Origin of the sequence: Kribbella sp. NPDC050459, assembly GCF_040655315.1 — a bacterium.
Classification (GTDB): Bacteria; Actinomycetota; Actinomycetes; order Propionibacteriales; family Kribbellaceae; genus Kribbella.
In genome coordinates, this window is record NZ_JBFAJQ010000003.1 from 391827 (window position 1) to 449497 (window position 57671).

General features: G+C 70.2%; 50 protein-coding genes (2 of these 50 cut by a window edge). 28 read left to right on the plus strand and 22 right to left on the minus strand.

The features are described 5' to 3' along the window. On the plus strand, nt 1–7 hold the 3' portion of the coding sequence (locus AB0I12_RS13075) for a VOC family protein (RefSeq protein WP_359928724.1). Its footprint begins 383 nt before the window's first position; the window shows 7 of its 390 coding nt (coding positions 384–390); the start codon falls outside the window, past its left edge; it ends in the stop codon at nt 5–7. Nucleotides 8–56: 49 nt separating this feature from the next. Here AB0I12_RS13075 and AB0I12_RS13080 read toward each other — a convergent pair whose 3' ends face one another. Continuing rightward, the gene (locus AB0I12_RS13080; RefSeq protein ID WP_359928726.1) at nt 57–806 is read right to left on the minus strand and encodes an SDR family NAD(P)-dependent oxidoreductase; all 750 of its coding nucleotides are present in this window, start codon (nt 804–806) and stop codon (nt 57–59) included. A 90-nt stretch (nt 807–896) separates the two neighbouring features. On the opposite strand from AB0I12_RS13080, the gene AB0I12_RS13085 reads away from it, so the two are divergent. From AB0I12_RS13085 to AB0I12_RS13095, 3 genes are read left to right on the plus strand one after another with little or no spacing between them, the layout of a single operon-like run. Further along, a complete protein-coding gene (locus tag AB0I12_RS13085; RefSeq protein WP_359928728.1) occupies nt 897–1520 on the plus strand; it encodes a TetR/AcrR family transcriptional regulator in 624 nt (207 codons plus the stop codon). Between the two features lie 10 nt (nt 1521–1530). Further along, complete coding sequence (gene pta / locus AB0I12_RS13090) at nt 1531–3609, plus strand: phosphate acetyltransferase (protein ID WP_359928730.1); 2079 nt, start codon at nt 1531–1533, stop codon at nt 3607–3609. After that, on the plus strand, nt 3606–4796 hold the full coding sequence (locus AB0I12_RS13095; RefSeq protein ID WP_359928731.1) for an acetate kinase: 1191 nt from the start codon (nt 3606–3608) through the stop codon (nt 4794–4796). The genes pta and AB0I12_RS13095 overlap by 4 nt, the downstream gene beginning before the upstream one ends. A 55-nt stretch (nt 4797–4851) precedes the next feature. Here the strand turns inward: AB0I12_RS13095 and sulP are convergent, their stop codons facing one another. After that, nucleotides 4852–6522: a sulfate permease gene (gene sulP / locus AB0I12_RS13100; RefSeq protein ID WP_359928733.1), complete on the minus strand. Its 1671-nt coding sequence runs from the start codon at nt 6520–6522 to the stop codon at nt 4852–4854. A 218-nt stretch (nt 6523–6740) separates the two neighbouring features. Between sulP and AB0I12_RS13105 the strand changes: the two genes are divergently transcribed. From AB0I12_RS13105 to narI, 5 genes are read left to right on the plus strand one after another with little or no spacing between them, the layout of a single operon-like run. Beyond that, on the plus strand, nt 6741–7991 hold the full coding sequence (locus tag AB0I12_RS13105; protein WP_359928735.1) for an MFS transporter: 1251 nt from the start codon (nt 6741–6743) through the stop codon (nt 7989–7991). After that, nucleotides 7988–11620 carry a nitrate reductase subunit alpha gene (locus AB0I12_RS13110; RefSeq protein WP_359928737.1) on the plus strand — a complete coding sequence of 1211 codons (3633 nt, stop codon included), beginning with the start codon at nt 7988–7990 and terminating at the stop codon, nt 11618–11620. Before AB0I12_RS13105 ends, AB0I12_RS13110 begins: the two co-directional genes overlap by 4 nt. Next, nucleotides 11620–13284: a nitrate reductase subunit beta gene (gene narH / locus AB0I12_RS13115; protein ID WP_359928739.1), complete on the plus strand. Its 1665-nt coding sequence runs from the start codon at nt 11620–11622 to the stop codon at nt 13282–13284. Before AB0I12_RS13110 ends, narH begins: the two co-directional genes overlap by 1 nt. Beyond that, complete coding sequence (gene narJ / locus AB0I12_RS13120; protein WP_359928740.1) at nt 13281–13952, plus strand: nitrate reductase molybdenum cofactor assembly chaperone; 672 nt, start codon at nt 13281–13283, stop codon at nt 13950–13952. The genes narH and narJ overlap by 4 nt, the downstream gene beginning before the upstream one ends. Beyond that, nucleotides 13952–14665: a respiratory nitrate reductase subunit gamma gene (gene narI, locus AB0I12_RS13125; protein ID WP_359928742.1), complete on the plus strand. Its 714-nt coding sequence runs from the start codon at nt 13952–13954 to the stop codon at nt 14663–14665. Before narJ ends, narI begins: the two co-directional genes overlap by 1 nt. Before the next feature lie 54 nt (nt 14666–14719). Here narI and AB0I12_RS13130 read toward each other — a convergent pair whose 3' ends face one another. Together AB0I12_RS13130 and AB0I12_RS13135 are read right to left on the minus strand one after the other, a co-directional pair. Next, nucleotides 14720–15364: a response regulator transcription factor gene (locus AB0I12_RS13130; protein ID WP_359928744.1), complete on the minus strand. Its 645-nt coding sequence runs from the start codon at nt 15362–15364 to the stop codon at nt 14720–14722. After that, nucleotides 15361–16302, minus strand: a complete 942-nt coding sequence (locus tag AB0I12_RS13135) for a sensor histidine kinase (RefSeq protein WP_359928746.1) — start codon at nt 16300–16302, stop codon at nt 15361–15363. The genes AB0I12_RS13130 and AB0I12_RS13135 overlap by 4 nt, the downstream gene beginning before the upstream one ends. A 144-nt stretch (nt 16303–16446) precedes the next feature. On the opposite strand from AB0I12_RS13135, the gene AB0I12_RS13140 reads away from it, so the two are divergent. Beyond that, nucleotides 16447–16968 carry an SPFH domain-containing protein gene (locus AB0I12_RS13140; protein ID WP_359928747.1) on the plus strand — a complete coding sequence of 174 codons (522 nt, stop codon included), beginning with the start codon at nt 16447–16449 and terminating at the stop codon, nt 16966–16968. On the opposite strand, the gene AB0I12_RS13145 is transcribed toward AB0I12_RS13140, so the two are convergent. The 5 genes from AB0I12_RS13145 to AB0I12_RS13165 form a co-directional block, all read right to left on the minus strand. Then, a complete protein-coding gene (locus AB0I12_RS13145; RefSeq protein ID WP_359928749.1) occupies nt 16953–18236 on the minus strand; it encodes an ArsB/NhaD family transporter in 1284 nt (427 codons plus the stop codon). The two genes, AB0I12_RS13140 and AB0I12_RS13145, sit on opposite strands and share 16 nt — an antisense overlap. A 3-nt stretch (nt 18237–18239) precedes the next feature. After that, complete coding sequence (locus tag AB0I12_RS13150; protein ID WP_359928751.1) at nt 18240–18755, minus strand: CBS domain-containing protein; 516 nt, start codon at nt 18753–18755, stop codon at nt 18240–18242. Nucleotides 18756–18877: 122 nt separating this feature from the next. After that, nucleotides 18878–20074: an L-2-hydroxyglutarate oxidase gene (gene lhgO, locus AB0I12_RS13155; protein WP_359928753.1), complete on the minus strand. Its 1197-nt coding sequence runs from the start codon at nt 20072–20074 to the stop codon at nt 18878–18880. 24 nt (nt 20075–20098) lie between these two features. Beyond that, complete coding sequence (locus tag AB0I12_RS13160) at nt 20099–20911, minus strand: alpha/beta hydrolase (protein ID WP_359928755.1); 813 nt, start codon at nt 20909–20911, stop codon at nt 20099–20101. Between the two features lie 184 nt (nt 20912–21095). Next, a complete protein-coding gene (locus AB0I12_RS13165; protein WP_359928759.1) occupies nt 21096–21422 on the minus strand; it encodes a metalloregulator ArsR/SmtB family transcription factor in 327 nt (108 codons plus the stop codon). A gap of 67 nt (nt 21423–21489) precedes the next feature. On the opposite strand from AB0I12_RS13165, the gene AB0I12_RS13170 reads away from it, so the two are divergent. After that, nucleotides 21490–22443, plus strand: a complete 954-nt coding sequence (locus AB0I12_RS13170; protein WP_359928761.1) for a cation diffusion facilitator family transporter — start codon at nt 21490–21492, stop codon at nt 22441–22443. 14 nt (nt 22444–22457) lie between these two features. On the opposite strand, the gene AB0I12_RS13175 is transcribed toward AB0I12_RS13170, so the two are convergent. Continuing rightward, nucleotides 22458–24047 (minus strand): gluconate transporter, encoded by a 1590-nt coding sequence (locus tag AB0I12_RS13175; protein ID WP_359928763.1) that lies wholly within the window; start codon nt 24045–24047, stop codon nt 22458–22460. A gap of 231 nt (nt 24048–24278) precedes the next feature. Between AB0I12_RS13175 and AB0I12_RS13180 the strand changes: the two genes are divergently transcribed. Together AB0I12_RS13180 and AB0I12_RS13185 are read left to right on the plus strand one after the other, a co-directional pair. Beyond that, nucleotides 24279–26528, plus strand: coding sequence for a family 43 glycosylhydrolase (locus tag AB0I12_RS13180; protein ID WP_359928765.1), 2250 nt, complete (start codon nt 24279–24281; stop codon nt 26526–26528). Between the two features lie 14 nt (nt 26529–26542). Continuing rightward, nucleotides 26543–29338 (plus strand): alpha-glucuronidase family glycosyl hydrolase, encoded by a 2796-nt coding sequence (locus AB0I12_RS13185; RefSeq protein WP_359928767.1) that lies wholly within the window; start codon nt 26543–26545, stop codon nt 29336–29338. Nucleotides 29339–29349: 11 nt separating this feature from the next. Here AB0I12_RS13185 and AB0I12_RS13190 read toward each other — a convergent pair whose 3' ends face one another. After that, nucleotides 29350–30345, minus strand: coding sequence for a LacI family DNA-binding transcriptional regulator (locus tag AB0I12_RS13190; protein ID WP_359928769.1), 996 nt, complete (start codon nt 30343–30345; stop codon nt 29350–29352). Between the two features lie 18 nt (nt 30346–30363). Then, nucleotides 30364–30633, minus strand: coding sequence for a hypothetical protein (locus AB0I12_RS13195; RefSeq protein WP_359928771.1), 270 nt, complete (start codon nt 30631–30633; stop codon nt 30364–30366). 47 nt (nt 30634–30680) lie between these two features. Here AB0I12_RS13195 and AB0I12_RS13200 point away from each other — a divergent pair, with 47 nt between their 5' ends. After that, on the plus strand, nt 30681–31421 hold the full coding sequence (locus tag AB0I12_RS13200; protein ID WP_359928773.1) for a MerR family transcriptional regulator: 741 nt from the start codon (nt 30681–30683) through the stop codon (nt 31419–31421). 3 nt (nt 31422–31424) lie between these two features. On the opposite strand, the gene AB0I12_RS13205 is transcribed toward AB0I12_RS13200, so the two are convergent. The 3 genes from AB0I12_RS13205 to AB0I12_RS13215 form a co-directional block, all read right to left on the minus strand. Continuing rightward, nucleotides 31425–32798: an amino acid transporter gene (locus AB0I12_RS13205; protein ID WP_359928774.1), complete on the minus strand. Its 1374-nt coding sequence runs from the start codon at nt 32796–32798 to the stop codon at nt 31425–31427. After that, nucleotides 32780–33382 (minus strand): hypothetical protein, encoded by a 603-nt coding sequence (locus tag AB0I12_RS13210; protein WP_359928776.1) that lies wholly within the window; start codon nt 33380–33382, stop codon nt 32780–32782. Before AB0I12_RS13210 ends, AB0I12_RS13205 begins: the two co-directional genes overlap by 19 nt. A 106-nt stretch (nt 33383–33488) precedes the next feature. Further along, nucleotides 33489–34904, minus strand: a complete 1416-nt coding sequence (locus tag AB0I12_RS13215; RefSeq protein WP_359928778.1) for a PepSY domain-containing protein — start codon at nt 34902–34904, stop codon at nt 33489–33491. A gap of 117 nt (nt 34905–35021) precedes the next feature. Between AB0I12_RS13215 and AB0I12_RS13220 the strand changes: the two genes are divergently transcribed. Together AB0I12_RS13220 and AB0I12_RS13225 are read left to right on the plus strand one after the other, a co-directional pair. Further along, nucleotides 35022–35615, plus strand: a complete 594-nt coding sequence (locus AB0I12_RS13220) for a hypothetical protein (protein ID WP_359928780.1) — start codon at nt 35022–35024, stop codon at nt 35613–35615. A 100-nt stretch (nt 35616–35715) separates the two neighbouring features. After that, nucleotides 35716–36261 carry a sigma-70 family RNA polymerase sigma factor gene (locus tag AB0I12_RS13225; RefSeq protein WP_359928782.1) on the plus strand — a complete coding sequence of 182 codons (546 nt, stop codon included), beginning with the start codon at nt 35716–35718 and terminating at the stop codon, nt 36259–36261. Nucleotides 36262–36267: 6 nt separating this feature from the next. Here the strand turns inward: AB0I12_RS13225 and AB0I12_RS13230 are convergent, their stop codons facing one another. Both AB0I12_RS13230 and AB0I12_RS13235 read right to left on the minus strand, forming a co-directional pair. Further along, complete coding sequence (locus AB0I12_RS13230) at nt 36268–37740, minus strand: alpha/beta hydrolase (RefSeq protein WP_359928783.1); 1473 nt, start codon at nt 37738–37740, stop codon at nt 36268–36270. Nucleotides 37741–37794: 54 nt separating this feature from the next. Continuing rightward, entirely contained in the window at nt 37795–38223 is a 429-nt protein-coding gene (locus AB0I12_RS13235) for an RNHCP domain-containing protein (RefSeq protein ID WP_359928784.1), read from the minus strand. Nucleotides 38224–38410: 187 nt separating this feature from the next. On the opposite strand from AB0I12_RS13235, the gene AB0I12_RS13240 reads away from it, so the two are divergent. Genes AB0I12_RS13240 through AB0I12_RS13250 form a run of 3 tightly spaced genes read left to right on the plus strand, consistent with a single transcriptional unit; the run spans nt 38411 to nt 40797 of the window. Next, entirely contained in the window at nt 38411–39181 is a 771-nt protein-coding gene (locus AB0I12_RS13240; RefSeq protein WP_359928786.1) for an ATP-binding cassette domain-containing protein, read from the plus strand. A 2-nt stretch (nt 39182–39183) separates the two neighbouring features. Further along, a complete protein-coding gene (locus tag AB0I12_RS13245; RefSeq protein ID WP_359928788.1) occupies nt 39184–39945 on the plus strand; it encodes an ABC transporter permease in 762 nt (253 codons plus the stop codon). A gap of 15 nt (nt 39946–39960) precedes the next feature. Then, entirely contained in the window at nt 39961–40797 is an 837-nt protein-coding gene (locus AB0I12_RS13250; RefSeq protein ID WP_359928790.1) for a MerR family transcriptional regulator, read from the plus strand. Here AB0I12_RS13250 and AB0I12_RS13255 read toward each other — a convergent pair. After that, nucleotides 40750–43308 (minus strand): cation-transporting P-type ATPase, encoded by a 2559-nt coding sequence (locus tag AB0I12_RS13255; protein WP_359928791.1) that lies wholly within the window; start codon nt 43306–43308, stop codon nt 40750–40752. The genes AB0I12_RS13250 and AB0I12_RS13255 overlap by 48 nt on opposite strands. Before the next feature lie 193 nt (nt 43309–43501). Between AB0I12_RS13255 and AB0I12_RS13260 the strand changes: the two genes are divergently transcribed. Further along, entirely contained in the window at nt 43502–45925 is a 2424-nt protein-coding gene (locus tag AB0I12_RS13260; protein WP_359928793.1) for an HAD-IC family P-type ATPase, read from the plus strand. 8 nt (nt 45926–45933) lie between these two features. Here AB0I12_RS13260 and AB0I12_RS13265 read toward each other — a convergent pair whose 3' ends face one another. After that, on the minus strand, nt 45934–46191 hold the full coding sequence (locus AB0I12_RS13265; RefSeq protein WP_355691135.1) for a metal-sensitive transcriptional regulator: 258 nt from the start codon (nt 46189–46191) through the stop codon (nt 45934–45936). Between the two features lie 110 nt (nt 46192–46301). Here AB0I12_RS13265 and AB0I12_RS13270 point away from each other — a divergent pair, with 110 nt between their 5' ends. The 3 genes from AB0I12_RS13270 (at nt 46302) to AB0I12_RS13280 (ending at nt 48663) form a co-directional block, all read left to right on the plus strand. Beyond that, nucleotides 46302–47708 (plus strand): MBL fold metallo-hydrolase, encoded by a 1407-nt coding sequence (locus AB0I12_RS13270; protein WP_359928795.1) that lies wholly within the window; start codon nt 46302–46304, stop codon nt 47706–47708. A gap of 27 nt (nt 47709–47735) precedes the next feature. Next, a complete protein-coding gene (locus AB0I12_RS13275) occupies nt 47736–47903 on the plus strand; it encodes a hypothetical protein (protein ID WP_359928797.1) in 168 nt (55 codons plus the stop codon). Between the two features lie 160 nt (nt 47904–48063). Beyond that, nucleotides 48064–48663: a CBS domain-containing protein gene (locus tag AB0I12_RS13280; protein ID WP_359928798.1), complete on the plus strand. Its 600-nt coding sequence runs from the start codon at nt 48064–48066 to the stop codon at nt 48661–48663. 14 nt (nt 48664–48677) lie between these two features. On the opposite strand, the gene AB0I12_RS13285 is transcribed toward AB0I12_RS13280, so the two are convergent. From AB0I12_RS13285 to AB0I12_RS13295, 3 genes are read right to left on the minus strand one after another with little or no spacing between them, the layout of a single operon-like run. Next, on the minus strand, nt 48678–49814 hold the full coding sequence (locus AB0I12_RS13285; RefSeq protein WP_359928800.1) for an acyltransferase family protein: 1137 nt from the start codon (nt 49812–49814) through the stop codon (nt 48678–48680). Nucleotides 49815–49819: 5 nt separating this feature from the next. Further along, nucleotides 49820–50698, minus strand: a complete 879-nt coding sequence (locus AB0I12_RS13290; RefSeq protein WP_359928802.1) for a universal stress protein — start codon at nt 50696–50698, stop codon at nt 49820–49822. Further along, nucleotides 50695–51066, minus strand: coding sequence for a VOC family protein (locus AB0I12_RS13295; protein WP_359928803.1), 372 nt, complete (start codon nt 51064–51066; stop codon nt 50695–50697). Before AB0I12_RS13295 ends, AB0I12_RS13290 begins: the two co-directional genes overlap by 4 nt. Before the next feature lie 424 nt (nt 51067–51490). On the opposite strand from AB0I12_RS13295, the gene AB0I12_RS13300 reads away from it, so the two are divergent. The 5 genes from AB0I12_RS13300 to AB0I12_RS13320 all read left to right on the plus strand — a co-directional run. After that, nucleotides 51491–52243, plus strand: a complete 753-nt coding sequence (locus AB0I12_RS13300; RefSeq protein WP_355691120.1) for a glucose 1-dehydrogenase — start codon at nt 51491–51493, stop codon at nt 52241–52243. A 29-nt stretch (nt 52244–52272) separates the two neighbouring features. Next, on the plus strand, nt 52273–54666 hold the full coding sequence (locus AB0I12_RS13305) for a glycosyl hydrolase family 65 protein (RefSeq protein ID WP_359928804.1): 2394 nt from the start codon (nt 52273–52275) through the stop codon (nt 54664–54666). A gap of 83 nt (nt 54667–54749) precedes the next feature. Next, on the plus strand, nt 54750–55379 hold the full coding sequence (locus tag AB0I12_RS13310; protein ID WP_359928805.1) for a chemotaxis protein CheB: 630 nt from the start codon (nt 54750–54752) through the stop codon (nt 55377–55379). Then, a complete protein-coding gene (locus AB0I12_RS13315; RefSeq protein WP_359928807.1) occupies nt 55379–57250 on the plus strand; it encodes a CheR family methyltransferase in 1872 nt (623 codons plus the stop codon). Before AB0I12_RS13310 ends, AB0I12_RS13315 begins: the two co-directional genes overlap by 1 nt. Nucleotides 57251–57259: 9 nt before the next feature. After that, a protein-coding gene (locus AB0I12_RS13320) for an ANTAR domain-containing protein (RefSeq protein WP_359928808.1) crosses the window boundary here: on the plus strand, nt 57260–57671 show its 5' end (the start). 521 nt of this gene lie beyond the right edge of the window; 412 of the gene's 933 nt are visible here — the first part of the coding sequence; it begins with the start codon at nt 57260–57262; its stop codon lies off the right edge, out of view.

Sequence of the window (57671 nt, forward strand, 5' to 3'; positions counted from 1 at the left end):
CGAGTGATGCAGGTCCCCCGCCGGTGTGTACCGGCGGGGGCACCCGTCGTCGAGGGTCAGACGGCCAGGCGGCCGCCGTCCACGGGGAGGGTCGCACCATGGACGAGGGAGGCGGCGTCGGAGGCGAGGAAGACGATGCCCGCGGCTACTTCGTCGGGCGTGCCGACACGCTGGAGCGGTGTCGTGCCGGCCAGGTTGTCGAGGTTCTCGCCCATCACGGCGGTGCCTTCGGTCCGGGTCGGGCCGGGGCTGACCGCGTTCACGCGCACACCGGCGAGCCCGAACTCGGCCGCCCAAGCCCGGGTCAGCAGCTCCACCGCCGCTTTGCTCGAGCCGTACGCCGCCATCCCGGCCATGCCGATGGATGCGACCATCGTGGTCACGTTGACGATCGCGCCGGCTCCGCGCGCCGCCATCAGCGGGGCCAGCTCGGCGACCAGGTAGAACGGCGCCCGCACGTTCACGGCGTACACCGCGTCGAAGTCACTGTCCGGCACCTCGGCCGTCGGCCCGAACGGGAAGATCCCCGCGTTGTTGACCAGCACGTCGACGTGCCCGCCGCCGAGCTCGATCGCCTGCTTGGCCAGCGACCGCACACTCGCCAGGTCGGACAGGTCCGCCGGCACGAAGTCCGCCGTCCCGCCGTCGGCCCGGAGCTCCTCGACCGCCCTGCTCCCCCGGGCGGCGTCCCGCCCGCTGATCACCACGTGCGCGCCACGCAGCGCGAGCTGCCCCGCCACGGCGCGGCCGATACCGCTGTTGCCGCCGGTCACGAGCGCGGTCCGGCCGGCGAAGTCCTGCGTCATATCGGTTCCATCCTCTGGTTCGGAGTTGACGCTCCGATAGTTCGCCGACGAAATTGGAGTATCAACTCCAAAATCCGTACGGTGGGCGGTATGACCGAGACCGCCCGGCGACTGACCAGGAAGGGCCAGGCGACCCACGACCGGATCGTCGCGGCCGCGGCGCGGCTGATGCTTGAGCAGGGCGTCGCCCGCACCACGATCGAGGACATCCAGGCCGCGGCCGGCGTCAGCCCCTCGCAGCTCTACCACTACTTCCCCGGCAAGGACGCCCTGGTGACGGCGGTGGTCGACCACCAGGCGACGCAGGCGCTCGACATCCAGCAGACCTGCCTGCAGCGGCTGGACACCATCGACTCGCTCGGCCGGTGGCGGGACGTGATGGTCAACATCCTGACCGAGATGCAGTGTGTCGGCGGCTGCCCGCTCGGGTCGCTGGCCAGCGATCTGTCCGAGAGCGATCCGGTCGCCCGGACCCAACTGGCCGCCGCCTTCGCGCGCTGGCAGGAGCTGATCCGGGAGGGGCTGGCCGACATGCAGGCGCGCGGCGAGCTCGCTTCGGAGGCGGACCCCGGCGAACTCGCGGTCGCGATGCTCGCGGCAGTCCAGGGCGGGCTGCTGCTGAGCCAGGTGAGCCGCGACCCGGCGCCGCTGCGGATCGCGGTCGACACGATGATCGACCACCTGCACGCCTTGACGCGACCCGCGGTTTCGTAGGGTTCGCGGTATGGGTAGCAGTGTCTACGTTGCTTCGGTGGAGGGGACGACCGGCAAATCGACGGTCGCGCTCGGCGTGCTCCATCAACTGTCCCGCCGGGTCGGGCGGGTGGCCGTGTTCCGGCCTATCGTGCGGGCGGACGCCGCCACCCACGGTGGCCGCGACTACGTCCTCGACCTGCTGATCGCGCAGGACGCGGTCGAGCAGTCGTACGAGGACGGCGCCGGCGTCACGTACGAGGAGGTGCACGCGGACCCCGAGGCCGCGCTGGACACGATCGTGCAGCGGTACCACGCGGTCGCCGAGCAGGCGGACGCGGTGCTCGTCGTCGGCAGTGACTACACCGACGTCGGCACGCCGACCGAGTTCTCGTTCAACGCCAAGATCGCGGCCAACCTGGGCGCGCCGGTGCTGCTCGTGGTCAACGGCTTCGGCCGGACGCCGTCCGAGGTCCGGGCGATCGCCGACATGGCCGCGGCCGAGCTGACCGCGAACCACGGCTCGCTGTTCGCCGTGATCGCCAATCGCGTGGACGGCCAGAGCACTCCGGTGGTCGCGGCACTCGACGGTATCGGCGCGCCGGCGTTCGCGATTCCCGAGCAGCCGGTGCTGAACCAGCCGCTCGTCGCCGACCTGCTCGCGCCGATCGACGGCTCGCTGCTCAGCGGCGACCCGCAACTGCTCACGCGCGAGGTCACCGGGCTGATGATCGCCGGGATGACGATGCCGAACGTCCTGGACCGGCTCTTCGACGGCGCCGCGGTGGTCACCGCCGGCGACCGCCCGGAGGTCGTGCTCGGCGTCCTGATGGCGCATGCCTCGCGGACCTTCCCGCAGATCTCGGCCATCGTGCTGAACGGCGGCTTCGAGCTGCCCGGCCAGGTGCAACGGCTGATCGAGGGGCTCGGCGTCACGCTGCCGATCATCGAGACCGGCCTCGGCACGCAGGCCACGTCCGCCAGGCTCACCGCCGTCCGCGGCCGCCTGACGAAGGACTCGCCGCGCAAGATCGACACCGCCCTGACACTCTTCGACCAGTACGTCGACGGCCCGGCGCTGCTCGACCAGCTCGCACTCGCCCGCAGCAGCGCGGTGACCCCGCTGATGTTCGAGCACCGGCTGGTCGACCGCGCCGTCTCCGACCGCCGGCACATCGTGCTGCCGGAGGGCGACGAGGAGCGGATCCTGCGCGCCGCCGACGTCCTGCTCCGGCGCGGCGTCGCCGACCTCACCCTGCTCGGTGATCCGACCCTGATCAGCGCGAAGGCCGCGAGCCTCGGCGTCGACGTGACCGCGGCCCAGGTCGTCCATCCGGAGCACAGCGACCTGACCGAGCGGTTCGCCGCCGAGTACCACCGGCTGCGGCAGCACCGCGGCGTCGACCTCGACCGGGCCCGCGAACTGGTCCGCGACGTGTCGTACTTCGGCACGATGATGGTCCAGCTCGGGCTCGCGGACGGGATGGTGTCGGGCGCCGTGCACACCACCGCGCACACGATCCGGCCCGCGCTCGAGGTCGTGAAGACCGTCCCGGACGTCTCGGTGGTCTCGTCGGTGTTCTTCATGTGCCTGCAGGACCAGGTCCTGGTGTACGGCGACTGCGCGGTGAACCCGGTCCCGACGGCCGAACAGCTCGCGGACATCGCGATCTCGTCGGCCGCGACCGCGACCGCCTTCGGGGTGGAGCCGCGGGTCGCGATGCTCTCGTACTCGACCGGCTCGTCCGGCACCGGCACCGACGTGGAGAAGGTGTCCAAGGCAACGAACATCGTCCGGGAGCGGGCCCCGCGGCTGCCGGTCGAGGGCCCGATCCAGTACGACGCCGCGATCGACGCTGCCGTGGCGCGGACGAAACTGCCGGACTCCCCCGTCGCCGGGCGTGCCACCGTGTTCGTGTTCCCGGACCTCAACACCGGCAACAACACGTACAAGGCCGTGCAGCGGTCGGCCAACGCGGTCGCGGTCGGTCCGGTGCTGCAGGGTCTCCGCAAGCCGGTCAACGACCTCTCCCGCGGCGCCACCGTCCGGGACATCATCAACACGGTCGCGATCACCGCGATCCAGGCTCAGCAGGAGGCGGCCCGATGAGTGAGCACGTGCTGGTGATCAACGCCGGGTCCTCGTCGCTGAAATACAGCCTCGTCGACGCGAAGTCGGGCGAGGCCGCGGCGACCGGGCTGGTCGAGCGGATCGGTGAGGACCAGAGCCACCACGTGCACCACGGGCCGCACGGCGACGCCGACGACGACCATCCGGTCGCCGATCACGAGGCCGCGCTCGAGGCCGCCGTCCGGGCGTTCGAGACGCACGGCCCCGCGCTCGGTGACGTCGACATCGTGGCCGTCGGGCATCGGGTGGTGCACGGCGGCGACCAGTTCGCGGCCCCGGCGCTGGTGGACGACGACCTGATCGCGGCCGTGACCGACCTGGTTCCGCTGGCTCCGCTGCACAACCCGGCGAATCTCGAAGGCATCGAGGTGGCGCGCCGGCTGCTCCCGGACCTCCCGCATGTCGCGGTGTTCGACACCGCGTTCCACCAGACGCTGCCGCCGTACGCCTACACCTACGCGGTGCCCAGCGCCTGGCGGGAGGAGTACGGCATCCGCCGGTACGGCTTCCACGGCACGTCGCACTCGTTCGTGGCCGGTCAGGCCGCGCGGCTGCTCGGCCGCGACGTGCAGGACGTGAACCTGATCGTGCTGCACCTCGGCAACGGGTGCTCCGCGACCGCCGTCCGCGGCGGCACGTCGGTGGACACGTCGATGGGTCTGACGCCGCTGGAGGGTCTCGTCATGGGGACCCGGTCGGGCGACCTCGACCCCGCGATCCACGGACACCTCGCGCGGGTCGCCGGCCGCTCCGCGGAGGAGACGGACCGCGCGCTCAACTCGGAGTCGGGGCTGAAGGGCCTCAGCGGCGCGAACGACTTCCGCGAGGTGTCGCGCCGGCGCGCGGCCGGCGACGAGCGGGCCCGGCTCGCGTTCGACGTGTACTGCTACCGGCTGAAGAAGTACGTCGGCGCGTACTACGCCGTCCTGGGACGTGTCGACGCGATCGTCTTCACCGCCGGTGTCGGGCAGCATGCGGCCGAGGTCCGAGCCGCCGCACTGCACGGTCTGGAGGGCCTGGGCATCCACGTCGACCCCGTGCGGAACGCCGACCCCGACGACGGCTTCGCCTCCACCGAGGACAGCCCGGTCGCCGTGCTGGTCGTCCCCACCAACGAGGAATGGGAGATCGCCCGCCAGGCGGTCGAGGTGCTAGGGCATGTCTGATAATCCAGCGCCGTCGCGAGTGCCCCGCAGTAGGCGCTGGATTATCAGGCATGCCCTAGCTTCCCGGTGACTCCTTCTTGAAGGCCTCGACGGCGGTCGGAAGGGTGTAGAAGACGCGGCCCGGGCCGAGGCGTTCGAGGAAGCCGGCGGCTTCGAGGTCGTCGCGAAGGTCCTGCTTGACCCGGGCCAGCGCGAGCACGATGCCGCGCGCCGCCAGCTCCTCGCGCAGTGCGTCGAGCGCGTCGATCGCGGTGATGTCGATCTCGACGTTCGCCTCGGTGTTCAGCAGCAACCAGCGCACCGGCGTGGGCGAGTCGTCGGCGGCGGCGAGCGCACGGCGGTGGAAGTCCTCGGCGTTCGCGAAGAACAGCGGCGAGTCGTAGCGGTAGACGACCAGGCCGGGCACCGGCCGCGCGTCCGGGTAGTCGTCGATGTCGTGCATCCCGGCGATCCCGGGCACGTAGCCGAGGATCCCGTCGTGCGGCCGGGCCACCCGCCGCAGCAGGTCGATGACGGACAGCCCGACGGCGACGAGGACGCCGTACAGGACGCCGAGCGCGACCACGCCGATGGTCGTTGCCACCGCCAACAGCAACTCGCTGCGCCGGAACGACGCGATCCGGCGGAACTCGGGTACGTCGATCAGGCGCAGCGCGGCGTAGACGACGAGGGCGCCGAGCGCGGGGATCGGGAACGTCTCGAGCAGCGGCCCGGCGAAGAGCAGCGTCGCAACGATCGTCAGCGCGGCCACCAGCGAGTAGACCTGGCTCTTGGCGCTGGAAGCCTCCGCCAGGGCGGTGCGGCTGCCGCTGCTGCTCACCGGGAAGCCCCGCAGCAGGCCCGCGGACACGTTGGCGAGGCCGAGGACGAGCAGCTCACGACCGGGATCGATGTTCCCACCGCCGCGGCTGGCGAAGGCGCGGGCCGTGAGCACCGTGTCGGTGTAGCCGACGAGCGCGACGCCGACGGCGGGTAGCGCCAGCATCGCGACGTCCTGCGGATCGATCGAGGGCACCTGCGGGACCGGCAGGCCGCTGGGCACCGAACCGACCAGAGCCACGCCCTTGTCGCCGAGGCCGGCCATCCAGGTCACCAGCGCTGCCAGCGCCACGACGATCAGCGGGCCGGGCAGCCGCGGCGTCCATCGCGCCAGGGCGAGCAGCAACGCCAGCGCCGTCACCGAGAGCAGCACCGGGGCGAGATCCCACTCAGGGATCAGGCGGATCGCCGACACCACCTCGGCCACCGGCGAGTCACCCTCGACCGGAGCCCCGGTCAGCCGTCCGAGCTGGCCGGTGATCATCAGAACCGCGATGCCGGCCAGGTAGCCGATCAGCACCGGTTTCGACAGCAGGTCCGCGAGGAACCCCAGTCGCGCGGCCCATCCGGCGACGCAGATCGCGCCGACCATCAGCGCGAGTACGGCGGCCAGCCCGGCGTACCGCGCCGGGTCCCCGGCCGCGAGCGGGCCGATCGCCGCGGCGGTCAGCAGCGCGGTCGTCGACTCCGGGCCGATCGACAGCAGCCGCGACGTGCCGAGCAGGAAGTACAGCACGAGCGGACCGAGCGAGGCCCACAAACCGGCCACCGCGGGCAGGCCGGCGAGCTGGGCGTACGCCATCACCTGCGGCACGAAGTACGCCGCCACCGTCAGCCCGGCGACCACGTCCGACCGCAGCCAGCCCCGCTGATATCCCCGCAGCGTCTCGAGTCCCGTAATCGTCAACCCAGGCCCCCTTTCGCAGAACTGCTGCCCCTCAGTGTCCGCCACACGGAGGACCTTCGGCCCTACTGCCACGCCCGGGACGGACGGCAGGCTGCTGAACCATCACGGGCTTTCATCGGTTGGTTCGAAAATTGCCAGTGGTGGGCATAGAGATCGACACAACGGCGACCGGCGGGAGCACTATGACAAGGGGACCCGCCCGACAAGGGGAGCTGATCATGGACAGCACCGGCGGCGACAGGACCGCAGTACGTTCCCCGTGGTTGATGCTCGCTGTCGCCACGATCGGGTTCGCGGTCAACTTCTGGGCCTGGGCGCTGCTCAGCCCGCTCGGCCCGCTCTTCCGGACGCAGGGCACGCTCGGCACGCTGACCGAGTCCGATGTGGCGCTGCTGGTCGCCGTGCCGGTGCTCGTCGGCTCGCTCGGGCGGATCCCGATCGGCGCGCTCACCGACCGGTACGGCGGCCGGGTGATGTTCCCGCTGGTGTCCGCGGCGACGATCGTGCCGATCCTGTTCATCGAGTTCTTCGCGCTGGACTCCTACGCCGCGCTGCTGGTCGGCGGGTTCTTCCTCGGCATCGGCGGCACCGCGTTCGCGGTCGGCGTGCCGTTCGTGAACGCGTGGTTCCCGCCGGAGCGCCGCGGCCTGGCGATCGGCATCTTCGGCGCCGGCATGGGCGGTACGGCGATCAGCGCGCTCACCACGGTCAAGCTCTACAGCAACGCCGGGCACCAGATCCCGTTCCTGCTCACCGCGATCAGCCTCGCGGCGTACGCCGTCATCGCCTGGTTCGTGCTCCGGGACGCCCCGAACCGCCGCCCGGCGCAGGGCGGGTTCGTGCAGCGACTGGTCGCGAACGCGAAGCTCCCGATCAGCTGGCAGGCCTGCATCCTGTACGCGGTCGCGTTCGGCGGATACGTCGCGTTCTCGGTGTACCTCCCGTCGTACCTGAAGACCGCCTACGACCTGAGCGCCGCGGACGCGGCCAACCGGATGGCCGGTTTCGTCGTCGTCGCCGTCGTGATGCGCCCGGTCGGCGGCTGGCTGTCGGACAAGTTCGGCCCGATCCCGGTGCTGGCGAGCTGCTACGGGGTCGTGGTCGTCGGTGCCGCGGTGGCCGCCACGACACCACTGCTCCAGCCTGTCGGGACGATCGCCTTCCTGGGGATGGCTGCCGCGCTCGGCGGCGGCAGCGGCGCCACCTTCGCGCTGGTCGCCAAGGTGACGGACCCGGCCCGCGTCGGCGGCGTCACCGGACTCGTCGGCGCCGCGGGCGGCCTGGGCGGCTTCGTGCCGCCGCTGATCATGGGCTACGTCTACGGCCGCACGCAGTCGTACGGGATCGGCCTGACGCTGCTGTCGATCACAGCGGCCTTGACGCTGCTGCTCACGCTGACCATTGTGAGGAGGACCGCTCAACCGAGTCCTCAGGAGTCGCGCACCACACCGATCGAGGGAGCCGCATGAGTCTGGACGGCGAGCTGACCGAAGCTCTGATCCGTACCCGTCGCTACTTCACCAAAGGCACTGTTTCCGACGACCTGCGCACCCTCACCAAACGCGGTGGCCGCGGCGCGGACGACTTCTACCGCGACCGCTGGAGCCACGACAAGGTGGTCCGGTCGACGCACGGCGTGAACTGCACAGGTTCGTGCTCGTGGAAGGTGTACGTCAAGGACGGCATCATCACCTGGGAGACCCAGCAGACCGACTATCCGTCGGTCGGTCCGGACAAGCCGGAGTACGAACCCCGCGGTTGCCCGCGCGGCGCCGCGTTCTCCTGGTACACCTACTCCCCCACGCGCATCCGCTACCCGTACGTCCGCGGCGTCCTGCTCGACCTGTACCGGCAGGCGAAGGCGCAGTACGGCGACCCCGTGGCGGCGTGGGCGCACATCGTCGACGACCCGGAGCTCGCGCACCGGTACAAGTCCGCGCGCGGCAAGGGCGGGCTCGTCCGCTCGACCTGGGACGAGGCGACCGAGCTCGTCGCGGCGGCGTACGTGCACACGCTGAAGAAATGGGGGCCGGACCGGATCGCCGGGTTCTCCCCGATTCCGGCGATGTCGATGGTGTCGCACGCGTCCGGCGCCCGGTTCACGTCGCTGATCGGCGGGACGATGCTGTCGTTCTACGACTGGTACGCCGACCTGCCGGTCGCGTCGCCGCAGGTGTTCGGCGACCAGACCGACGTACCGGAGTCCGGCGACTGGTGGGACGCCGGCTACCTGATCATGTGGGGTTCGAACCTGCCGGTCACGCGGACGCCGGACGCGCATTGGATGGCGGAGGCCCGGTACCGCGGGCAGAAGGTGGTCGCGGTCGCGCCGGACTACGCCGACAACGTGAAGTTCGCCGACGAGTGGTTGCCGGCAGCACCCGGTACGGACGGCGCGCTGGCGATGGCCATGGGGCACGTGATCCTGCAGGAGTTCTTCGTCGACCGCGAGACGCCGTACTTCACGAAGTACGCCAAGAGCTACACCGATCTGCCGTACCTGATCCGCCTCGACGAGACCGACGGCAGCTACCGCCCCGGTAAGTTCCTCACCGCGGCCGACCTCGGCAGCACGGAGGAGAACGCCGCGTTCAAGCCTGTGGTCCTGGACACCACCACAGGTCAGCCGGTGGTCCCGAACGGCTCGCTCGGCCACCGCTTCGGCGAAGCAGGACAAGGCCGGTGGAACCTGGACCTGGGCTCCACCGATCCCCTCCTGACGCTGCAGGGACGTGAGAGCGTTCCTGTGACGCTGCCGAGATTCGATGCCGACGGCCACCTGCTGCGGGGCGTTCCGACCCGGCGCATCGGCGATCACCTGGTCACGACCGTGTACGACCTGATGCTCGCGCAGTACGGCGTCGCGCGCCCCGGCCTCCCCGGCGACTGGCCGGCGTCGTACGACGACCTCGCGCCGTACACCCCCGCCTGGCAGGAGCCCATCACCGGCGTACCGGCCGCCGCGGCAGCCCGGATCGCCCGCGAGTTCGCGCAGAACGCCGAGGACTCCAAGGGGCGGTCGATGATCGTGATGGGGGCCGGGACCAACCACTGGTTCCACTCCGACACGATCTATCGGGCGTTCCTCGCGCTCACCACGCTCACCGGCTGCCAGGGCGTCAACGGCGGCGGCTGGGCGCACTACGTCGGTCAGGAGAAGTGCCGCCCGATCACGGGCTGGGCGCAGCTCGCGTTCGGGCTGGACTGGGTGCGGCCGCCGCGTCAGATGATCCAGACCGCCTACTGGTACCTGCACACGGACCAGTTCCGCTACGACTCGTTCGGCGCGGACGCCTTCTCGGACCTGCCCGGCAGTATGAGCGGCAAGACCACCGCGGACCTGATCGCGATGAGCGCGCGGCTCGGCTGGATGCCGTCGTACCCGACCTTCAACCGCAATCCGCACGACCTCGCCGACGAGGCCGCGGCCGCGGACCGGCCGGTCGCCGAGCACATCGTCGAGCAGCTGAAGTCCGGGGACCTCCGGTTCGCCTGCGAGGATCCGGACGCGCCGGAGAACTTCCCGCGCATCCTCTCGATCTGGCGCGCCAACCTGCTCGGCTCGTCGGCCAAGGGCAACGAGTACTTCCTCGAGCATCTGCTCGGCGCCGGGTCCTCGCTGCGCGCGAGCGAAGGCGTGCATCCGCAGGACGTCGAATGGCACGACGAAGCTCCGCGCGGCAAGCTCGACCTGCTGCTGACGCTGGACTTCCGGCAGACCAGCACGACGCTGTTCTCCGACGTCGTCCTGCCCGCCGCGACGTGGTACGAGAAGCACGACCTGAACACCACCGACATGCACCCGTTCGTGCACTCGTTCAACCCGGCGATCGCGCCGCCGTGGCAGACCCGGACCGACTGGGACGCGTGGCAGGCGATCGCCGAGAAGTTCAGCGCGCTCGCGGCCACCCAGCTCGGCACCCGCCGCGACGTGGTCGCCGTACCGCTGCTGCACGACACGCCGGACGCGCTCGCCACCCCGCACGGCACGGTCCGCGACTGGAAGGCCGGCGAGTGCGAACCGGTGCCGGGCGTCACGATGCCGAAGCTGATCGAGGTCGAGCGCGACTACGCGGCCGTCGCGGCGAAGATGTCCGCGCTCGGTCCGCTGATGGAGAAGCTGGGCGCGACCACGAAGGGCGTCACGTACGACGAGACCGCCTCGGTGGAGTACCTGCGCGCCAAGAACGGCGCCGTCCGCGGCGGGCCGGCCGACGGTCGTCCGTCGCTGAAGCGTGACGTGCACGCCTGCGAAGCGATCCTGGCCCTGTCCGGTACGACGAACGGACGGCTCGCCACCGAGGGCTTCAAGACCCTCGAGCGCCGCGTCGGCAAGCCGCTGCACGACCTCGCGGCCGAGCACGAGGGCAAGCAGATCACGTTCGCCGACACGCAGGCCGCACCGGTCCCGGTCATCACCTCGCCGGAATGGTCCGGCTCGGAGTCGGGCGGCCGCCGGTACTCGCCGTTCACGATCAACGTCGAGCGGCTCAAGCCGTGGCACACGCTGACCGGCCGCCAGCACTTCTACCTCGACCACGACTGGATGACCGAGCTCGGCGAGAACCTGCCCGTGTACCGCGGGCCGCTGGACATGGGCGCGATGTTCGCCGAGCCCGAGATCGGTTCGGTCGGGGAACTCGGCGTGACGGTTCGCTACCTGACACCGCACAACAAATGGTCGATCCATTCGGAGTACCAGGACAACCTGTTCATGCTGTCGCTCAGCCGCGGCGGGCAGACGATCTGGATGAGCGACCAGGACGCCGCGAAGGTGGGGATCGTGGACAACGACTGGATCGAGGCGGTGAACCGCAACGGCGTGGTGGTCGCGCGGGCGATCGTCTCGCACCGGATGCCCGAGGGCACGGTCTACATGCACCACGCGCAGGACCGGCTGATCGACGTACCGCTGGCCGAGACCTCTGGGAAACGCGGCGGGATCCACAACTCGCTGACCCGGCTGCTGATCAAGCCCTCGCACCTGATCGGCGGGTACGCGCAACTGTCCTTCGCGTTCAACTACCTCGGGCCGACCGGGAACCAGCGCGACGAGGTCACCGTGATCCGCAAGCGCTCGCAGGAGGTGACGTACTGATGCGGGTGATGGCGCAGATGGCGATGGTCATGAACCTGGACAAGTGCATCGGGTGCCACACCTGCTCGGTGACCTGCAAACAGGCGTGGACGAACCGCACCGGCACCGAGTACGTCTGGTTCAACAACGTCGAGACGCGACCCGGGCAGGGGTACCCGCGCACGTACGAGGACCAGGAGACGTGGAAGGGCGGCTGGGCTCTCACCAAGCGTGGACGGCTGACGCTGAAGTCCGGCGGCCGGCTGAAGAAGCTGCTGACGATCTTCTCGAACCCGAAGCTGCCCTCGATCCACGACTACTACGAGCCCTGGACGTACGACTACGCGAACCTGACCGACGCGCCGGCGCAGCAGCACACACCGGTCGCGCGGCCGAAGTCGTTGCTGTCCGGCGACGACATGAAGATCACCTGGTCGGCGAACTGGGACGACGACCTCGGCGGGTCCGCCGCGACGGCCGAGCGGGACCCGATCCTGAAGAAGGTCGGCGACAAGGTCCGGTTCGAGTTCGAGCAGACCTTCATGTTCTACCTGCCGCGGATCTGCGAGCACTGCCTGAACCCGTCCTGCGCCGCGTCCTGCCCGAGCGGCGCGATCTACAAGCGCACCGAGGACGGCATCGTGCTGGTCGACCAGGACCGGTGCCGCGGCTGGCGGATGTGCGTCTCCGGCTGCCCGTACAAGAAGGTCTACTTCAACCACCGCACCGGCAAGGCGGAGAAGTGCACGTTCTGCTTCCCGCGGGTCGAGGTCGGTCTCCCGACGGTCTGCTCGGAGACCTGCGTCGGCCGGCTGCGCTACATCGGTCTCGTGCTGTACGACGCCGACAAGGTGCTGGCCGCCGGGTCCGTGCCCGACGAGCAGGGCCTGTACGAGGCGCAGCGGGACGTGTTCCTCGACCCCTTCGATCCCGCCGTCCAGCGGGAGGCCGAGCGGGCCGGGATCCCGGCGGACTGGATCGAGGCGGCCCGGCGATCGCCGGTGTACGCGCTGATCAACCGCTTCCGCGTGGCGTTGCCGCTGCATCCGGAGTACCGGACGCTGCCGATGGTCTGGTACATCCCGCCGCTGTCACCGGTCGTCGACGTGGTCCGCGAGACCGGTGAGGACGCCGAGCGCAAGGACAACCTGTTCGCGGCCATCGACGCGCTGCGGATCCCGATCGAGTACCTGGCCGAACTGTTCACCGCGGGCGACGTCGCACCGGTCGACCAGGTGCTGCGCAAGCTCGCCGCGATGCGCTCGTACATGCGCGACATCAACCTGGGCCGTGATCCGGACGGCAGCATCCCGGCGGCGGTCGGGATGAGCGAGGAGGACGTGTACGACATGTACCGGTTGCTCGCCCTCGCGAAGTACGACGAGCGCTACGTGATCCCGGCGGCCCACGCCGAGCAGGCCCACGAGCTCGAGGAGCTGGCCTGCTCGCTCGACTACGAGGGCGGACCGGGGATGGGTGGATCGGGGCCGTTCGGCGAGGGCTCCGGCGTACCGACGCCGATCGCGGTCGAGAACTTCCAGATGCTCAAGGACCGCCAGACGTCGGAGGGGATCGCCTCGCCGGAGGACAAGCAGGCGCGGGTCAACCTGCTCAACTGGGACGGCAAAGGCAAGCCCGACGGCCTGTTCCCGAGGCGGCCGGACGACGAGGAGCACCCCGGATGAAGCATCCCGCCCCGGCCCTGCCGGCCGGACAACTGACGATCGCCTGGCAGTCCGCGTCGTTGCTGCTCGACTACCCCGACGAGATCCTGGTCGAGCGTCTGCCGCTCGTCCGGCGTGCCCTCGACCGGCTCCCGAGCAGCCTTGCCGAACCGCTCACGGCCACCCTCGAACAGCTTGCTGCCGGCCACCTTCCGGACCTGCAGGCGCGGTACGTCGAGACGTTCGACAGCCGGCGGCGGCACAACCTCTACCTCACGTACTTCGCCCACGGCGACACCCGCCGCCGCGGCGTCGCGCTGTTGCGGTTCAAGCAGACCTACCTGCGATCCGGTTTCGTCCTCGACGACTCCGAGCTGCCCGATCACCTCTGCGTCGTCCTGGAGTACGCCGCGACGGTCGACCAGAAGCTCGGCCACCGGCTGCTGCTCGACCACCGGGCGGGGCTCGAACTGCTCCGGCTCGCGCTCGCCGACGGCGACTCGCCCTGGTACGGCGCGGTGCTCGCGGTCACCGCGACGCTGCCGCCGCTGCAGGGCGACGAACGGGACGCGATCGCCCGGCTCGCCGCCGAGGGCCCGCCGCAGGAGGAGGTCGGGCTCACGCCGTACGCGGTCCCGGCCTTCGATCCGGCCGTCCTCCCGATGCCGACCTTTCCCGGAGCGCGCTGATGGACGAGATCCTGTGGGTGGTCTTCCCGTACGTCTGCCTGACTGTGTTCGTCGTCGGGCACATCTGGCGGTACCGGTACGACAAGTTCGGCTGGACCACGCGGTCGTCACAGCTGTACGAGGACCGGCTGCTGCGCTGGGGCAGCCCGCTGTTCCACTTCGGCATCCTCGCGGTGTTCCTCGGGCACGTGATGGGACTCGGCATCCCGAAGTCGTGGACCGACGCCGTCGGCGTCTCCGAGGGGCTGTACCACTTCTTCGCGGTGTCGATCGGCGCGATCGCCGGGTTCTGCACGCTCGTCGGCCTCACGATCCTCATCTATCGCCGTCGTACGGTCGGGCCGGTCTTCTCCGCCACGACACGGATGGACAAGCTGATGTACGCCGTCCTGGCGACGGTGATCCTGCTCGGTCTGGCCAACACAGTGGTCGCCAACCTGGTCGGCGACTACGACTATCGCGAAGGTGTGTCGATCTGGTTCCGCGGCATCTTCCGCTTCGATCTGCACCCGGATCTGATGGCTGAGGCTCCCTTGACCTTCCAGCTCCACGGTCTCGTCGCGATCGCGCTCTTCGCGCTCTGGCCGTTCACCCGCCTGGTCCACGTCTTCAGCGCGCCGCTCGGCTACCTCACCCGCCCGTACATCGTCTACCGCAGCCGCGACGCCCGCCCGACCACACACTCGCCCCGCCGCGGCTGGGACGCCCGCTGACCCGTCCCTTGATCGTCTGCGCCGCCTCGGCCAGCTCAGCGAGGCGGTATGAGATCACGGCTCGATCAGGCCGGCGCGGATCGCGTACCGGGTCAGCTCGGTGCGGTCGCGCATGCCGAGCTTCTGCAGGATGTTGGCGCGGTGCCGCTCGACGGTCTTGTGGCTGATCGTCAGGATGCGCGCGATCTCCTTCGACGGGTGGCCTTCCGCGATCAGCTTCACGACCTCGTCCTCGCGCGCGCTGAGAACCTGACCGGGAACCCGCTCCCCCCGCCGGACCCGGTCCAGGTAGTCACGCACCAGCGTGCTCATCACGCCGGGGTACAGGAACGACTCGCCGCGCCCGGCGGCGCGGCACGCGTCGACGAGATCCCGGTCCGCGACCGATTTCAGCACGTACCCGCAGGCGCCCGCCTTCAGGGCCGCGAAGAAGTACTGCTCGTTGTCGTACATCGACAGCATCAGGATCCGCGGCGGTTCGCGCCGGCGGGACAGCTCCCGCGCCGCCTGCAGCCCGGTCATCCGCGGCATCGCGACGTCGAGCACCGCCAGATCGATCTCGGTGTCGCGGAACGCCTGCAGCGCCTCCGCGCCGTCCCCGGCCTCGGCGACCACCTGCAGGTCCGGTTCGCTGTCCAGGATCAGCCGCACGCCGCGACGTACCAGGGCATGGTCGTCGGCCAGCAGGATCCGAATCATCGCTGCTCCACCGGAACTGCCAGGCGCACCGACGTACCGGTATCTCCCGGTCCGACGGTCAGCTCGGCTCCGATCAGCAGCGACCGCTCCCGCATACCCCGGATCCCGGTGCCTTCCTCGGCGCCGCGCAGCCCGACGCCGTCGTCGTCGACCGTGAGGATCACCTCCGGGCCTTGCCGTCGCAGTGCCAGGCACACACTGCGCGCCTGTGAGTGGCGGGCCGCGTTGGTGAGCGCTTCCTGGGCGACCCGGTAGACCACCAGCTCCCGCTCGGCGCCCAGCTCGGGCAGGCCGGGCGACGTGACCCGCCGTACGTGCATCCCGTGCGACGAGAACTCGGTCGCGAGCGCGGTCAGCGCGGCCTGCAGACCAAGGTCTTCGAGGACACCCGGCCGCAGCCGCCGAGCCACACCCCGGACCTCGTCGAGGGTCGCGCGGGCGGTCTCCTGCACCTCCAGCAGGTCGTTCCGCACCGGCTCGGGGACCGCGGACGACAACTGTTTGAGCCCGAGCAGTACGGCGGTCAGCCCCTGGCCGATCTCGTCGTGCAACTCGCGGGCGATCCGGTGCCGTTCTGCCTCCTGCGCGGCGAGCGCCTTCGCGTTGCTGCGCCCGCGCTCGGTCTCCAGGCGCTCGAGCATCGCGTTGAAGCCGCGCACGAGCGGTTCGACCGCGCCGTTGCGCGACTCGGGCAACCGCCGGCCCGGGCGTTGCAGGTCGACCGTGGCCATCAGCCGGATCAGGCGGTCGAGGGGCGCCAGACTCGTCCGCAGCAGGATCGAGTTCAGCACGACGATGCCGATCAGGCCGAGCACGAGGACGACGGCCTCCGACACGAGGACGGTCGCGGACACCGTCACCGGGGCCAGCGCCAACGCGGCGGTTCCGACCACGAACACCAGTCCGTTGATCAGGCAGACCCGCCAGTACAAAGGCATTCCTGCTCCCGTTTTCACTCCTCCACCCTCCATCAACGGCCCCGGCGAAGTCCATGCGCGCAGGCGAAAGTGGGTGCTGGCACTCATGGTCTCTCCCCTGGTGCGCCGGTCAGACTGGAAGGGCACCGGCCGCCGGGAGGCACCATGTATCTCGCAACCGCGCCGAGCGCCCATGCGTGGGCGATTCTGGCCGCACTCGTCGTTCTCGCCCTGATCACCGCGATCGAGCCACGGACGGTCCCCCGCGGCCAGTGGCTCGTCGTCCTGCGGTCCGGCCGCGTCCACCGGGTACGGAAGGCCGGCTTCACGGCCCGTCTGCCCCTGCTGGAGCAGTACATCTGGTTGCCGAGGGCATACACCCGCCGGCCGTTCGCCGTCAGCGCGCGCAGCCGCGACGGCCTCGACGTCCGGATCGACGGTGAGATCCGGATCCGGATCGTGGAACCGGCGGTGGCCGTCGACAACGCCCTCGCTCCGCTCGATCTCGCGCTGGACGAGACCGAACGGGCCCTCGCACGGACGGTCGCCGGGTGTGACGTCACGGCGCTGGCCGAGCTTCCGGCCTACCTCGAGCTCGCGATCGACGTGCCGGGCGTGGAGATCGGCGCGCCGGCGGTGGGCACGATCGAGGTTGCGCTCCGCTCGGTCGCTCACCAGACGAAGTAGCGCAGCCATACGTACACCCAGGCCAGCGCGATCGAGAGCACCGTCACCACGGCGCCGTACCGGGTGAACTGCCAGAACGTGATGTGGTGCCCGCTGCGGGACGCGATCCCCAGCGCGACCACGTTGGCGCTGGCCGCGACCGCCGTACCGTTGCCGCCGAAGTCGGCGCCCAGCGCGAAGGCCCACCACAGCGACCGGCCCGCTTCCGGTTCCTGCTCGACGACCCCTTCCACGACAGGGGTCATCGTCGCGACGTACGGGATGTTGTCGAAGAACGCTCCGAGGACGCCGGAGCCGAACAGCAGTGCGGTGGCCGCCAGGAGGTACCGGTCCCCGATCGCGGCGACCGCCCAGTCGCCGATCGCCTCGATCACGCCGGTGTGCACCAGGGCCGACACCATCACGAACAGGCCCATGAAGAACACCAGCGTGGCCCACTCCACCTCACGCAGTACCTCGGCGACGTCGGCCTTCGCCACCAGGATCATCACGCCGGCGCCGATCAGCGCGACCAGCGACGGCTCCAGGTGCACGACCGAGTGCAGTGAGAAGCCCGCGATCATCACGGCGAGCACCACCAGGCAGCGCACCAGCAGGCGCGGGTCCTTGATCGCCCGTCGCTCCTGCAGCGCGAGGATCGCGGCGACCTGCTCGGGGTTGTGCCGGAGGGCCTTGCGGAAGAGGAATCTCGACAGCACGACGAACAGTGCGAACACGATCACCACGATCGGCGTCATGTGCACCAGGAAGTCGTTGAACGACAGGCCCGCCCGGCTGCCGATGATGATGTTCGGCGGGTCACCGATCAGCGTCGCGGCGCCGCCGATGTTGGACGCCAGCACCTCGGCGATCAGGTACGGCTGCGGCGGGATCCGGAGCCGCTCGCAGACCACGATCGTCACCGGCGCGACCAGCATGATCGTGGTCACGTTGTCCAGGAACGGCGACGCGACCGCGGTGATCAGCATCAGCATCAGCAGCAGCCGGTACGGCTCGCCGCGGGACCGTTTCGCGGCCCAGATGCCGAGGTAGTCGAAGACCCCGGTCTGCTTGACGATCCCGATCACGATCATCATGCCGAGCAGCAGGAAGATCACGTTCCAGTCGATCCCCGCGTGCTCGGAGTAGAACACCTCGGCGCCCGGCGCGAGGCCGAGGACCAGCATGGCGCCGGCCCCGATCAGCACCACCTTGACCTTGTCGGCCTTCTCGGTCGCGATGTAGAAGAACGCCAAGCCGAAGATCACCAACGCGACGAGAGGCCTCACGCCTCACCCCGGCGGCTGGTCGTCGAGGCCGGCGACGGCCAGGCTGGTCAGCAGACGGTCGAGCGTGATCACACCGGTCAGTACGCCGTCGGCGCCGACCACCGCGACCAGCGGGCTGCGGCCGCGCGCCATCAGCGCGGCGATCTCCAGCAGCGTCGCGTCCGCGGTCACGGTCAGCGGACGGGCGATCGGGCGCGGCAGGCAGTCACCGACCGTCAGACCCCCGAGCTCCCGCCAGAACGCGTCCGCCGACGACTCGTCGACGGCCCGCGACAGCATCGGGTCGTCCTGGTACGCCGCGGGGATGCTGAGCTTCAGCACCTGCGAACCGGGCAGCACCGCGAGCGGCCGGCTGCGCTCGTCGACGACCACCAGGCCGGGCATCCGCCCGACCGCCATCAGCTGCACCGCCTTGACCACGGGATCGAGCACCGTGACCGTCGGCAGGCCGATCGCTATGTCAACGGCCCGCATCGCCGCACCCTGCTCGACTTCACCGACCGCGTCGACACTACTCACCCTGACCTCCCTGGCCGCCCCGGAAACGGCGGCCCTACTGGGAAATCAGTCTTCTTGCGCGGTCAGCCAACAACCATGGGGTCTACACCCCAACTTGTCAGACGACGCGCCCGGCGTTCGTGTCAGGCTCGGTCGGCGGAGAGTTCTTCGGCGATTCGGTCGCCGATGACCAGGCAGGCGGTGGCGGCGGGTGACGGTGCGTTGAGGACATGCAGCGCGCGGCCGTCGCGGAGGAACAGGAAGTCGTCGACGAGCTTGCCGTCCCGGGTGACGGCCTGCGCGCGAACCCCCGCACCGGACCGCCGTACGTCGGCGACCTGGAGCTCGGGCAGCATCCGCCGCGCCTCGCGGACCAGTGCGCGGCCGGTGAGCGAGCGGACGATCTCCTTCGCGCCGGTCCGGGCGTACCGGCGGGCGAGCTTCCAGGACCCGCGGTACGTCGCGGACTCCCAGACGTCCCGGACGACGATCCGCGACCACGAGTACCCCTCGCGGGACAGCGCAGGTACGGCGTTCGGGCCGACGTGGACACTACCGTCGATACCCCGCGTCAGATGGACGCCGAGGAACGGCAGGTCGGGATCGGGCACCGGGTAGACGAGCCCCTTCACCAGATGCTCCCGCCCGGGGACAAGCTCGCTGAACTCGCCGCGGAACGGCAGGATGCGCACGCCGGGTTCGAGGCCGGACGCGCGCGCCAGCCGATCGCTGTGCAGCCCGGCGCACACCGCGACCCGATCGGCCTCGATCACGTCGTCCGCCGTCCGAACCCGCACGACCGAGCCGGCGTTCTCGACAGTCGTCACGGTCACACCGGTCCGGATCTCGCCGCCTGCCGCCCGCACATCGTCGGCGAGCGCGGCCGCCACGAGCTTGAAGTCCACCCGGCCCGTGGAGTCGACCGCCAAGGCGCCCTTCACCCGCAGATGCGGTTCCCGCTCGGCGACCTCGTCCAGGCTCAGGCGGCGTACGGGCACCCCGTTCTCGCGGCCGATACCGAACAGCCGGTCGAGCTGCGGCAGCTCGGTGTCGGTCGTCGCGACGACCAGCTTCCCCGGCACGTCGAGCGGGATGCCCTTCTCCGCGCAGTACTCGCGCAGCGCCGCACCGCCGGTCACCGCGAACCGCGCCTTCAGCGACCCCGGCCGGTAATACAGCCCGGAGTGCACCACGCCCGAGTTGTGCCCGGTCTGGTGTGCCCCGACCGCCGGCTCCTTCTCCAGCACGATCACTGGCGTACCGGGGTCGAGCCGCTGCAGGCTTCGCGCCACAGCCAGCCCCACGATCCCGCCGCCGACCACCACCGCAGATCTCGTCACCTGTGAAAAGAGCCGCGAAGACGGTCAGAAATACAGCCACTCCCGGAGCGCGGTCGCCAGCGCGACCGGCGCGTCGTACTGCATCAGGTGGCCCGCGTCCGGCACCTCGGCGTACGACGCTCCGGGGATCAGCTTCGCCAGCCGCCGGCCGGTCGCGGGTGGGATCCAGGCGTCGTCGCGGCCCCACAGCACCTTCACGGGTATCGACAGATCGCCCAGGCCGCGCTCGTTCTCGGCCAGGAACTTCTCGTCGTACTGCGCGATCTGCCGGTAGAACGCAGGCTGTCCCGCCTCGGTGCGCCACGGCGCGACGAGCTCGGCCAGCTCGTGCTCGCGCAGACCGCGATGACTCGCGGCACTCACATAAGCCCGCAGGATCGCTTCGTGGATGTACGGCGGCAGCTCGTCGAGCGTCGTCGGGTGCCGCTTCACGAACTGGAAGAACGGCGAACCGCTCGGCGGGATCGCCACCACGTCGACGAGCATCAACGACGCGTACGCCGCCTTCTCGGCCAGCGTGGCGCGCAGCGAGACCGCCCCGCCGAAGTCGTGCGCGACTACGTGCGGCCTGTCCAGTCCCCAGTGCTCCAGCAACGCCGCGAACGCCTTGGCGTGCGCTCCGAAATCCACCGCGTGAGCCGGGTGCATGGACGATTCGCCGTACCCGGGCATGTCCCACAGGTGCACCGTGAAATCGGCACTCAGCGCGTCGGCGTACCGCGACCAGACCCGCGAGGAGAACGGCGTCCCGTGACAGAACACCACCGGCGGACCGCTGCCGGCGCGGCCCCACGCGATCGATCGGCCTTCCCAGTCGAACCGCTCGTCGACATCCATACGCCACCCTAACCATTGCAGTGGTTCACAACGGTTAGTGACCCAGTCGGCCGGCTTGGAGCCCGTCACCCGAGTCGAGCCACCTCGCCGAGTCGTGCGTATTGGTCCGCACCCGATTCACCGAGTCGTGAAGAACGGCGCCGATCCACAACCACTTTCCACGACTCGACGACCAAGCAGCCGGCTAATCCGAGTGGTCCAGGTGCTCGGCGTGGAACAGTGCCTGATCGAGGAGGCGCTGCACGTGGTGGTCGGCGGCCGAGTAGTAGACGAACGTGCCTTCGCGACGGCCTTTGACCAGGCCGGCCAGGCGGAGCTTTGCCAGATGCTGGCTGACCGCCGTGGGTGCGGCGCCCGCCAGTTCGGCGAGGCAGGCGACCGACGACTCGCCCTGGAGCAGTGCCCACAGAACCTTGATCCGGGTCGGGTCGGCGAGCAGCCGGAACGATTCCGCGGCGAGGTGCACCTGCTCCTCGTTCGGCATCTCGAAGTCCTCGATCGACGAGTGCATACCGTCGAGCGTAGCCGCTACCTGCCTACTTGCGTACCTGCATGCTTGCGCAGGTAGTATGCGCAAGGTGAAGACATCACACGGACACGGCCATGGGCACGGGCACGGTCATGGTCACGCGGCGCTCGAGACCAGCCGGCAAGGCATCCGCTGTCTCCAGCTGAGCTTCGCCGGACTCGTCCTCACCGCAGCGATCCAGACCGTGATCGTCGTCCGGACCGGATCGGTCGCCCTGCTCGGCGACACCCTGCACAACTACGCCGACGCGTTCACCGCGATCCCGCTCGCGATCGCGTTCCTGGCCGGCCGTCGCGTCGCGACCCGCTCGTACACCTACGGATTCGGGCGCGCGGAGGATCTGGCCGGCGTGGTCGTCGTACTGCTGATCGCGGCCTCGGCGGCGTACGCCGGGTACGAGGCGATCTCGCGGCTCGTCCATCCCGCCGACGTCCGCCAGGTCGGCGTGCTGGCGGTCGCCGGCGTCGTCGGGTTCGCCGGGAACGAGCTCGTCGCGCAGTACCGGATCCGCACCGGGCGCCGGATCGGCTCGGCCGCGCTGGTCGCGGACGGGTTGCACGCCCGCACCGACGGGTACACCAGCCTGGCCGTCGTGCTCAGCGCCGTCGGCGCCTGGCTCGGCTTCCCGCTCGCGGACCCGATCATCGGCCTGGTGATCACGGTGGCGATCCTGTTCGTGCTGCGGGACGCTGCCCGCGAGGTGTATCGCCGCCTCATGGACGCGGTCGATCCCGCGCTTGTCGACCGGACCGAGCAGGTCACCCGCGCCGTTCCCGGCGTCCTCGACGTGACCGGCGTCCACCTTCGCTGGCTCGGCCACACCCTGCGCGCCGAAGCGCGAATCACCGTGGAGTCCAGTATGTCGCTCGTCGACGCGCACCATCTCAGCCACCAGGTGGAGCGCGCCCTGATCGACGCCGTACCCCACCTGGCCGCAGCGACCATCCATGCCGAGCCGCTCCCCCGGGACGCGTCCCCGGCCCACGACCTCATCACCCGTTGACGGCCCGTGACGCGCTAGACGAAGGCGGACAAGAGCAGCGTCATCGCCAGACCCATCACCGAGATGATGGTCTCCATCACCGACCAGGTCTTGATGGTCTCGCCGACGGTCATGCCGAAGTACTCCTTGACCAGCCAGAACCCGGCGTCGTTGACGTGCGAGAAGAACAGTGAGCCGGCGCCGATCGCCAGCACCACCAAGGCCAGGTACGTCGTAGTCTCGCCGGTCGCGAGCGGCGCGACGATGCCCGCGGCGGTGACCGTCGCGACTGTCGCGGAGCCGGTGGCCAGCCGGATCAGGACCGCGACGATCCAGCCGAGCAGCAGGGCGGACAGGTTCGCCGCGATCGCGATCTTGGCGATCGCCGTACCGGTCCCGCCGTCCACCAGGACCTGTTTGAACCCGCCGCCGGCGCCGACGATCAGCATCACGCCGGAGATCGGGAGCAGGCTCTCGCCGATCTTCCGGCTGAGCTCCGGGACGCCGAAACCGACCGCGGTGCCGAAGGTGTACATCGCGAGGAGGACGGCGATCAGCAGCGCCACGACCGGATCGCCGATGAACTGCAGGGCCGGGAAGAGCGGGTTGTCCTTGCTCATCCATACGTCGGACGCGGCTTTGATCAGCATCAGCGCCACCGGGAACAGGACCGTCACGATCGTCGCGGTGAAGCTCGGCGTGCGGGTGCGCACCGACCCGGCCGGCACGTCCCCGTCCATCACCGCCTCACCGGCAGACCCGCCAGACCCGCCAGACCCGACCGGCCCGACCGGCCCGACCGACCCAGCCGATCCAGCCGACCCAGCCGACCCAGCCGATCCGGCCCCAGCTGACCCGGACGACGCTCCGGACGAACCGCCCGGGTGTACTTCGGCCCGCTGATGCCCGGCGCCGACCTCGAGCGCCGCGCCCGCGGCCCCGATCGGCACCCACTGCGCCGCCAGCCGACCGAACACCGGCCCGGCGACGATCACCGTCGGGATCGCGACCAGCAGACCGAGCGCCAGCGTGATGCCGACGTTGCCGCCGAGGACGCCGATCGCGGCCAGCGGACCCGGGTGCGGCGGCACGAAACCGTGCAGGACGGACAGGCCCGCCAGCGCCGGGATCCCGAGCAGCATGGCGCGGGCACCGGTGCGCCGGACCGCGAGGACCACGACCGGGATCAGCAGCACCAGGCCGATCTCGAAGAACATCGGGATGCCGATGATGAACGCGATCAGCGCCATCTTCCACGGCAGCCCGGCGGCCCTGCCGCGCAGCAGCGTGTCGACCACCTGGTCCGCGCCGCCGGAGTCGGCGAGCAGTTTGCCGACCATGGCGCCGAGCGCGATCAGTACACCGACGTACCCGAGGACGCTGCCGACGCCGTTCTCGTACGCCTTGGTGACCGCGCCCGCGCCGATCCCGGACGCGAGGCCGACGAACAGCGCCCCGATCGTGAGGGCCAGGAACGCGTGCACCTTGAACCCGACGATCAACGCCACGATGATGCCGATCCCCAGCACGGCGACGATCAGCACCCGGGTGTCGTGCGCGTTCCAGGGCGCGTTGACGTCCGCCTCAGCCACCAGCGGAAGACCTACTTCGTAAGCGATACGCATGGCTCCACCGCTTCCTTTCGTGACCCCGCCCTTACGCAGTGTCCCATCGCACCCCGGACCACACCTGCCGACGCGCGATCCGCGGCCGCGAAAGCTCTTGCGCGCTGAGGTCTTGCGGGGATGTTATCGATCACTTACCGTCTGGATGATCGATAACACGACGCCGCGAACTGCTCGCAGAGCGGCACTGATCTCTGTCAGACCTCCCCCGCCCAGTGAGGACCTGCTGTCATGCCCCGAACCGTGTCGTTCCGTCTGATCCTCGCCGGCCTGGCGGCGGTGCTGATCGCCGTCGTGGGACTGTCGCCGGTCGCCGCGTCGCCCCGGCAACAACCCACCTACACCAATCCGCTGATGAGTGACATCGCCCAGGCGTTCTCCGACGTCGGGCTGATCCGCGCCAAGGACGGCGCCTGGTACTCCTACGCCACCAATACCAGCCTGACCCGCGAGAACGCCGACAACGGCGGTCCGCAGCACCTGATCCCGATGGTGCGTTCCACCGATCTCGTGCACTGGGAGTTCCTCGGCGACGCGTTCAGCGCCGAGAACCATCCGGAGTGGGCGCCCTGGCCGCAGAAGGGGTACTGGGCGCCGGATGTCCGGTACGTCGACGGCCAGTACTACATGTACTACTCCGCACCGAGTTCCACGCCGCTCGGCGCCGCGATCGGGCTCGCGATCGCCGACTCGCCGGCCGGCCCGTGGAAGGACATCGGCCATCCGGTCGTGGACTTCGTCGCCGACAGCGAGGTGATGGAGATCGACCCGATGATGTTCATCGACGACGACGGCACGAAATACCTGTACTACGGCTCGTTCCGCCGCGGCGGGCTGCACGTCGTACGGCTCGCGCCCGACGGCCGCAGCACGGTCGGTACGTCGCAGCAGGTCGTCGCCGGTGAGCGCGGCGAAGGCACCTGGGTGACCAAGCGCGGCCCCTGGTACTACCTGTTCTACTCGGGCTACGGCTGTTGCATCGGCAACGTCGGCGGCGGAGGCTACCCGGTGCTCGTCGGCCGCTCGACCTCGCCGACCGGTCCGTTCGTGGACGAGAACGGCGTATCGCTCACCGCCACACGGCCCGGCGGCACGATCGTGAACTCGTTCAACGGCAACTCGCTCTCCGCGACCGGGCACAACGCGGTCACGGTGGACCGCTCCGGACAGCAGTGGAACCTCGTCAACTCCGACCTCCGTGCCGACCACACGTGGGGCGGCCGGCCGCAGTCCATGGACCGCCTCGACTGGATCGGCGGCTGGCCGACGGTCCGCGCCGGCCTGTGGACCTCCGACCAGCCGCAGCCCGCGCCCGCTGCGACGCCAACCATCGGCAGCTCGTTCAACGAGTCCTCGTCCTTGTCCGACTGGCGTGCGCTGAGCGGCGAGTGGACGGTCGGCCAGGACGCATCCAGCGGCGGGTACGCCGAATCCGCCGACGCCTCGTCGCTCCTGGTGAGCCGTACGGGCGGACCGGCCGACTACCGCGTCGAGGGCGATCTCCGGACGTCGACCGGCCGGGCGGGACTCGTTTTCGCCTACCACTCGCCGCGCAACTACTCCGTTGCCTGGCTCGATCCGTCTCGCGGCTCGCTCCGCGTCGAACAGCGCGTCGGCGGAAAGCTCGTCAGTTCCGCGGAGACCGCGCTCTATCAGGGCTTCCGGTACGACACCTGGCACTCCGTGAGCGTCGAAGTACGCGGCGACCGGGCAACCGTGCAAGTCGCCCCCGCACTCGGCGACAACGCGCTCGGCGAACTGAACATCCGGCTCGCGAACGGGCTGGCCGGCCCCGCCCAGATCGGCCTGGCAGGTTCCGCACGGGGCGACAACCTCGCGATGACGAAGCTCTACGAGCCGGTCACGCACAAGGTCCCCGATCCGCGGATCGGCAAACTCCTCCCGGACTTCAGCGACGAGTTCGACGCCGTGAACTCGCGCTGGCAATGGACCGGTACGAACCAAAGCCGCCTCGAGAACGGTCAGCTGGTGTGGGATACCCAGGCCAACGACCTCAGCAAGGAAGACAACCTCGCCACCGTCCTGCTCCGCGATGCGCCGCAAGGTGACTACACCGTCGAGACGCGGCTGTCGCTGCCGTTCGCGGGCAGCACCGGCAATGCCCGCGCAGGCCTGATCGCCTGCGCCTCGCGAACACAATCACTACAGCTCGCTCCGACGCGCACAGGCGCCGTACAGCAGGCCTTCCTGTGGCCTGGAGCAGACGCGACCCCTTGGGCGGAGGCGATCCAGCTCGGGCCGAGCGCCGACACCATGTGGCTGCGGCTGCGCCACACCACCCAGCCGGTCACCGGCGAGCACTTGTTCCAGGCAGCGACCAGCCTGGACGGCCGGCACTGGCAGTGGGGCAGCTATTGGTACCTGCCCGCCGACGCCGGACCGCTGAAGCTCGGTCTCATTTCGATGGGCGGCACCGGCACGACAGCCCGGTTCGACTACGTGCGGACGTACGAGTCATGACAAGGGAGCAGCCGATGACGATCACTCGCCGCACGCTGTTGGCCGGCGGTGCAGCCGGCGCGCTGGCCGCCAGTCTCCTGCCGGGCGCCGCGTTCGCCGTGCCGCCCAACGAAGACGGCTACGACCTCTGGTTGCGCTACCGGCTCGTCGACGACAGCGCACTGCTGTCCCGGTACCGCGCCGCGTTCACCCATGTCGTTGTGCTCGGCAACCACGCCGTACTGCGATCCGCGGGCGCCGAGCTGGCGCGTGGACTGTCGGGGATGCTCGGGCGATCGATACCGGTGCGCGAGCAGATCGGCAACGGCGCGGTTGTCGTCGGTGTCGGTGCGGACAGTGACCTTGGTCCGGAGGGGTTCACGATCAAGCGTCGCGCCGATCGGCTCGAGATCACCGGGTCCGGCGAGAGCGGAGCGCTGTACGGCGCATTCCGGTTCCTGCAGCAACTGCAACGCCGCCGCCCGCTCGACCGGCTGGACCTGACCGACCAGCCGGCCGCCCCGCTGCGCATGCTCAACCACTGGGACAACCTGAACGGCAGCATCGAACGCGGGTACGCCGGCAAGTCGATCTTCGCCTGGGACGAGCTCCCCGGACTCCGCGAGCGGTATGTCGACTACGCCCGGATCCTCGCGTCCGTCGGGATCAACCACACCGTGGTCAACAACGTCAACGCCAGCGCCGAGTTCCTGCGCTCCGAGCGGTTGGCGGGGCTGGCGGCGCTGGCCGGCGTCCTGCGGTCGTGGGGTGTGCGGCTGTGGCTGTCGGCCAACTACGCCGCGCCGATCACACTGACCAAGGACCAGCCGTCACCGATCACCGTGGCCGATCCGCTCGACCCCCGGGTGCAGCAGTGGTGGCAGGACAAGATCGACGAGATCTACCGGCTGATCCCGGATTTCGGTGGCTTCCTCGTGAAGGCGAACTCCGAGGGCCAGCCGGGCCCGCTGGACTACGGGCGCACCCATGCCGAGGGCGCCAACATGCTCGCCGACCGGCTCGCGCCGTACGACGGGCGGCTGGTGTGGAGGTCCTTCGTCCACGAAGGGTTCGACGACTGGGCGGAGTACCAGTACCGGGTCTTCCACCCGCTCGACGGGCAGTTCCACGGCAACGCGGTCGTGCAGACGAAGAACGGGCCGATCGACTTCCAGGTCCGGGAGCCGGTGAACCCGTTGTTCGGCGGGTTGCCGCACACCAACCAGATGATCGAGCTGCAGGTGACGCAGGAGTACACCGGACACTCGACGCACCTGTGCTACCTCGTCCCGGAGTGGAAGTCGATCCTGGGCTTCCGGACACACACCGGCAAAGCGTCGACCGTCGCGGACATCGTGACCGGAGTCGCGTACGACCAGGACAACGTCGGTCTGGCCGGGGTGATCAATCTGGGCGACGACCGGGACTGGACCGGCTATCAGCTCGGCGCGGCGAACACGCACGGATTCGCGCGGCTGGCGTGGAACCCGGGGCTGTCCGCGGACGAGATCGTGTCGGACTGGATCGAGCTCACGTTCGGCGGTGACGCGCAGTTCAGGTCGGTGCTGAAGGCAATCATGTTGCAGTCGTGGCAGACGTACGAGAGCTACACGTCGCCGCTGGGTATGGGCTATCTGACGTACCCGCTCGGCGCGCACTTCGCGCCGGCGCCGACGACCACGCAGAACCTGTCGCACCACACCACCGCCGAAGGCACCGGATTCGACCGGACCGCGACCGGATTCACCGGGATGTACGCCCCGCCGTGGCAGGAGATCTACAGTTCGCTGGAGAAGTGCCCGGACGAGCTGCTGCTGTTCATGCACTGGGTGCCGTACACGCACCGGCTGCACTCGGGGAAGACCGTCATCCAGCACATCTACGACAGCCACTTCGACGGCTACGACAAGGTGGTGGCGTTCCGGCGAGCATGGGAGCGGCTCGCGGGCCGGGTGGATCAGGCGCGGCACGCCGACATCGCCGCCACCTTCGACGCGCACGTGATCGAGGCGGAGCGCTGGCGGGACACGATCGTGTCGTACTTCTACGGTTTCTCACGGATCGTGTCGAGCGGGACGGGATGGCTGCAGCTCGGTTATCCGGGCGGGCAGTTGCTGTTCGGCGGGAAGCCGAACAACCTCCCGGTCGAGGTCACCAACGCGAACAGCACGTCGCGGTCCTTCGCGGCGACGGTGCATCCGGTGGACTCGGGATGGCAGGCCGGTACGGCGAGTGCGACCGTCGGACCGGGCGCGGCGGCCACCGTCGCACTGCCCGTCACGCCGCCGTTGATCGCGGATCACGTGGACCTGTCGATCGACATCACACCGGCGCAGACAGCGCTGAGCTCGCGGCACCAGACCTTCGTGGTCACGCCGGACGCCGCGCAGTGTCATCTCGCGCTGGACATCGGGACCGCCGACAGCCCGCTGGTGACGGGCTACGCGCGGGTCTCCCCCAGCACCAGCTGGAACACGACGCTCGGCTACGGATGGGTCGGCACGGCACCACAAGGCCGCGACCGCGGGAACACGTGGGACGCGCTACGCCGGGACTTCTGTGGCGACTACCCGGCCCGCACCCTACGGATCACGTTGCCGCCCGGACCGGTCCGTCTCTCGGCGCTCGTCGGCGACGGCGGCCCGGACTGTCCCCCGACGATCATCGCCGAGGGCAACAAAGTGCTCGCCACGTCCACCGACCTGCCCGGCGGCATCTTCACCTGGCTCCACGCAGATCTCGACGGCGGCCCCACAGGCCGCACCGCCGACCTGATCCTGGACAGCGAACCCGACCGCTTCTGGCACCTGGGCGCCCTCGTCCTCACCTGACCATCCCGCTGTCAGCTCTGGCGGGGTGCGGCGGTGGTTTCGCGGAAGACGATCTCGGTCGGGGCCGCGGGCAGCGGGGCCGGTTCGGGTTCGTTGCGGATGGCGGCGATCAGGCGGCGCATGCCGTGCCGTCCGGAGGTTTCGCGGTCGACGCGGACGGTGGACAGCGCAGGGGTTCCGTACCGGACGAGGGTCAGGTCGTCCCATCCGGTGACGCTCAAGTCGTCCGGCACGCGCCAGCCGCGCTCGAACGCCGCGCGCAGCACCCCGGCCGCGATGTGATCGCTCGCCGCGACCACCGCCGTGACCGGTGTGTCGACGGGCAACGACCGCACCGCCTCGGCGCCGGTCTCCGGATGCCACGGACCGTCGTACACGCCGTGCGACCGCAGCCCGAGCCGGTCACAGGCCTTCAGGTACCCGGACTTGCGCAGCTGGGCCGACTTCCAGTCCTGCGGTCCCGCGGCGTGGAAGAAGTCGCGGTGCCCGAGCGCGACGAGCCGCTCCAGGATCTCTTCCATCGTCGCCTCGTCCGCCGCGACCGCCTCCACGGCGTGCAGGCGGTGGTCGAACTCCGCAGTCTGTACGACGACGCCCGCGGTGTTCGTGGTGCCGGTCAACGGCGTCACCGACAGCACGCCGTCGACCTGACCGCGTCCGAGGATGTCGTCGGCCAGCCGGCTCAACGCGGCCGGGTCCTCGTCGACGCCGATCACGATCTCCACCTGGTACCCGAGCCGCTGCGCCTCCTCGCACGCCGCGGCGACGGTCCGCTCCGGCCCGGTCCACCCCGGCAGGATGATCGCGACCACCCCGGTGCTCCGCGTCCGCATCGCGCGGGCCATCAGGTTCGGCCGGTACCCCAGCTCGTCGATCGCGGCCTTGATCCGCACCTCCGTGTCCGCCCGCACGGCCGGATCCGACCGCAGGTACCGCGAGACGGTCTGATGCGAAACCCCCGCCAGGGCAGCCACGTCGTACATCGTCGGCCGCCGCTGCGCACTCATACCGCCACGATACTTGGGTCAGTCGGGTTCGACGGTCAGCAGCCGGTCAAGCACCTCACCCGCCTCGTCGTACCCGGCGTCGGCGATGCGTTGCAGCTCCCGCAGGTCGCGGGCGGCGGCCGCGCGGCGGGTCAGCAGCTCGCCGGCGTGCAGGCAGCCCTCGTCCAGCAGTTCGCTGAGTTCCTCGACGTCGTCGCGCTCGTCGGCCAGGTCCGCCAGCCGGTCCTGGGCGCGCTCGTTGCCCTCGTCGGCCAGGGCGCGGAGGGTTTCCCGATCGAAACTCGTCATACCGGCATCGTGCGACATTGCCCCAGGGGAAGGGTCAAGCTGGTGTCGTGATCACCATCGGCGAGCTGGCACGGTACGTCGGCGTCTCGACCAAGACGATCCGGGTCTACCACGACAAGGGGCTGCTCCCGGAACCGCCGCGCGACGCGTCCGGGTACCGCCGGTACTCCGCCCAGGACCTCGTGGAACTGGTCAAGATCCGCACCCTGGCCGAAGCCGGCCTGCCGCTCGCGACGATCGCCCGGCTGTCCGCCGGATCACCGGCCGAGCTCCAGGACGCGGCCTCCGCCGCGGTGACCGAACTGACGGCGCGCATCGAACGGCTGACCGCCACCCTGTCCCGCCTGCAGCGCCTTGCCGCCGGCAACAGCCCGTTCCTGCCACCCGAGGTCGAACAGCACCTCCTGCGCCTCCATGACCTCGGCTTCTCCGATCGCTGGATCGCGCTGGAACGGGACCTGTGGATCCTCACCTTCGCGACCTCCCCGGACACCGCCCGCCGCTACTTCGCCGACCAGTCCCAGGCCCAGAACGACCCGGAACTCCGCCGCCTCTACCTCGAGTACGACCGCGCACACGACCTGGACCCCGCCGACCCGGCGCTCGCAGACCTCGCCGACCGCATCGTCACCGCATCCCTCGCCCGCTACCCCACCACCGACCTGAACGAGCCCCCGGACGACCTGGCAACACTCCCCCAACTCGTACAGTCCTCGATCAACGCATCCTCACCGGCCTGGGAACGCCTGGACACCCTCATCCGCCACGGCCTGCGGAGTCACCGGTGACCGTCAGCCGACGTGCACCCACGGCCGGTTCGAACGCTTGGGCTCGGCGCGCCGAAGAACCTCACGGGTGACGGGCGGTACGTCGCCCTCGCCCGAGATCAGGTAGCGCAGCAGGAAGTAGAACGGGTTGCCTTCGGCCCAGGCGAAGTAGATGTGCGGCATCACCGCCCACTCGTCGCGGATCTTCAGCAGCAGCGCGGCGATCGCGTTCGGGACGCTCGGGCTGTCGACCCGCAGGATCCGGTAACCGTGCCGTTCCTCGCCGCGCACGTCCAGCTCGGTCTCGAACTGCGACGCGTCGGTGAGCGTGACCTCGAGGAACAGGATCGGCAGGCCCTCCGGCAGGTTCCGCACCTCGCGCTGCTCGGCCTCCTTCTCCTGGTACTCCGCCGCGTCGCGGGCGTCCGGCTCGTTCGCGATGATCCGCAGCTCACCGTGCCGCGCGGCCGCGGCGATCAGCCGGCACGCCTCCGCGTCGAACCGGACCTCCGTGGCGCGCAACTCCAGTGAGCGCGTGGCGCGGGAGATCAGCGAGGTGAGGATGATCGCGACGATGAAGAACGACGCGATCTGGACACCGTCCGGCCGCTCGATGATGTTCGCGACCGTCGTGTACAGCAGCACCAGGCTGATCACGCCGAAACCGACCGTCCTGACGCGTTCGCCCTGGCGCCGCGCGGACAACGTCACCGCGATCGAGGCCGACATGATCAGCACGAGTACGCCGGTCGCGTACGCACCGCCCTGGGCGTCGACGTCGGCCTTGAACAGCAGCGTGATCACGAACGCGATCAGGCCGAACACGATGACCAGCGGACGGGTCGCCCGGGCCCAGTCCGGAACCATGCCGTACCGCGGGAGATACCGCGGCACGATGTTCAGCAGGCCCGCCATCGCCGACGCCCCCGCGAACCACAGGATCAGGATCGTGCTCACGTCGTACACCGTGCCGAAGACGTTGCCGAGATGCTCGTGGGCTAGGTACGCGAGGGCCCGCCCGGACGCCGCGCCGCCGTCCTTGAATTCGTTCTCCGGGATCAGGACGATCGTCGTGAAGCTGCTCGTGATCAGGAAGCCGCTCATGATCAGCGCGGCCGTGGTCAGCAGCTTGCGGGTGTTCCGGATCCGGGTCGCCGGGCGTGCCGGGTCGTCGTCCGGTGACCCGTCGACCTGCGGCATCACCGCGACCCCGGTCTCGAAGCCGGACAGGCCGAGGGCGAGCTTCGGGAAGACGACCAGGGAGATGCCGATCATCACCCAGATGTTCGAGTGCTCGGTGGTCAGCATGCCGCGCCAGTTGGTGACCAGCTCCGGCGCGGTGACCACGTTCCAGAGCGCGTTGGTGACGACGATCAGGTTCAGACCGAGGTAGACCACGACAGGGCCACCGCGATCCCGATCGCCTCGCCGAACCCACGCAGGAACACACCGGCGAGCAGCGCCAGCAGGACGAGGGTGATGATCACTTCCTTGCCCTCGAACCAGTGCGGCACGTACGGGTTCTCGATCACGTGCGCGGTGGCGTCCGCCGCCGACAGCGTCATCGTGATGATGAAGTCGGTGGCCATGAAGCCGAGCAGGACCAGGATGGCGAACTTGCCTTTCCAGCGGCCGAGCAGCCGGTCGAGCATCGCGATCGATCCCTCGCCGTGCGGGCTCTCGGCGGCGACCCGCCGGTAGACCGGCAGGGCGCCGAGCAGCGTCAGCAGGACCAGGATCAGGGTCGCGACCGGCGACAGCAGCCCGACCGCCGCCGCGGCGATCGCAGGCTGGTAACCGAGCGTCGAGAAGTAGTCGACGCCGGTCAGACACATCACCTTCCACCAACGGTGCGTCGCGTGCGGCGCCGGCCGATGCGGCCCCGGATGCCCGGCGGGTCGATCATGCAGCAACCACCCCACCACCCGCCCACGGGCAGGCGGCAGCACACCAACGGCCTCGTCCTCACGCGTTTCCGTCACCGGCCGGAGCTAACCACGCCCCGACACCCACTCCGAGCTTTCTAACGCCTCTCTAACAGCATCGGATGGTGAGGGGAGATCGTGGTATCCGGGATCGCCGACGGCGTCAGGCTCGAGGTGTCACGGTGAACCACGTCCGCAGGACCGGAACGCGGCGGAGCGCGAAGTGGTCGAGGAGGAGTACGACCAGGAGGGTCAGCCCGAAGAGGGGTAGGAGGAGGCCCAGCGCGACGACCAGCACGGCCAGGCCTGGGGTCGCGCGCAGCGGGAGGCGGCCGCGGGGGGCGCCGAGGCTGTTTCCTTTCGGGCGGCGGCGCCACCACATCAGCGGGCCGGTGACGCACATGAACATGACGCCGAGACAGAAGGCCGTGGTCAGCCAGAAGTTCACGACGCCCACTCGGCGGCCCTCGTGCAAGGCGATGCCCTGGGCAACGACCTTCGCCAGCGCCGGATAGTCGCGATACCCGTACGTCGACACCACGCCCCCGCCGTACCGGTCGACATGCAGCGTGCGTTCCTTCCCGGGGTCGCTGAACGCGTAGCCGATCGCCGAGAACACGCCTTCGTCGCCGGTGGGCAGGGCGATCGTCATCGGGCGCTGCAGCCCGTTGCGCTCCCCGACGGCGATGGCCGTGTCGACCGTGGCCACCGACCGCGTGCGGTTGGACGGGTCCGAGCGCGGTACCTCGGACTTGCCGAGGGCCCACGGCACCGAGTGGCTGTGCGGCAACGATTCGTCCAGGGTCGACGTCGGGTTGGACAGCGCGCCGGGGTCCTCGGCCCAGAACGACGTCCCTTGATGGGTCGCGAACTGCTGGGTCTTCGCGCCCCAGAAGCCGGTCCACGGCAGGCCGGACACGACGAGGAACAACAGCCCGAGACCGAGGACCGCGCCGGTGCGACCGTGCCGCGACCGCAGTACGGCGCCTGCCGCACCAGCGGCTCGCCGGCGCGCTCGCGCGACCCTGCCGCGGACGAACAGGTAGTAGCCGGTCAACGCCATCACGATCGCCCAGCAGGCAGCGATCTCGATCACGTAGTCACCCCAGCGGCCGGCCATCAGCTCGCCGTGCAGCAGGATCGCGGCGCCTGACAACGTCCGGTCCGGGTCGAGCGAGCCCAGTACCTTGCCTTCGTACGGGTCGACGAACACGTCCCGCGGGCCGTCCGCGGTGTCGACCGAGAAGACCGTCGAGCGGTTCGGCGCGGACGGCTCGGTCATCGACACCACGGTCGCGTCGGGGAAGGCGCGCCGTACCTCGTCGAGCTGGGTCTCGTACGGCTGCGCGACCAGGCCGGCGGGCTGGTCGACCTTCATCAGGCCGGCGTGCAGCACCGGTTCGAGCTGGAACCGGAACAGGTAGATCAGGCCGGTCGCGGCGAGGATCAGCAGCACCGGGATCACCAGGAAGCTCGCGTAGAAGTGCCACCGCCAGAACGCCCGGAACAACCCGGTCCCCCGCGGACTGCCGCCGCCGGTCCGCTTCGCCGGGGCCGCCAGCTCCTGTACTGCGCTCACGTCAACTCCTTCTCCGCACGATCCGGAACAGGAGTCGGTTCGCCGGCGCGTCCGGTTCCTGCCGGCGCATGTGGCGTGGGACACACGATGGGACGGGATGCGACCATGGGTTCCGCCATGCAGGAGAGCCTGGGGTTCCGAGCCGCACGGGCCGCGATGTTCGCGGCCACCTGCGTGCTGCTCGCCGCCCTCGGCCACGTCCTGATGTCCGGTACGCCGGTCCCGTGGTGGGCGATGGTCGCGGGCGCGGGGTCGATCGGGACCGCCGCGTGGATCGTGGCCGACGGCGAGCGCGACGTACCGTTCGTCGTCCTCGCCACACTGGTCGCCCAGGCGGCGCTGCACACCGTGTTCACCCTGGCCCAATCGATGGCGCAGTCGATGGCGGCACCGCCCGCGATGCACGACCACATGACGGGCCATATGACGGGCCATATGACGGGGACGTCGTCGCTCGGCATGCTCGCGGCCCACCTGCTCGCGGCGCTCCTGTGCGGCCTGTGGCTCGCGTACGGCGAGCGGGCCGCGTTCGCCGTCCTGCGATCCGTCGCCGGCCTGATCCTGCTGCCGTTGCGCCTGCTCGCGTCACCACCGATCACCGCGCACCGGCCGCGGATCCAGGCCGTCCACTCCCCCACGCCGTACACCGACCTGCTGCTCGGCCATGCCATCACTTCGAGAGGTCCACCGCGCGGAACCGCTGCCTTCTGACAGCACGACCCATCCGGGCAGGCACTGCCCGGCCCTCCGCTCACCGGCGACGTGCACTGCCGTGCGCCGCCGGATCCTGGACTTCCGAAGGACTCAAGCCATGGCTTCTGCCTTGCTCGACGAAAACTCGACCCACCTGGCCCTCGCGGCCCGCGACGGCGACCTCGTTGCCCTCGACAACTTCATCCGCGCGCTGCACCACGACGTCCGCCGGTACGTCGCGCACCTGAGCGCCGACCCGCACGCGGCCGACGACCTCACCCAGGAGACGTTCCTGCGGGCGTTGCAGAGCCTGCACCGCTTCGAGGGACGCTCGTCGGCGCGGACGTGGTTGCTGTCCATCGCCCGGCGTACCGTCGCCGACGAGCTGCGCCGCAGGGCGGCCCGGCCGAGAATCTCCCGCTACGACTGGCAGCTCGCCGCCGAGCAGAGCCAGCCGCGGGACCTGCCCGGCTTCGACGACGGCATCGCACTGACCGAGCTGCTCGACAAGATCCCCGGCGACCGCCGCGAGGTCTTCGTCCTCACCCAGCTCGCCGGCGTTCCGTACGCCCAGACCGCCGCCCAGCTCGGCTGCCCGGTCGGCACCGTCCGGTCCCGGGTCGCCCGGGCCCGCACGACCCTCGCCACCCTGCTCACCACCTGACCCCGGTCAGGCCGGGCAGCGGGCATTGCGGGGCGGGACCGTGAGGGAGGCCAGGTAGTCGGTGACGAGCCGGGTGATGCACTCGTTGCGCCCGACCGCGCCGTGGCCCTGGCCTTCCCAGGTCAGCAGTTGCGCAGTACCCAGGCTGGACGCCATGTCCACCGCTCCGGTGTACGGCGTGGCCGGGTCGTGACGGGTGCCGACCACGAGGATCGGGTGGTCGGTGGCAGCGACCGGCGGCTGCAGGGTGTGCCGGTCCGGCTCCCAGAACGTGCACCCGAACAAGAACCATGACAGCCACACCCCGAACAGCGGGTACTGCTGGGCGAAGCGCGCCCCGGCCGCCCTGATCTCGGTTTCGGTCGGCCCGGGCGCGCTGTCGTTGCAGTTGATCACGAGCTGCGCGTCCGCGGCATCGGCCCCGCTGCGGGCCGCGTCGGCCAGGTCCCGCAGCGTGCCCGAGTCGCCGGCCGTGGCCTCTGCCAGCCCGTCGGCGAGATCCGGCCAGCGCGCGTCGTCGTACAGCGCGCCTGCCACCGCGTCGAGCACGTCGGTGCCGTACGTCCGAACGTCGTCGCCCGGCCTCCCGCTCGGGATGGGCGACTTCTCGGCCCTGCGAACCAGGTCGGTGACGAAGCCGCGGGTGGCGCCGAGGGCACGGCACCTGTCCTGGCTCGCGCACCAGGCGGCGAACTGGTCGAAGGCGTGCTCGAAGCCCGCGACCTGACGGTCGACGGTCTCGATCCAGGTCGTCCGCGGGTTGCTCGGGGCATCGAGTACGGCCGCGCGCACCCTGTCCGGGTACAGGCGCGCGTACTCCGCGCCGAGCTTGGCTCCGTAGGACCAGCCGAGGTACGTCAACGCCGGCCGGTCGAGGGCCGAGCGAATGCGGTCGATGTCGACCGCGGTCGCGGTCGTGCTGAACAGCGCCGCCTTGGACCCCAATGCCGTCGCGCACTCGGCGGTCCTCGCGCGCATCCTGTCCGCAGCCTGGGTGTAACCCGTGGGAGTCAGGAGATCCGGCAACCCGGGCGGGTCCGAATCCTTGTGCCCACACCGGATCTGCTGTGAACGGCCGACGCCGCGGGGATCGAAGCCGATCAGGTCGAACCGGTCCAGAAGCGCCTCCGGCAGCAGCCCGGCCGCGACTGCGGCGTACTCCACCCCGGACTGACCGGGACCGCCGGCGATCAGCAGCAGCGGCTCCTTCCCGGCACCGCCCGACTGATGGATCCGGATGAGCTGGACCGCGAGCGTTCCGGCCTCCGCACGGGCGGGGTCGAGGTCGACGTCCACCGCACCGCAGCGGAACTCGAGCCGGGCGGACCGCTCCGCAGGCAGATTCGCTGCGTGTACGTCGGTGACGCCCGCGCAGTCCCCCCACTCGATGGACGCCGTCTTGTCCGGCCGTGACGACGTACACGAGGTCAGTCCAAGGACCGCGGCCACCAGCACCGCGACCGCACCCGACGGACGCACATCCTCAGTAAAGCAGCAGGTCTGGGCGACCGGCACCGCCCAGACCCGCCTGCATCACGTCCCGTCGGGCTGCACGGCCGCCTTGGCCTTGCGTGCTCTCGGCTTGCGACCGGCCGGCTGCGAACCGTTGCCGTTCCCGTTGATGCCGGGCTCGGCGGCGAACGGGACGAACGGCATCGTCAGCGGCAGCGCCGCGAGCCGCATCAGGAGCAGGACGTTGTCGTCACCGGCGGTCTTGTTGAGCCGGAGCCGGCCGCAGTTGGTGCACCGGTGGATGAGGACCCAGCGGCCCTCGCCGCGGACCGTGACCGCGATCGGCTCCATGCCGCCGGCACAGTCGGCCTTGCGATCGCCCGGCACATTGCGGTCGAGGTGCCGCGACCACAGACAACTCGGGCAATGGTTGCGATGGGTGGTTCCAGGGGCGTCGAGGGAAACCTCCACGCCGCAGTGTTCACAGCTGAACGAACGTGCGAATGCCAAACCGAAAGACCTTTCAGAGCAAAGCTACGGGACAGGACAGACATGGCCTTCCTCCTTCCGGTCCGCGCCGGCCCACCCGGCGCACGTGCTGACAGCAGACCAGTCCGTCGCCGGCATCGTCAATCGAATAACAGCCCGGTCGCGACGGCTTGACCTTGACGCAGGGTCAACCCTGCACGCTTCCGGTATGACAGTGACATCGACCGCCGGCCCGGCGATCCACGTACAGGGCCTGCAGAAGTCGTACGGACAGAAACCGGTGCTGCGCGGCGTGGATCTCGACGTCGCGCGGGGCAGCATCTTCGCCCTGCTCGGCTCCAACGGTGCGGGCAAGACCACCACGATCAGGATCCTCTCGACACTTCTCGCGGCCGACGCGGGCACGGCCGAGGTCAACGGTTTCGACGTCGCCACCCAGGCGGTCGACGTCCGGCGGTCGATCAGCCTCACCGGCCAGTTCGCCGCCGTCGACGAGATCCTCACCGGCCGGGAGAACCTCGTCCTGGTCGCGAAACTGCGGCACGTCCCGGACCCCGGCGCGGTCGCCGACGAGCTGCTCCGCCGCTTCGCGCTCACCGATGCGGCCGGCCGGCGGGTGGCGACGTACTCGGGCGGGATGCGCCGCCGGCTCGACATCGCGATGAGCCTGATCGGCGACGCGCCGGTGATCTTCCTCGACGAGCCAACCGCCGGGCTCGATCCCGAGGCGCGGATCGAGGTCTGGCACACGGTGCAGGAGCTGGCCGGCCACGGGACGACGGTGCTGCTCACCACGCAGTACCTGGAGGAGGCCGAGCAGCTCGCCGACCGGATCGCGATCCTGCACAACGGCCGGATCATCGTCGCCGGCACCCTCGGCGAGCTCAAGCAGCTGCTGCCGCCCGCCAAGGTCGAGTACGTCGAGAAGCAGCCGACGCTCGAGGAAGTCTTCCTCGCGATCACCAGCCAGGAGGCCTGACGATGAGCACCTACTTCTTCAACGACGTCGGCGCGCTCACCGGCCGGACCCTGCGCCACGTCACCCGCAGCCCGGACACGATCATCACCACCGTGCTGACGCCGATCGCAATGATGGTGATGTTCGTCTACGTGTTCGGCGGCGCGATCGACACCGGGGCCGGCGCGTACGTGAACTACCTGCTGCCGGGGATCCTGCTGATCACGGTCGCGTCCGGCGTCGCCTACACCGCGTTCCGGATCTTCATGGACCTGAAGAGCGGGATCTTCGAACGGTTCCAGTCGATGCCGATCGGCCGGTCCGGCGTGCTCTGGGCGCATGTCGTCACCTCCCTGGTGGCGAACCTGATCTCGCTGGTGGTCGTCGTCGCAGTCGCGCTGCTGATGGGTTTCCGCTCGGACGCGGGCGTGCTGGACTGGCTCGCGGTCGCCGGCATGCTGTTCCTGTTCACGCTGGGCCTGACCTGGATCGCCGTCATTCCCGGGCTGTCCGCGTCGACCGTCGAGGGTGCGGGCGCGTTCGCGTACCCGCTGATCTTCCTGCCGTTCGTCAGCTCGGCGTTCGTGCCCACGCAGACGATGCCCGGACCGGTGCGCTGGTTCGCCGAGCACCAGCCGGTGACGTCGATCGTCGACACGATCCGCCGGCTGTTCGCGGGGCAGCCGGTCGGCGACGGCATCTGGACCGCGCTGGCGTGGTGCGTCGGCGTCCTGGTCGTGGCGTACGTCGTCGCGATGGCCGCCTATCGCCGCAAGGTCGCGTGAGGCAGGCTGTGACGCATGCTCACGATCAGCCGGCTCGCGGCGTACGCCGGGGTAACGGTGCGGGCGGTCCGGCACTATCACAAGATCGGGCTGCTGCCGGAGCCCGGCCGTGACCGGTCCGGGTACCGCTCCTACGACGGGGCCGCGGTCGTCCGCCTGATCCGGATCCGCACGCTCGCCGATGCCGGCGTACCGCTGGCGCGGGTGCAGGAGCTCCTCGACGCCGCCCCGGAGGAGTTTTCCGACGGCGTCGAGGAGATCGACAAGGAGCTGCGCGCCGAGGTCCGGCGGCTGCAGGACACCCGCAGGCGTCTGGCCAAACTAGCCGCCGGCGACCAGCTGGCCCTGCCGCAGAGCGTCGTCGACTACCTCGACCGGCTGCGCGGTCTCGGCATGAAGGAGCAGTACGTCGAGATGGAGCGGGACGCCTGGATCATGGTCGCGGCCCAGGTCCCGGACCAGATCGACGCGGTGATCGTCAAGAAGCACGAGGCGTTGCAGCATCCCGAGATGCTGAAGCTCTACCGCATCGTGAACGAGGCCCTCGACTGGCCCCTGGACGACCCGCGGATCGTGGAGATCGTCGACATCCTGGAGCGCATCATGGTGGCCGCCGTCCAGGCCGGTGAGACCGGTTCGTACGGACTGGACGACAATCTGGTCACGCTGATGGACACCGCCGTCCTCGAGGCCTCCCCCGGCGCGGAACGGGTGCTGGCGATGCTGGAAGAGCGAGGCTGGAAAGGCTGGACCCGCATCGAACGCGTCCCGGCCGGCAGAGTCGACGAGCTGAGCACCCGACCGTCATCGACGCCGGCGGACCAGCTTGGCGGCACTGTCGACGAGCAGTAGGACCAGGGCGCCGGCCGCGGCGAACAGCCAGCCCTGGTACGACGGCCAGCCGCCGCCCAACAGGTGCGCGACCGGCGGTACGCCGAGGAACACCATCAGCAGGCCGAGCTCGACGACAAGCGCGACCAGGAGCGGCCTGTTCGTCGTGAGGCCGATCTCCACGATCGTGCTGCGCTCGCTCCGGCAGGCCAGCGCGTTCGCCATCTGCATCATGACGATCACCGCGAACGCCGTACCGGAGGCGACCGCGAGCGCGGCCGCCGCCGGCTCGGTCCCGAAGGTCCATCCGTGGCCACGCAGCACGAGCAGGAAGGCCGACATCGCGACCACGGCTTCCGTCATCCCCAGCACGCCGAACGCCCGGGTCAGCAGACCGCGATCCACCAGCCGGCGATGCCGCGCCGGGCCGTCGAGCACCCGCGGGCCGGGCTGCTCGACACCGAGCGCCAGCGCGGGCAGCACGTCGGTCCCGATGTCCAGCGCGAGCACCTGCAGTACGCCGATCGCCAGCGGCACCGAGCCGCCGGACAGCGCCCAAGCCACGAACGGCGCCAGCTCGGCGACGTTGTCGGCCAGATGGTAGGTCAGGAAACGCCGGACGTTCGAGAACGTGGCGCGGCCCAGCCGGATCGCGGTCACGATGCCCGCGAAGTGGTCGTCGAGCAGCACCAGGTCGGCCGCGGCGCGGGCCACGTCGCTGCCCGAGGCCCCCATCGCGACGCCGACGTCGGCCTCCCGGAGCGCCGGTGCGTCGTTGACGCCGTCCCCGGTCATCGCGACGACATGACCGCGTGCCCGCAGTGCCCGGGCGATCCGCAACTTGTCGGCGGGCGTCACCCTGGCGACCACCACGCCGTCGTCGCGGTCGAGCAGTTCGCCGAGCGGCCCGTCGTCGGCGGGCAGCTGCTCACCCGAGACCACGAGCCCGCCCGGCCCGAGCAGGCCGACCTCGCGCGCGATCACTTCCGCGGTCGCCGCGTGGTCACCGGTGACGACCGCGATCCGGACCCCGGCCTGCCGGCAGGCGGTCAGCGCGGTGTGGACGTCCGGTCGTGGCGGGTCCTCGAGGCCGACCACGGCCAGCAGGTCCAAGGCGTCCGGCCGCAGGTCCAGGTCACCGTCGCGAACGAGCACCCCGGACGCTTCCGCCACCGCGAGCACCCGCCGGCCCTGACCGGCCAGGTCGCCGACTGCCGACGTGGCGGCGCCGTTCGTGCGGCAGTACGGCAGCAGCGCGTCCGGCGCGCCGATCACCATCGTGTTGCCATCAGCAACCACAGCGCTGTACCGCGTCTCGCTGGTGAAGGTGACCCGGTGCGTGATCGTCTCCGGAGGCACCGGCGCCACCCCGAGGCGCCGCGCGAGGACGTCCAGCGCGACCTCCATCGGATCGCCTTCCGCGGCCCACCCGTTCTTCGACCGCACCGCGCGGCCGCGAACACAGGCGACGGCCGACCGGGCGGCCCGCGCGGCCGCGTCGATCGCGGCTGGACCGCCGTCGGCCGAGCCGTCCGGGTCGTAGCCGTCACCGTGCATCACCACGGATCCGTGCGGCGTCCAGACGTCGAGGACCTCCATCTGGTTCAACGTCAGCGTCCCGGTCTTGTCGGTGCAGACGAACGTCGTGGCGCCGAGCGTCTCGACCGCGTCCAGCCGCCGTACGAGCGCGTTGCCGTGCGCCATCCGCTGCGCGCCACGTGCCAGCGACAGCGTGACGGTCGGCAGCAGGCCCTCGGGAACCAGCGCCACCATCACCCCGACCCCGAACAGGAACGCCTTGGTGGCGCTCAGCCCCAGCACGAGCGACACCGCCGTCAACGAAGCGCCGACGGTCACGGCGATGACCGCAATCACCCGGATCAGTCGATGCAGCTCGATCGTCAGCGGACTGGGGCGCCGTACCGCGCTCTCGGTCAGTGACTGGATCCCGGCCAGCCGGGTCCGGCCGGCCACCGCGGTCACCACCGCTTCGGCTTCGCCCTGCACGACGAACGTTCCGGCGTACACCTGGTCGCCGCTGCCCGGGCGGACCGGTACCGATTCACCGGTGAGCATCGACTCGTCCACGGCCAGGGCGTGCACCGTGACCAGACGCAGATCGGCCGACACCCGGGCTCCGGCGCCGAGCAGGACCAGATCGTCGCGGACCAGTTGACTCGCGTCGACGGACCTGACCTCGCCGTCGCGGATCACCTGCGCCCGGACCGGCAGCAGGTCACGCAGCCGCTCGGCGGCGCGGTCGGCGCGGTACTCCTGGGCGAACGCGAAGACACCGTTCAGGACGATGATCACGACGATCGCGATCGCCAGCGGCGCCAGCCCACCGGCCAGGGCGAGCGCGGCCGCCACCCACAACATCACCGCGAACAGATGCGTCAGCTGACCGGCGAGCAGCTTCCAGGCCGCCGTACGGCGGGGTGCGGGCAACTCGTTCGGACCGTCGGCGGCGAGCCTTCGCGCCGCCTCCGCAACCGGCAAGCCGCGGACAGGCGATGTCTCCACACCAGGCATGGCCACCTCCCCCACGAGCGTCCCGGCGCGGGTCGCCGCGGAGACAGGGCCCAACGTCCCGACGTCCGCGCCGAACGGACCACTCGGCTTGTGCGCCTCGCGGCATCGGGGACCTTCGACCCTAGGAGCCGGACGGCAGCGCACGAGAGGCTGGCGAAGCGAGAACGCCGGCCGTCCAGGGACGTGATCATTGATGCAGGACGCAGATCCGCACGGCACCACCGGCACTACTGGCACTTCCGGCACCGCGGCGGGCTCTGTTGCTCTCGCACCGACCCGTGGTCTGACCGCCGCCCAGGTCGCCGAGCGGGTCGCGGCCGGCCGGACGAACGCGCTCCAGGTCCGCACGAGTCGCACCTTCGGGCAGATCGTGCGGGCCAACGTCTTCACGTTCTTCAACGGACTGCTCGGCGTCCTGTTCGTCGCGGTCGTGGCGACCGGTCGCTGGCCGAACGCGCTGTTCGGGCTGGTGATCCTCACCAACTCCGGGATCGGGATCGTGCAAGAGGTCCGCGCCCGCCGGACTCTGGACCGGCTTGCGCTGCTCAACGTCACGCAGGCCCGGGTGGTCCGGGACGGTGACTCGACGCAAATCGACGTCGCCTCCGTCGTCCAGGACGATCTCGTCCTGCTCCGTACCGGTGACCAGGTCCTCGCCGACGGCCCGGTGACCGCCGCCGACGGCCTCGAAGTGGACGAGTCGTTGCTGACCGGCGAGTCCGACCCGGTCTCCAAGACGCCCGGCGATCAGGTGCGCTCAGGATCCATCGTCGTCGCCGGAACGGGCGAGTTCGAGGCCCGCGCGGTCGGCGCGGAGACGTACGCCGCTCGGCTCGCGGCGGAGGCACGACGCTTCCGGGTCACGCGCTCCGAGCTGGTCGCCGGTACGACGCGACTGTTGCGCTGGATCTCCGTGGTGCTTCTCATCGTCGCGCCCGTGCTGCTGTGGACGCAGTTCCGGACCGCGGACAACGAGGACTGGCGCGACGCGGTCACCGGGACGGTCGCGGCGGTCGTCGGCATGATCCCGGAAGGGCTGGTGCTGCTCACCTCGCTCGCGTTCATGCTCGCGATCGTCACGCTGGCGCGTCGGAAGACGCTCGTCCAGGAGCTGCCGGCGGTCGAAGGGCTGGCCAGGGTCGACGTCGTCTGCCTGGACAAGACCGGCACGCTGACCCACGGCGACATCGTCTTCGATCGACTCGAGCCGCTGCTCGACGATCCGGCCGGACGACGGGTCGAGGAAGTGCTCGCGGTGCTGGCCGCCGGCAGCGATTCGAACGCCACGGCAGAGGCACTGCGCGCCGCGTTCGGTACGCCGGCACCTACGGCACCGAGGGCCTCCGCGCGGGTACCGTTCTCGTCGGCGCGCAAGTGGCAGTCCGTCACCGTCGACGCCACGACCTGGGTGCTGGGCGCGCCGGAGCTGGTGCTGCTCGATGCCGACGCGCCGTCCGTCGCCGCGCGAAGCCGCGCCGACGAGCTGGCGGCCGGCGGAGAGCGCGTTCTCGTGCTGGCCCGCGGCGTACCGCGGGACGACCACGCCCCGGCCTTGCCGGCCCGTCTCCTCCCCGTCGCACTCCTGGTGCTCGCCGAGAACATCCGTGCCGACGCCGCCGCGACGATGCGCTACTTCACCGACCAGGGCGTCGCCCTGAAGGTGCTGTCCGGCGACAACCCGCGGACGGTCGGCGCGGTGGCGGCCGCGGTCGGCGTACCGGGGGTCTCGGGTCCCGACGACGCGGTCGACGCGCGGACGCTGCCGGACGATCCGGACGAGCTGGCCGCCGTCCTCGACCGGTCGTCGGCGTTCGGCCGGGTCAGCGCGCACCAGAAGCGGGCGTTCGTCGCCGCACTGCAGCGCCGCGGTCACGTGGTCGCGATGACGGGCGACGGCGTGAACGACGCGCTCGCCCTGAAGGACGCCGACATTGGCGTTGCCATGGGCAACGGTTCTCCGGCGACCCGCGCGGTCGCGCAGCTCGTGCTCCTCGACGGCAGGTTCGACCACCTGCCCGAGGTGGTCGCCGAAGGACGGCGCGTGATCGCCAACATCGAGCGGGCCGCGTACCTGTTCCTGGTCAAGAACGTCTACTCACTGGTCCTGTCGGTGATCACCGCGACCACCCTCGTCGCCTACCCCCTCGCCCCCATCCAGCTCACCTTGATCTCGGCCCTCACCATTGGGATCCCCGGGTTCTTCCTGGCCCTCGGCCCGAACTCCCGCCGCTACCTGCCGGGCTTCGTCGGCCGTGCGTTGCGGTTCGCCGTCCCGATCGGGGTGGTGACCGCGGGGTGCGCGTTCGCCGGCTACCGGATCGTGCGTGTCGTGGATCCCGGCGCGTCCGTCGCGGAGGCCCGCACCGTCACGACGATCGTCGTACTCGTCGTCTCACTGTGGACGCTCTCGATCCTCGCCAGACCGCTGCGGGCATGGAAGCTGGCTCTGCTCACCGCAATGGTCGTGCTGGGGGCGACCGCGGTTCTGATCCCGCCGATCGCCCACCGCATTTTCCTGCTCGAGACCACGCCGTACCGGCTGCTCGGCGCGCTCGCGATGGCGGCGATCGGCATCGTCCTGGTCGAGTTGGTCCACCGCCTCGGTGTGAAGCGATAGATCCCGGGTCAGGCCAGGGCCAGGAAGAGCTTCTCCATCTTGGCCACGTCGACGTCGCTGTCCTCGTCGGTCAGGCAGCGTTGCAGGCCGGTCGCGACGACGGCGTAGCCGGCGCGGGACAGCGCCTTGTTGACAGCGGCGAGTTGGGTGAGGACCGCTTCACAGTCCGCCCCCTCCTCCATCATCCGGATCACACTGCCCAGGTGGCCGTGGGCGCGCTTCATTCGCGCGATGACAGGTTTGATCTCGGCGGCCTCGAGCTCCATCGGTGCTCCTTCTCCCAGCGTCGGAGTCCTCAGTCTACATCCCCCCGGGGGGATGTGTTACGGTGGCGACAGATCCCCCTAGGGGGATGCGAGCAGGGAGAGGACCCTCGATGCCAGACACCGCCGCCGACCAGCAGCACGCCGCACCGCTCCCTGGCGTGACCGTTCGGGTGATCGACACCGCGTCGCTGGGCGACCGCAGCTACCTCGTGCACGACGGCACGGTGGCCTTCGTCGTCGACCCGCAGCGCGACATCGACCGCGTCCTCGACCTGCTCGAGACCGACGGGGTCCGGCTGACCCACGTCTTCGAGACCCATATCCACAACGACTACGTCACCGGCGGCTTCGCGCTGGCCGCGGCGACCGGGGCGACGTACCTGGTCAACGCCGACGACCAGGTCAGCTTCGACCGCACCCCGATCCACGACGGCGACACCATCGACATCGGCGGCCGGATGCGGGTCCGGGCGATCCACACACCAGGACACACCTTCACCCACCTGTCCTACGCACTCAGCCACGGCGACGAGCCGATCGCCGTGTTCACCGGCGGCTCACTGCTCTACGGCGCCACCGGGCGACCCGACCTGCTCGGTCCGGAACACACCGATGCCCTGGTCCGTCACCAGCACGCCTCAGCCCACAAGCTCGTCGATGTGCTGCCCGACACGACCGGCGTCTACCCGACCCACGGGTTCGGTTCGTTCTGCTCCGCGACCCAGTCCGAGGCCACCGAATCCACCATCGGGCAGGAGAAACGCGCCAACCCCGTCCTGACCCAGAACGAACAGGACTACGTCCGCGATCTGCTGGCCGGGCTCGGCGCCTGGCCCGCGTACTACGTGCACATGGCACCCGCCAACGCCGCCGGCCCCGGCGCGCCCGATCTCTGCCTGCCCGCGCGGGCCGACGCCGCCGAACTGCGGCGCCGGATCGAGGCCGGCGAATGGGTCGTCGACCTGCGCACCCGCACTGCATTCGCCGCCGGGCACGCACCCGGCACACTGAACTTCGGGCTCGACGGCTCCTTCACGACCTACCTGGGCTGGCTGATCGAGTGGGGCACCCCACTCACCCTGCTCGGCGAGACGGCCGCCGACGTCACCCAAGCCCAGCGCGAACTCGTCCGCATCGGCATCGACCGCCCCGCCGCGCACGCGACCGGCGGACCGCAGGACTGGACGCCCGACGTCGCGGTGTCGTTCCCGACGGCGACCTTCGCCGACCTGGAGCAGGTCCGCCACCACCGCGACGTCGTCGTCCTCGACGTCCGCCGCGCCGAGGAACACCACGCCTCCCGAATCCACGACGCGGTCAACATCCCCATCCACGAACTCGTACGGCGACTGGCCGAGGTCCCGCCCGGCGAGGTGTGGGTGCACTGCGCCGCCGGCTACCGCGCCTCCATCGCCGCCTCGATCCTCGACGCCGCCGGACGCAAACTCGTCGCCGTCGACGACCAGTTCGAGAACGCGGCCAAGGCCGGCCTGCACCTCGTCGGGCCGGACGCCTGACGTATCACTCACCCCGAAGGAGAACCCATGTGCCGACCCGTCAACTGCAAGACCTGCGCCAAGACGACCTGGGCAGGCTGCGGCCAGCACGTCGCCCAGGTGAAGGCGATGGTCCCCGCCGATCAGTGGTGCCCCGGCCACCCCAAGGCCGAGCGCAGCGGCGGCAGCTGGCTCGGCAGACTCATCGGCCGCTGACCTGACAGAACGCTGACCGGACAGAACGCAGACCTCCGGTTCGGCCGGCCGTCATCCAGGGTCGTCGTACCTCGCGCGGCGGGACCTCTCGCCCTACTGGTGCGCCACAGTGCGGGGGACGCTGGGCGCAAGATCTGGTGGACGGAGGAAGGTGAGGGCGATGCTGATCCGGGAGCTGATGACCAAGGAGGTCGTCGCCGTGGCGCCGGAGACCCCGATCTCGTCGGCGCTGCAGCTCATGGACGAGGCGAAGATCACCGCGCTGCCGGTGCTCGACCGGCACGGTGCGCTGGTCGGGATCGTGAGCGAGGCCGACCTGGTCGAGGAGGAGAACCTGATCAGCGACCGCGTCCCGGTCACCGTCGTACGGTTGCCCGGCCCGACGCCGCCGCGCCGGGTCGCCGAGGTCATGACGTACCTGGTCGTGACGGTGCGGCCCGACGAGGAGCTCGAGGCGGCGATCGACCTGATGCGCTCGACGATGGTCAAGAGCCTGCCGGTGGTCGAGCACGACCGGGTCGTCGGGATGATCAGCCGCAGTGACGTGGTCCACCTGCTCGCCGGTCGCGACCGCCGCGTCCAGGCCGAGGTGACCGAGCTGCTGCAGCCGGAAGGCCCGGACTGGCAGGTCCAGGTGCAGGACGGCATCGTCACCGTGATCGGCCCGAGCGACCCCCGCGAACGCCACCTCGCCGAAGTCCTCGCCGGCACGGTCCGCGGCGTCATCGGCGTCCAGGTCAGCCGCCTGAGCACCCTCTGACGGCAGCCCCGCTGTCAGAGGATCCGTGAAACGCCCGGCACCTTCTTGATCAGGAGCCAGGCAGCGCCGAACGAGGCGCCGATACCGCCGACGGCGACTATCGGCGCCTTGACCTCGGCGGGGAGGTCGACAGGGCGCAGAACCACCGCGAGCGCGAGCAGGAAGACGGTCTGGAGCATGAAGGCCGCGTAGGCGCTCCGGCTCAGCGCCGGGCCCCACCGATACTGCCGAGCCAGCCGGTGCTGGGCCACGCTCAACAGCCACACCGAGCCGAAGACGGTCAGGATCGCCTCGACGACCGCGAAGAGTCCCCCAAGCCAGTGCAGGCCCCCGAGCACCTCCTCGACGGCGTCCAGTGCGCCGGCGAGAAGCAGCAGCGCCGCCATCGCGCCGGCCGCGAGCAAAGTCACCACCCGGGACCGCCGAGCCATGTCTGCCGGGACCACTTCGCGCCAGCCCTCCCGCGAGCCGGCGATGCCCAGCGCGAACACCGCGACGCAGGCCGGCCACTCCCACAGGTTCAGGTCGGAGAAGCCGCTCTCCGAGCCGTACGGGTAGACCAGCCGGACGGCGAACGACAGCGGCGCGACGACGAGCGCAGTCAGCGTCAGAGTCTTCGGCGTGATCCCTAATGCGGCGCGGTGTGCGCTTCCCCGACGGCGCCAGACGGCGTACCCGAGCGAGTAGATCAGCAGCACACCGACGAACCACAACGGTCCGGTGTCGATCTGCCGCTCCGCCCCGAGATACTCGTCCCAGAAGGAACCTGGCGCGTGCCCCAGCGGATGCGCGACCGCGTACACGAGACTCGGCTGCACCACGAAGACGTAGACGACGAACGGTACGCCGAGGCGCAGCAGCCGGTCGGTGACGAACCGCCGCGCGCCCTTGCGGTCGTACGACGGCGGTGTCAGCAGCCCCGCCACCAGGAAGAGCAGCGCGATCAGGAAGAACCCGAACGGACTCACCAGCACGAGCAGGGTCATCTCGACCGCCGGGTTCAGCGTCACCTCACGAAGCTCGGAGTACGTCCACGCCTCGACGATCCCGGCGTACCCGAGGACCGCGTGGAGCGCGATGATGACGGCGATCAGGACGACCTTGAGGTTGTCCAGATAGACCAGGCGCGTCGGGGACCGGTGGTCGAGCACCTCCTCTAGTGCGGCCTCTCGTGCTGATGGACGAACGCGGCCGGGCAGGGTGCGCGGAGCAGGATGCCGTGGGCGGTTCCACCCGGCAGGATCGCTCGGACGCGGCCGTGCACACGCCCGCCCACAACCAGCAGCTGGGCACCGGCCTCGGTGGCGGCATCGGTCAGGGCGGCGACCGGCTGACCGCGTCTGAGCTCGGTCCGGAACGTGGCGCCGGGGTGCTCGCCGCGGCACCGGCCGAGGATGTCGTCCACGCGCCGCCCGTGGCGGATCCGCGCGATCTCGGCCGGCGGCAGCACCGCCGCTTCCTCGCGGGCGGACGTCCTGGACACGTCCCAGACGTGCACCAGACGGATCGGAGCGTCCCGTTCGGCGGCGAACCGGACGGCGAAGTCGACAGCCGCCGCGCAGCGATCGAGCCGGTCCACGCCGACCACGACCGGCGCCTGCGGGTCACCGGGCCGCCACTTCGGCGGTACGACGACCACCGCGGTCTCGGACTCGTGTGCCGCGGCCTCGGCCGTGGACCCGATCAGCAACCGGCTGAGGACGCCGTGGCCGTGCCGCCCGATCACGAGCATCCGGTCGCGGCCGGCGGCACCCGCCAACGTGTGCGCCGGCGGACCGGACAGCACCAGGCCGGTGTGCAGTCCCGGACGGTCGTGATGATCGAGATACGCACAGACCTCGCGGACCAGAGCGTTGGCCGCGGCGTCGGCGCCGGGGAAGTCGAAGTACGCCCCGAGCGGCGGGCGATCGTCGATCACGTGCAAGGCGCGGATCGGGGCCGCGGTCAGCTCCGACTCGTGCAGCGCCCAGTCCACAGCGCCGTTGTCGGCCCAGCTCCCGTCCACGCCGACCGCGATCGTGGCCCGGCGCTTCATGACGCCGCGGCCTCGGCCTGCTGATGAAGCAAACCGATGATGTTGCCGTCCGGATCCGCGAACATCGCGAACTCGCCGATGCCCGGGATCACGGTCGGCGTGACCACCGTCTTGGCGCCGAGTGCGGCGGCGCGGTCGAGCATCGCCCGCAGGTCGTCGACCGCGACGTACACGGTCACGTACGGCGGCATGTCGCCGCTGGTCTGCAGCAGGCCGCCGCCGACCCCGGCCCCGTGCGCACCCGCCGGCACCAGCGCGTACTCCGGTCCGGCCGGCTGCGGCTTCCAGCCGAACAGCTCACCGTAGAACGCAGTCGCCCGCGCGAGATCGTGACCGCCGATCTCGAAGTGAATCACCGGATTCGTCATCGAACCCACCCCCAACAGCGCAAAGCCGGTCGGGCGCCGTGCGGCCGGTGAGGTGGCGGTCGCACGGCGCCCGGTGGTTGGAGCGGCGCGCCCCTGAACCCGCTCTCCGACACGTTGTTCGCTGCCCGCCGGACAGGCCGAACAAGACGAGGAGGATCCGGTTCCCTGGTGGTCCGAAGCCTCGGCGTCCGTTGCGGTGATCCGCTCGCGGGACCGGGGCTCCGCCGGGTCCTCCTCGCCATTTCCAGTGCACTGCGGGCGCCGGGCCTGTCGAAGGGCCGAAGGTCCCGACCGGCCCGGGACCTTCGCCCCCAAGCCGTGCGACAGGGACCTATGTCCCGGCTTCGGGGTCCAACGGACCTGCCCGCGCGGCCGGGCCGTTGCGAGCCTGAAGTCGTAGGAGCTACCGGAAGGGACCGATGACATGGGCAGGCTTGATGATCGGGTCGCGCTGGTGACCGGTGCGGCGAGCGGCATCGGCGAGGTGACCGCCTGGCGGCTCGCGGCCGAAGGTGCGGCCGTGCTGCTCACCGATATCGCGGTGGATGCCGGCGAGGCCGTGGCCGAAGGCCTGCGGGACTCCGGGGCACGGGCCCGGTTCGCCCGCCACGACGTCGCGAGTGAAGCCGACTGGCAGGCCGTCTGCGAGCTCGCCGCCGAGGCGTTCGGCGGTATCGACATCCTCGTCAACAACGCCGGTATGGGCGATCTGGCAACGATCGAGGAGACGACGCTCAAGGACTGGCAGCACACCATCGACGTCGACCAGACCGGTGTCTTCCTCGGGATGCGCACCGCCGCGCCGTACCTGAAGGCGTCCGGCCACGCGTCCGTGATCAACATCAGCTCGATCTTCGGCACCAGCGGCGGCTTCGGTACGTCGCCGGCGTACCACGCGGCGAAGGGCGCGGTCCGGACCCTCACCAAGAACGCCGCGCTGCACTGGGCGACCGACGGCATCCGGGTCAACTCGATCCATCCGGGGTTCATCGACACCCCGATCCTGGACTCGACCCGGAACACGCCGTTCTGGGACGTGATGACCCAACTGACGCCGATGGGACGTCTCGGCCGGCCGGAGGAGGTCGCGGCGGGTGTCGCCTACCTGGCCAGCGACGACGCGTCGTTCGTCACCGGTCTCGAGCTGTACATCGACGGCGGTTACGTGGCCCGCTGATGGTCGTACGCGGACGTGACACGGGCGCCGTGACCGACTGGGTCGTGGCGTTCGGCGGCTACGACCCGGCCGACGAGCGTCGCCGGGAGGCGCTGTGCACCGCCGGGAACGGGTACTTCGCCACCCGCGGGGCGTGGGCGGGATCGGTGGCCGGCGACCATCACTACCCCGGGACGTACCTGGCCGGTTACTACAACCGCCTGACCGACATGATCGGCGACATCGCCATCGAGAACGAGAGCCTCGTCAACCTGCCCGACTGGTTGCCGCTCACGTTCGCCGCCGACGACGGCGACTGGTGGACGCCCGACACCACCGAGGTGCTCGACCACGATCTGGAAGTGAACGTACGCCGCGGGGTGGTGACCCGCCGGTTCCGGCTGCGGGACCCGGCCGGGCGCGAGATCCGTGGCGTCGAACGCCGCTTCGTCAGCATGGCCGACCCGCACCTGGCCGGGCAGACGCTCGCTGTCACCGCGGTGAACTGGTCGGGCCGGCTCCGGATCGGATCCGCGGTGCACGGCAACGTCACGAACGCCGGCGTCGAGAGATACCGCAAGCTGGCCGCGAGGCACCTGACCCGCGTCGCGCCGGTGGTTGCTGACGGCAACCTCATCGTGACGGCCGCGACGACCCAGTCACGGCACCGGATCTGCGTCGGCACCCGGGTCGCCGCCGCCCGGAACGGCTCGGTCCTGGACGGGTGGACCACCCGCACGGACGACACCTCGGCGTACGCCGAACTCACGGTCGCGGTGACGCCGGGCGACACGGTCGGCGCCGAGAAGATCGCGGCGATCCACGGCTCGCGCGACGTGGGCATCTCCGAACCGCAACTCGCCACCGAGCTCGCCCTGCAGAGTGCGCCGTGTCTCGGTGACCTCCTCGAGCGTCACGTGCTGGCCTGGTCGCAGCTGTGGCGGCGCTTCAGCGTCGAACTCGAGGAGGCGTACGACGGGACGCCGGCCGCGCTCCGGCTGAACATCTTCCACCTGCTGCAGACCGTGTCCCCGCACAGCCCGGACAGCGACGCCGGCGTACCGGCTCGTGGTCTGCACGGCGAAGCCTACCGCGGACATGTCTTCTGGGACGAGCTCTTCGTCTTCCCGGTCCTCACGCTGCGGCTGCCGGAACTGACCCGTGCACTCCTGCTCTACCGTTGCCGACGGCTACCCGCGGCCCGGCTCGCGGCGCGGCAGGTCGGGCTCCAGGGCGCGATGTTCCCGTGGCAGTCCGCCTCCGACGGGCGCGAGGAGAGCCAGCGTGTGCACCTCAACCCGCTCTCCGGCCACTGGACCGACGACGTGTCGTTCCGGCAGCGGCACGTCGGCCTGGCCGTCGCCTACTCGATGTGGCAGTACGTCGAAACCACCGGCGACACGGACTTCCTGTCCGATCACGCCGCCGAGGTCATCGTCGAGGTCGCCCGCTTCTTCGCGGCGCTCGCCGAGTACGACGCGGGCCGGGACCGCTACGTGATCCGCGGCGTGATGGGTCCCGACGAGTTCCACACCGCGCACCCGGGTCACGCCGAACCCGGCATCGACAACAACGCCTACACCAACGTCATGGCCGTCTGGCTGTTCGGCGTCGCCGCCCGTGCGCTTGACCTGCTCCCGGCCTGGCGACGGACCGAGCTGATCGAGTCGCTCGGCCTGCGGCAGGAGGAACGCAACCGCTGGGACGAGCTCACCCGCCGCATGTTCGTGCCCTTCCACGACGGTGTCATCAGCCAGTTCGAAGGCTACGAACAGCTCACCGAACTCGACTGGCCGCAGTACCGCGACCGGTACGGCGATATCCGGCGCCTCGACCGGATCCTCGAAGCCGAGGGACGCGACGTGACGACGTACCAGGTCTCCAAGCAGGCCGATGTGCTGATGTTGCTGTACCTGCTCCCCCGGCGTGACCTGCGCGCCCTGATGGAGCGGCTCGGGTACCCGTTCAGCGCCGAGATCGTCCGGAACACCGTGGAGTACTACCTTGCGCGGACCTGCCACGGCTCGTCGCTGAGCGCCGTCGTCCACGCGTGGGGGCTCGCGGCCCTCGACCCCGATCGCGCCCTCGCGTTCCTCGAGCAGGCCCTGCACAGCGACGCCGGCGACGCACTCCGCACCGGCACCACCGCCGAGGGCGTGCACCTCGCGGCGATGGCCGGAGCCGCGGACCTCGTCCAGCGCTGCTTCACCGGACTCACCACGACCGGCGGCGTCCTGCGGTTCCGCCCCCACTGGCCCGGCAGACTCGGCGCACTCGAGATGGTGCTGCGCTACCGCGGGCACCGCACGACGGTCACGATCACGAGCACGACCGTCGCCGTCACGATCGACCCCGGGCCGGGCCCGGCCGTCGCCGTCCGCTGCTTCGGGCGGACGCGGCAGCTCAAGCCCGGCGACAGCCACCGCTGGACCCTCCCCGCGTGACGCGCCCGAAAGGCCTTGTTTCCGCGACCGGCGTACCGCCGCCGAACGCCCCGGATCGGCTAGGCTCGGAAGGTGTTCCCCAGGTGTCGCACGAGCTCATGAACCAGTCGCCGCAGCCCCCTCTGCGGGAGCAGAGTGATCCGTTCGACATCGTCGCGATCGGGTCGTCCGCCGGCGGCATCCGCGCTCTGGGCCTGGTGCTCGGCGCGCTCCCGGCGCGCCTCTCGGTGCCGGTGGTGATCGTCCAGCATCTCGACCCGCGCCACGAGACCGTGATCGCCGATGTGCTCGGGCGGCGCACTGCACTCGAGGTCAAGCTCGCCGAGGCGGGTGAGCAGGCACGGCCGGGGACCGTGTACGTGGCGCCTCCCAATCGGCACCTGCTCGTCGGCGGCAACGGCGAGCTCACGTTGTCGAGCAGCGAACTGGTGCACTTCGTGCGGCCGTCCGCCGATCTGCTGTTCGAGTCGGTGGCCGGGGCTTACGGTGCGCGGGCGATAGCCTGCCTCCTGACAGGATCCGGCAGCGACGGGGCGATGGGGGTGAGTGCGGTCAAGTCACGGGGCGGCACGGTGATCGTCGAAGATCCGGAGTCGGCGGAGTTCCGGGGCATGCCGGACGCGGCGGTCGGCACCGGATCGGTCGACTTCGTGCTGCCGCTGGACGAGATCGCGGGCGTCATCGTCGCCCTGGTCGACGCGAGGAGCGTGTGATGCCGGACGACACCGACGACGGTGTGAACCCCGACCTGGAGCAGTTACTCGCCTTCATCCGGGACGCGCGCGGCTTCGATTTCACCGGCTACAAGCGGACCTCGCTGGCCCGCCGGGTCCGCAAGCGCATGCACGACGTCGGGATCTCGCAATACCTGGACTACCGCGACCTGCTGGAGACGAGCGCGGACGAGTTCGGGTTCCTGTTCAACACGATCCTGATCAACGTCACCAGCTTCTTCCGCGACACCGAGAGCTGGTCCTATCTGCAGCAGGAGATCATTCCCGAACTGCTGGGCAGCGCCGACGCCGACCAGGAGATCCGGATCTGGAGCGCCGGCTGCTCCAGCGGCGAGGAGGCGTACTCGCTGGCCATCATGTTCGCGCAGGCGCTGGGCATCGAGGAGTGCGCCCGGCGGGTCAAGATCTACGGCACCGATGTGGACGAGGAGGCGCTGCGCGAGGCCCGCACCGGCGCCTACTCCGAGAAGGCACTGGAGACGATTCCCGAGAACCTGCGCGAACTGTACTTCGAGCAGAGCGGATCGCGTCTGGTCTTCCGGTCGGACCTGCGCCGCAGGGTCATCTTCGGCCGCCACGACATCACCCGGGACGCCCCGATCTCCCGGCTGCACCTGCTGGTGTGCCGCAACACGCTGATGTACTTCAACGTGGAAGCACAGTCGCAGATCATCGACCGGTTCCATTTCGCCCTGCGCCCGGAGGGCTACCTGTTCCTCGGCAAGGCCGAGATGCTGCTGTCCGACGGCGAGCGGTTCGACGTTGTCAACATGCGTCAGCGGGTCTTCCGGCGGCGGGCAGGCCGGGCCGAGCCGCCGCACCAGCCCAACCCGCTGAAGCTGACCGCGCCGACGGGTGGCGAGCGACGGGACGCGGCCCGCAGGCGGCAGTTGCGCGACCTGGTCCTGGAAACGGCCCCGGACGCGATGATCGCGCTCGATCTCGACGGCGCGATCACCCAGGTGAACAGTCAGGCCAGAGCACAGTTCGGGCTCACCTCCCAGGACGTCGGGCGGCCGCTGCGCGACCTCGAGGTCTCCTATCGGCCGACCGAGCTGCGCTCGCTGATCGAGCAGGCGCACTCCGAGGGCCGTACCGTCCGGGTGAACGGCGTGGAACGCCGGTTGTCCGCCCAGGACGTGCAGTACCTCGACATCATCGTCCAGCCGCTGACCGCCGACGACGGCATGGTCGTCGGATCGTCGCTGGCGTTCCTCGACACCACCACGCTCACCCGGCTGCAGCTGGAGGTGAAACGCAACCGGGAGGACCTGGAGACCGCCTACGAGGAGCTTCAGTCCACGAACGAGGAACTGGAGACCACCAACGAAGAACTCCAGTCCAGCATCGAGGAGCTGGAGACCACCAACGAAGAACTCCAGTCCACGAACGAGGAACTGGAGACCACCAACGAAGAACTCCAGTCGGGCAACGAAGAGCTCGAGACGATGAACGAGGAGATCCGGATCCGCAGTACCGAGCTCGACGAGGCCCGGACCTTCCTCGAGGGTGTGCTCGCGAGCGTGGCCGCCGGGGTGGTGGTGCTCGACGGAGAGCTCAAGGTGCGCAGCTGGAACCGCGGCGCGGAGGAACTCTGGGGACTGCGCAGCGACGAGGTCCAGCGGCAGGCGTTCTTCCAGCTCGACTTCGGGCTGCCGACCGACGCCCTCGTGGAGGTCGTGCAAGGCTGCCTCACGTCCGGCCGCCGGACGGATCCGGTCGACCTGATCGCCGTGAACCGCCGGGGCCGCAGGATCAAGTGCTCCGTGATCTGTTCACCGCTGGACAGTCAGTCAGATGGCGTGGTCCTGCTCATGGAAGACCTCCAGGAAGCCGCGGAACGGGACTAGAATCGCCCTGTGGTGAGTGGGCTGTCCGCCTGGATCGGAGCCGCTCGGGAGCAGGCCGAGCGCGAGCGCGCCCGCGCGGCTCGTGCCGCCGCGATCGCCCATCGGCACGAAGAGCTCGTGACCACCGGATCGGACGCGATGCGCGCTGTCCACGAGCGGCTGGCCCGCATCCACCGCCGCAGCGAAGACCGGCATCTGACGGCTGCCAAACTGCACGATGTGCACATCCGCAGGCTCGGCCGATGGATCTCGCCGGACGCTCTGGAGGCCGAGCGTCCGCGGCTGATCGCGGCGGTCGCGGAGCTGCTCGGGACCCGGAGTGCCGGGATCACGCTGCTGGACTCGCGGCAGATCGAGGCCTCGGTGATCTCCTCCGACCCACTCGCGGCCGCCGCCCAGGACCTGGAGCTCACCCTCGGGG

Excerpts from the sequence above, each read along its gene's own strand:
- AB0I12_RS13190 (WP_359928769.1), bottom strand. The coding sequence starts at position 30,345 with ATGAGTGCGCAGCGGCGGCCGACGATGTACGACGTGGCTGCCCTGGCG.
- AB0I12_RS13195 (WP_359928771.1), bottom strand. The coding sequence starts at position 30,633 with ATGACGAGTTTCGATCGGGAAACCCTCCGCGCCCTGGCCGACGAGGGC.
- AB0I12_RS13085 (WP_359928728.1), top strand. The coding sequence starts at position 897 with ATGACCGAGACCGCCCGGCGACTGACCAGGAAGGGCCAGGCGACCCAC.
- AB0I12_RS13135 (WP_359928746.1), bottom strand. The coding sequence starts at position 16,302 with ATGCCTTTGTACTGGCGGGTCTGCCTGATCAACGGACTGGTGTTCGTG.
- AB0I12_RS13270 (WP_359928795.1), top strand. The coding sequence starts at position 46,302 with ATGCCAGACACCGCCGCCGACCAGCAGCACGCCGCACCGCTCCCTGGC.
- AB0I12_RS13130 (WP_359928744.1), bottom strand. The coding sequence starts at position 15,364 with ATGATTCGGATCCTGCTGGCCGACGACCATGCCCTGGTACGTCGCGGC.
- narI (WP_359928742.1), top strand. The coding sequence starts at position 13,952 with ATGGACGAGATCCTGTGGGTGGTCTTCCCGTACGTCTGCCTGACTGTG.
- AB0I12_RS13315 (WP_359928807.1), top strand. The coding sequence starts at position 55,379 with ATGCCGGACGACACCGACGACGGTGTGAACCCCGACCTGGAGCAGTTA.
- AB0I12_RS13240 (WP_359928786.1), top strand. The coding sequence starts at position 38,411 with ATGACAGTGACATCGACCGCCGGCCCGGCGATCCACGTACAGGGCCTG.
- AB0I12_RS13295 (WP_359928803.1), bottom strand. The coding sequence starts at position 51,066 with ATGACGAATCCGGTGATTCACTTCGAGATCGGCGGTCACGATCTCGCG.
- AB0I12_RS13180 (WP_359928765.1), top strand. The coding sequence starts at position 24,279 with ATGCCCCGAACCGTGTCGTTCCGTCTGATCCTCGCCGGCCTGGCGGCG.
- AB0I12_RS13080 (WP_359928726.1), bottom strand. The coding sequence starts at position 806 with ATGACGCAGGACTTCGCCGGCCGGACCGCGCTCGTGACCGGCGGCAAC.
- AB0I12_RS13165 (WP_359928759.1), bottom strand. The coding sequence starts at position 21,422 with ATGCACTCGTCGATCGAGGACTTCGAGATGCCGAACGAGGAGCAGGTG.
- AB0I12_RS13250 (WP_359928790.1), top strand. The coding sequence starts at position 39,961 with ATGCTCACGATCAGCCGGCTCGCGGCGTACGCCGGGGTAACGGTGCGG.
- narH (WP_359928739.1), top strand. The coding sequence starts at position 11,620 with ATGCGGGTGATGGCGCAGATGGCGATGGTCATGAACCTGGACAAGTGC.
- AB0I12_RS13265 (WP_355691135.1), bottom strand. The coding sequence starts at position 46,191 with ATGGAGCTCGAGGCCGCCGAGATCAAACCTGTCATCGCGCGAATGAAG.
- AB0I12_RS13225 (WP_359928782.1), top strand. The coding sequence starts at position 35,716 with ATGGCTTCTGCCTTGCTCGACGAAAACTCGACCCACCTGGCCCTCGCG.
- pta (WP_359928730.1), top strand. The coding sequence starts at position 1,531 with ATGGGTAGCAGTGTCTACGTTGCTTCGGTGGAGGGGACGACCGGCAAA.
- AB0I12_RS13105 (WP_359928735.1), top strand. The coding sequence starts at position 6,741 with ATGGACAGCACCGGCGGCGACAGGACCGCAGTACGTTCCCCGTGGTTG.
- AB0I12_RS13160 (WP_359928755.1), bottom strand. The coding sequence starts at position 20,911 with ATGGATGTCGACGAGCGGTTCGACTGGGAAGGCCGATCGATCGCGTGG.
- AB0I12_RS13290 (WP_359928802.1), bottom strand. The coding sequence starts at position 50,698 with ATGAAGCGCCGGGCCACGATCGCGGTCGGCGTGGACGGGAGCTGGGCC.
- AB0I12_RS13220 (WP_359928780.1), top strand. The coding sequence starts at position 35,022 with ATGCAGGAGAGCCTGGGGTTCCGAGCCGCACGGGCCGCGATGTTCGCG.
- AB0I12_RS13110 (WP_359928737.1), top strand. The coding sequence starts at position 7,988 with ATGAGTCTGGACGGCGAGCTGACCGAAGCTCTGATCCGTACCCGTCGC.
- AB0I12_RS13175 (WP_359928763.1), bottom strand. The coding sequence starts at position 24,047 with ATGCGTATCGCTTACGAAGTAGGTCTTCCGCTGGTGGCTGAGGCGGAC.
- AB0I12_RS13245 (WP_359928788.1), top strand. The coding sequence starts at position 39,184 with ATGAGCACCTACTTCTTCAACGACGTCGGCGCGCTCACCGGCCGGACC.
- AB0I12_RS13260 (WP_359928793.1), top strand. The coding sequence starts at position 43,502 with ATGCAGGACGCAGATCCGCACGGCACCACCGGCACTACTGGCACTTCC.
- AB0I12_RS13300 (WP_355691120.1), top strand. The coding sequence starts at position 51,491 with ATGGGCAGGCTTGATGATCGGGTCGCGCTGGTGACCGGTGCGGCGAGC.
- AB0I12_RS13255 (WP_359928791.1), bottom strand. The coding sequence starts at position 43,308 with ATGCCTGGTGTGGAGACATCGCCTGTCCGCGGCTTGCCGGTTGCGGAG.
- AB0I12_RS13280 (WP_359928798.1), top strand. The coding sequence starts at position 48,064 with ATGCTGATCCGGGAGCTGATGACCAAGGAGGTCGTCGCCGTGGCGCCG.
- narJ (WP_359928740.1), top strand. The coding sequence starts at position 13,281 with ATGAAGCATCCCGCCCCGGCCCTGCCGGCCGGACAACTGACGATCGCC.
- AB0I12_RS13140 (WP_359928747.1), top strand. The coding sequence starts at position 16,447 with ATGTATCTCGCAACCGCGCCGAGCGCCCATGCGTGGGCGATTCTGGCC.
- AB0I12_RS13185 (WP_359928767.1), top strand. The coding sequence starts at position 26,543 with ATGACGATCACTCGCCGCACGCTGTTGGCCGGCGGTGCAGCCGGCGCG.
- AB0I12_RS13095 (WP_359928731.1), top strand. The coding sequence starts at position 3,606 with ATGAGTGAGCACGTGCTGGTGATCAACGCCGGGTCCTCGTCGCTGAAA.
- AB0I12_RS13275 (WP_359928797.1), top strand. The coding sequence starts at position 47,736 with ATGTGCCGACCCGTCAACTGCAAGACCTGCGCCAAGACGACCTGGGCA.